Genomic DNA, 55,511 nt, shown 5'->3' on the forward strand with positions numbered 1-55,511 from the left:
TGGGGCAACGGCCTCCAGGGCGCGCTCGGACCGGCGGGCAACACCGCGGTGTCCACCCCGATCAAAATCACGGCGACGTCGACGAAATACCGCAAGGTGGCGGCCGGCGGCTACGTCAACCTGGGCAACGGGTCGGTCAACACCGGAACGAGCTTCGCGATCGACACCAACGGCAATCTGTGGAGCTGGGGCTCCTGGAACGGCGGCATGTCCACGGCCTGGACGGTGCTGGGCGATGGAAACCGCGCCAGCCGGAGCACTCCCCGGCAGATCACCACCGGCATCGACTTCGTCGACGTCGCGGCCGGGTGGGAGAAGAACGCGGCCGTCACCCGCGATGGCTACGTGTACACGTGGGGGAGCAACCACTACGCCAGCCTCGCCCTCTCGGACACCTACTCCACGTCGGCGGTGCCGACGCCGACACGGTCCCCGTACCTCAAGAACATCGTGAAGGTCGCCTTCGGCGGACGCACCGCCTACGCCATCGACGGCGAGGGTTTCGCCTGGGTGTGGGGCAACAAGAGTCCGACGCTGGGCGCCAGCACCCTGGGCGGCGCGAGCGCGACCGACTGCAAATGGTCCTCCAGCAGCGAGCAGACGACCGCCTCAGCCGCCGTCTGCGTCCCGGCCCGTGTGCCACGCGGCAGCAATCCTCCGTACACGGACATCTCCGCCGGCGAGTCGAATGTCTACGTTCTGGATGCGGCCGGGGCGGTCTGGAGCTGGGGCGGCAACCGATTCGGCAACACCGGCGACGGCACCCTCGGCACCATCGCGAACAGGGACACCCTCGTCCCGACGAAAGCGATCTTCCCCGCCGGAATCAAGGTGGAGGCGGTCGTCGCCGCGTACTTCGGCGGCGTGGCCGTCGATACGACCGGCGGAGTCTGGACCTGGGGGCGTGTCGGCATGACCGGCACCAACCTCCTCGGCGACGGCCGGAACACGTGGGGGGACCAGGACGGCCAATTGACCCCGAAGAAGGTGAAGTGATGCGACGCGTGAGATCACTCAGACGTCTCCCTGTGCTGCTGCTCGGTGTGCTGCTGGCCATCGTGCCCGCAGCGACCGCAACGGCGGAAACCCACGTGTACGGCGAGGTCGCGATCTACTCGTACGACGATCAGGATGTCAGCAAGGTCAGTATGTCCGGTGACCTGCTCGCTGTGAGCCGCACAGGCCGTGCGGTCGAGGTGATGCGTGTCGACGACACGGGGGCCAAGCTGGACTCCGATACCGTCCCGGCGCCGGAGGGCATGACGCGTTTCGGCTACTCGATCGCGATCGACGAGGCGAGCGGGCGTCTGTTCGTGGGGACGAACGACTCCGTCGTGCTCGAGTACGTTCTCTCGACCGGAGGGGGAGGCTGGCGCTGGCTCCCGGGCAGGACCTTCGTCGCGGCCGGATCGAGCGGCTTCGGGGAATCCCTCTCCGTGCACGGCGATCGGCTCGCCGTGGGCGCATACGACACCGATTTCGGCGCGGGCGCCGCCTACGTCATCGACCTCGGATCGGGTGCCGTGCAGCGCGCGGGCGTCACCGGCCTCTATCTGACCGCCGGCATGGGAGACGAAGTCCTCCTCACCGACCGGTACCTCATCGCCAACGCGCACATGATCAAGAAGTGGCCGGGCGATGGCAGGAGCATCCAGACGGGCGGGGTCTACATCTGGGATCTCGCTGACCTGTCCGCCCCGCTCACGTTCCTCGACCATCCTCTCTGGGGGGTCGACGTCGCGGAGCACAAGACGCGGATCTACGAGGACGCGGGCGGAACCGCGGGCTTCGGTTACCAGATCGCGGTGACGGACGATTACCTCTGGGTCTCGTCCCCCGCGGACATCAACTACACCTCCGACGATCTCCGCGATCCGGTCGGCGGCATCGTCCAATCCGCACTCGATTCCGGCACCACGACCCAGGGCGCGATGTACCGCTTCTCGCTGGGCGACTTCACGCAGGTCGGCCCGAGGATCATCCCCCCGCCGCACGAATTCAGCATGGGCCACAACATGACCGCCGTCGGCAACGCCGTGCTCGTCTCGGCCGAGACCAACGCGGACGGGCGAACCGGACGCGTGCATGTCTACGATGCCGACGCGATCCCCACGACGGGGACCCCGGGGGATCTGATGCGTCAGCAGCCCGAACCGGTCCAGGACTTGCAGGGCTCGGACTCACGGCCGGGCGACCGGTTCGGTGCCCTCTACTCGAACGGCGTGCTCGCTGCCGACGGCGGCCGGGCGATCATCGCCAGCAAGGGGTCGGCCGGTGGGTCCCGCGGCAAGGCCTACCTCTTCTCCCCGATCGTCCCGAACGTCGTCGAGTGGCCGATGACCTTCGAGGCCCCGGACATCGTCTACGGCCAGGAGGGACGCATCGTCGCGAGCGTTCCGGGTCTGACCGGGCCAGTACGGGTCACGCTCGCACTCGACGGGGACGAACGGGAGGCGGACACGAATGCGGACGGGGTCGCGGAGTTCGTCTTCCGGCCCGCGCAGCATCCCGCCGGGACGTATCCCGCCGAGGTCTCCTTCCTCGCTCGGGGTGGACTGGACTCTGGACATGCGACCGGTGAGTACGTCGTCCGCAAGGCGCCGACCACCGTCGTGAACACGAAGGTGGAGGTGCGCTGATGGTCCGGACGACCTTCGCCCCGCTGATCCGCACGGCCGTCGGCCTGTCGCTCTCGGCACTGATCGCGGCGGGCATGCTCCTCGCCGGCGGTGTCGGCCCGAGCACGACCACCGCCGCCTACCATGACGACGCCTATATGAATCTCTCGATGACGGTCGTTGACAAGCGCACCGCCGTCATCACCGGCCGAATCGAGGCGCAGTACGGCACCATCCCGACTGGCACGGTCACCCTGGTGCGCGGCGCGGACACCCTGGCAACGGCGACGCTCGACGCCGGCGCCTATCGGTTCGAGCTCGCCGTGCCGATGACGTGGTCCGGAGACGTGGAGCTGGAGGTCGTCTACGGAGGCGACGCCAACCACGACGCCAGCCGGAGCGCCGTCACGGTCTCCCTGGGCACCTGAGACGGCCGATTCTGAGGGTTTTCTGAGGATCGCGCGGTAAGATGTCAGATTCTCGTTACCGAACCATCGGAGGTGGCCATGAAGACGTTCGTTCGTCGTGTCGGCAAACTGAGCGCGGACGAGATCGCGCGTCTCGTCGAACTGCAGCTCGCTGCCCAGCGCAATGGCCGGGCGGCCCTGGAGAAGACCGCGCGCGTGAAGGTCTCGCGCCTCGATGCCGAGCACGATCTCGTCGCCGAGATCGACGGGGCGTTCCTCGAGTCGGCCCGCGCGGTCGGCTACGTGGGCGCACGTCAGGCCGCCCAGTCGGCGGTCCGGTGGGCGGGCCTCGGTGAGGCCTACCGGGAGCAGCTGGAACCGGAAGAGGTCGAGGCCCTGCAGGCGGTCTGGACGGCGGCGATCGCCAAGCGCTGACACGCAGCGCACGAGCGCAGCAGTCCGGGCCCGCCGACAGCGGGCCTTTTTCGTACGCCGTGGAGAGATCGCCCACACCGTATGATCCGAGCATGACGCGCGTACGAGCGGAGCGGCCCCCGGCCGAGCTGGTCGTCGCCATCGTGCTGTCGTACGTGGTCGGGATCGAGCAGATCGCGGCCGGGATCGTGCTGGTGTTCGTGCGCTACGCCGACGGACTCGACGGCGCGGAGCGGTTCATCGTGACCCTGGTCGGCGCGTTGACGATGCTGCTCGGGCTGCTGGTCGTCTCGCTGGCATCCGGTCTCGGCCGGGCCCGGCGGGACGCGCGCGTGCTGCTCACCGTGCTCATGTCGGTGTCGATCGCGCTCGGCGTCTACGTGCTGATCACCTCGCCCGGCGACCTGTGGTTCCGGCTCATCGACGTGCTCGTCACGGCCGCAGTGATCGCGGTGCTGTGGACGGGGCGGGTGGCACGCTTCTTCGCACGAAGCGTCGGTGCGCGAACCGGATGATCTCGATCGCGCCGATCGTCGCCAGCGACGTGACCAGCACGAGCAGGGCCGTCACCAGCGACGGATCCGTGAACTGCAGGAAGTCGTAGACGATCGGCACCGAGTAGACCAGCACGAGGCCGATCATCATCGCGCCGATGATGAGGATCTTCCACCCGTCGATCGGCCGGGAGAGCACCGTCAGCACCCAGAGCCCGACGATGGTGAGGATGAGCGTCGACCCGGTGCGCAGCTCTGGCTCGCGGATGCCGGCGGAGGTGGCCGTCCAGGCGTAGAACCAGAGAGCCCCCGCGATCACCAGACCGGCCGGCAAGGCGAAGCTCAGCGACCGCCGCAGGAAGCCCGGCCGGTAGCGCTGGGCGTTGGGCATGAGCGCCAGGAAGAACGCGGGCAGGCCGATGGTGAGACCGTCGATCACCGAGAGCTGCCGGGGCAGGAACGGGAACTGCATGAGCGTCGCCCCGAAGATCACGGCCAGGGCGGTCGCGTACGCCGTCTTGGTCAGGAACAGCATGGAGACGCGCTCGATGTTCGCGATGACCTGCCGCCCCTCGGCGACGACCGAGGGCAGGTGCGAGAAGCGACCGTCGAGCAGCACCAGGCGCGCCACGGCCTTCGTCGCGGGGGAGCCGGTCTCCATCGCGATGCCGATGTCGGCCTCCTTGATCGCGAGGGCGTCGTTCACGCCGTCGCCCGTCATGGCGACGGTGTGCCCGGCGGCCTTGAGCGCGATGACGATCCGCTTCTTCTGCGTCGGGGTGACGCGGCCGAAGACGGTGTGCTCCTCGAGCACGGCGGCGAGGCCGGCGTCGTCCTCCGGCAGCTCGCGCGCGTCGAAGCCGGTGGGCGCGTCGAGCCCGACTTCGCGGGCGATGGCGGCGACGGTCTGCGGGTTGTCGCCGGAGATCACGCGCACGGCGACCTCCTGCTCGGCGAAGTAGCGGAGGGTCTGCGCCGCGTCCTCGCGGATCTTCTCGCGGAAGGTGAGCAGCGTGACGGGTTCGAGGGCGGCGGGCAGCTGCTCCGCCGTGACCTGCGCCGGCGACAGGACCTCGGGCGAGAACGCGAGGACGAGGGTCCGGCGGCCCGTCGCCGCGAGCTCGACGGCCTGGGCGCGCAGGCGCTCGCCGCCGGTGCCGGCCGCCGGGAACACCATCTCGGGCCCGCCGAGCACCCAGGTGCCGCCGGCGTCGGTGTCGGACGCGAAGGCGATCGCGCTCCACTTGCGGGCGGACGAGAACGGGATGCGCGCGACGGGCTCCGCGGCCGGAGGCGTCGAGAAGGGCGCGGCCAGGCAGCGCGCCGTGGCGTTCGCGTCCGGGTCGGCGCCGTACCAGGCCAGCACCTCCTGCCAGCCCGCGGGCGGCTCTGAGCCGGCCGGATGCTCGCCGTCGAAGACGATCTCGCCCTCGGTGAGGGTGCCGGTCTTGTCGAGGCAGATCGTGTCGACGCGCGCCAGCCCTTCGACCGCCGGGAGCTCCTGCACGAGGACCTGCTGGCGGGCGAGCTTCACCGCGCCGACCGCGAACGCGATGCTCGTCATCAGCACGAGCCCGAGCGGGATCATCGCCACGACCGCGGCGATGGTGTTGACCGCGGCCTCCTGCCACTTGCCGTCCGAGATCGCGCGCGCCCAGCCGCCGAGGGCGATCATCTGCGCGTTGAGCACGAGCAGCGCGATCGGCCCGACGATCCAGGCGATCCAGCGCAGCACGCGGTCGATGGAGGAGCGCAGCTCGCTGGCCACCAGGGAGAACTTCTTGGCCTCGCTCGCGAGCCGGTTCGCGAACGAGTCCGCGCCGACGGCGGAGACCTGGGCGCCGCCCTCCCCGCCGACGACGATCGATCCGGAGAGCACCCGGTCGCCCGGCGCCTTGTCGACCGCGTCCGATTCGCCGGTCAGCATGGACTCGTCCAGCTGCAACCGGGACGACGCGGTCACGACCCCGTCGGCCGGCACCTGGTCGCCGGCGCGGAGCAGCAGGAGGTCGTCGATCACGACCTCCGCCACCGGGATCTCGCGCACCTCCCCGTCGCGCCGCACCCGCGCCGCCGGTGCGTGCATGAGCGCGAGCTTGTCGAGGGCGGCCTTCGCGCGGAACTCCTGCACCGAGCCGATGATCGTGTTGGCCAGGGCGCTGATGCCGAAGAGGGCGTCCTTCCAGTGCCCCAGCACGAGGAGGACGAGGAAGCACACGCCGATGATGGCGTTGAACAGGGTGAAGACGTTGGCGCGGACGATGCTCCAGGCGCTGCGGCTCGAGGCCGCGTCGTAGGCGTTGGTCTGCCCGCGCGCGACCCGCTCGTCCACCTGGGCCTGCGTCAGCCCCTCGGCCTCCGCGACCGCCCGATCGCCCATCCGCCCCTCCGCTCCCGCGTCGGAGTCAGCGTACGGCACGGACCGATCGAGCGGTCGCCGGGGAGCGGCTACGCGCCGCGTACCGCGAAGCGCAGCGTGCGCACCTCGAACGGCGCGAGCACGAGGTCGAACGCCCCGTCGTCCGCGGCCGCGAGTGCGCTGATCGGCTCCTCCAGCAGCGTGGTGGTGTTCGCGTTGGCGACCACCGCATCCACCCGCACCCGGGCCGTCGCGCGCCGCCCGGCCGGCTCGTACAGCCGCACGACGAGGTCGCCGCTGCGGTCGTCGGCGAGCTTGACGCTGGAGAGCAGCGCCCCGCCCTCCACCGTCACCAGCGGCGTCACCTCGTGCGCTCCGTGCAGTGTGCGCGCGTCCTGGTTCAGGAGGATGCCGGCCTCCGTCGCCTCGGTGAGCGTCGTGCCGATCACCAGGCCGTAGCGGTGCGTCTGGACGCCCTGGTCGGTCTCCGGGTCGGGGAAGCGCGGGGCGCGCAGCAGCGACAGGCGCAGGGTCGTGGTGACCTCCCCGTCCGTCACCGTGCGCTCGGTGTCGTAGCCGTAGACCGAGTCGTTGACGAGCGCGACGCCGAAGCCCGGCTCCTCGACCAGCACGAAACGGTGCATCGAGGTCTCGAACTTGGCCGCCTCCCACGAGGTGTTCGTGTGCGTCACCCGCTTCTGCGCGCCGAACTGCGTCTCGGCGATGGTGTGCTCGGCGCGGACGTCGAGCGGGAAGGCGACCTTGAGGAATTTCTCCGTCTCGTGCCAGTCGGTCGATTGGGCGATCGCGAGGGTCCGGGAGCCGGGGGCGAGCTCCAGCGTCTGCTCCAGGGTCGACTCCGAGAAGGAGCGCCGCACGGTGACCCGCGCCACGCCGTCCGCGTCGATCCGCGCATCGAGGGCGTCGACGCCGCGGAGGTCCTCGACGCGGTTGCGGTAGAACCGGTCGACATCCCACGCGTCCCACATGTTCGGGAAGTCCTGGTGCAGTTGCAGGAGGTTCGCCTCGCGCCCGGGGGGGATCGCGTCGCGGCCCGTCGCGAGGTCGATCGCGGAGGTGACGAGTCCCTCGCGCGACACCGTGACCGAGACGAGGCCGTTCGCCAGCAGGAAGCCGTCGCCGGTCTCGGTCAGGGTCGCGGCCGTCCCGTGCGCCGTCGCCGCTCCGATCGCGTGCGCCGCCGTCGCGCCGAGACCCGCCGCCGCCGGGTTGGCCACCAGCGCCCGGTCGCCCTCGCCGACGAGCGCCCGCAGCGCGGCCGCGATGAGACCCTCCAGCTCGGCGACGACGCGCGCGTACGTCTCCACGGCCTCCCGGTGCACCCAGGCGATGGAGGTGCCGGGCAGGATGTCGTGGAACTGCAGCAGCAGCACCTGCTGCCACAGCGCGTCGAGGCGTTCGTACGGGTAGTCTGCACCGGCCCGAATCGCGGCGGCCGAGCACCACAGCTCCGCCTCGATCAGCAGGTGCTCGGCCCGCCGGTTGCCCTGCTTGGTGCGGTGCTGCGAGGTGAGCGTCGCCCGGTGCAGCTCGAGGTAGAGCTCGCCCACCCAGACCGGCGGGTGGGCGACCTCGGCCCGTGCCCGCTCGAAGAAGGCGTCGGGATGCTCCCACGCGACGCGCGCGCTGCCCTCCAGATCGGCCAGGCGGGCGGCCGTCCCCACCATCTCCCGGGTCGTCCCGCCGCCGCCGTCGCCCCAGCCGACCGGCGCGATCGATCCCGTCGCGTGGCGGTTCTCGCGGAACTGGCGGGAGGCCTTCGCCACCTCCTCGCCCGAGAGCCGCGAGTTGTACGTGTCCATCGGCGGGAAGTGCGTGAACACCTGCGAGCCGTCGATGCCCTCCCAGAGGAAGGTGTGGTGCGGGAACGTGTTGACCTGGTTCCACGAGATCTTCTGCGTGAAGAACCACTCGAAGCCTGCGCGGCGCATCAGCTGCGGCAGCGCGGGGGAGTAGCCGAAGCTGTCGGGCAGCCAGACGCCCTTGGGCGCGATGCCGAACTCCCGCCGGAAGAACCGCTGGCCCTGGCTGAACTGCCGCACGAGCGCCTCGCCCGTCGGCATCACCGTGTCGGACTCGACCCACATTCCGCCGAGGGGCAGGAAGCGCCCGGCGGCGACGGCCGCGACGATCCGCTTCCACACCTCGGGCCGGTGCTCCTTGACCCACGCGTACTGCTGGGCGCTCGACATCCCGTAGACGAAGTCGTCGGTCTGGTCGATGAGGTCGGCCATCGAGGAGGTCGTGCGCGCCACCTTGCGCACCGTCTCGCGCACCGGCCACAGCCACGCGGAGTCGATGTGCGCGTGCCCGACCGCCGAGATGCGGTGCGCGGACGCGTCGGCCGGAGCGGCGAGGGCGGGTGCGAGGGCCGCACGGGCCGCGGCCGCCGTCGCCGGGATGTGCTGCAGATCGAGCGCGTCGAGCGCGTCGTCGAGGGCCTGCAGGATGCGCATGCGGCGCGGGCCGACGGGCAGCTCGGCCTGCAGCTCCAGCAGCACCGTGATGTCGAGGGCCAGCTCGTGCACCTCGGGCTCGAACACCGCGAGATCGAATCGGCGGGTCGTGTAGATCGGCTGCCGCGACGAGGTCAGGATGTCGCCCTCCTGCGTCGGCAGGAAGGGGTGGTAGTCGAGCAGGACGGGGTTGGCCGCCGCCTCCACGTACAGTTCGACGGCGTCGCCGCCCTCCGCGCTCTCGGCGACGAGCACCCACTGGTTGCGCGGGTTGATCGACTTCACCGGCGTCCCGTCCGGCCGGTAGACGAGGCCCTCGCACTGGAAACCGGGCATGTTCTTGTCGAACCCGAGGTCGGCGATGATCTCGACGCGTCGCCCCGCCCAGTCCGCGGGCACCGTCCCGGTCAGGCGGAACCACGTCGTCCCCCACGCCGGTCCCCACGGCGTTCCGACCGCGTACGGCGTGTACTCCAGGGCGAGCCCCTCCGCCGGCGGGATCGGCTCCCCCGGCAGCTCGTGCCAGGCGACCTCCAGCGGGACCGAGACGCTGTGCGCCGCAGGCAGGATGCGCTCGTCGAGCACGCGGCGGGCGCGGCCGGTGGTGAGGGTGATGTCGTCGTGCATGTGTTCCTTCAGCTTTCTGTGTGGGCGACGGCGAACGGCTCGTCGATGAGTCGGTGGATGCCGCGGGCGCGCAGGGCGGCCGGGTCGGCGGAGCGGGATCGGAGGACCACCTGCGGACCGCGCCCGAGCTGCTCGGCCGCGGCGAGCCACGCGAGCGAGAACGCACCCCCGGGGGCGCACGCGCGACGGGAGTCCGGCAGCGGGCGGCCCTCGGCGTCGACGTCGTCCAGCACGATCGCCGTCTCCGGTGCGGTCGCGGCGGGCGAACCCCGCAACTCCGCGGCCAGCTCGGCGAAGCGCGCGCCCACCGGCTTCAGGACGCCGTCCGACGAGAACAGCCCGAGGTCGTACTCCAGCTCCGGGAAGTCGACGAGCGCGCGCGAGACGTCGTGCGAGCACCACCAGGTGACGCCGAACGCCTGCTGCACGTCCGCCGCGTTGCGGATGGTGCGCTCGACGAACTCCGGTGCGTCGCCCGGGGGGATGACGTTGGTCGGCGCGCCGACCTCCTGCAGCCAGTTCGGCCGCCGCGGGTCGCGGTTCCAGGCGGCCGCCAGCTGCATCAGGTATTCGCCGTGGCGCACCGAGCCCTCGCCCAGCGGGCCGTGGATGCGCGCGGCGCCGTTGAACACCCAGGAGTGCGTCACGGTCATGTCGCCGTGCTCGGCGGCGTGCCCGGGGCCGAACGGCTGGTCGTCGTCGTACCAGGCGGCGTCGTACTGGGCGACGGTGACCGCCGGCGCTCCCGGTCCCGCTTCGCTGCCGCCGAGGCCGTCGCGCGCCGCGGCGACCATCGTGCCGAGCCAGCTCTCCGCCTGGGCGGGGGCGACCGGGTGCGGGGCGGGATGCGGCGCGTGCGCGAACTGGTTCAGCTCGTTGCCGATGGTGAGGCCGAGCAGGTTGGGCCGCCCGGCCAGGGCCGAGGCCAGCTGCCGCACGTACGCGGCCGTGGATCCGACCACGTCCGGGTCGGTGAACAGGTTGCGGCGGTGCCAGCTCTCGAGCCACGACGGCACGAAGTCGAAGCTCGACAGGTGGCCCTGCAGGGCGTCGACGTTGGCGTCGAGCCCGAACGAGGCGGCGATGTCGACCACCTGCACGATGTCGGCCAGGGCGGACGCCCGCACGAGGGAGCGGTTCGGCTGCACGAGCGGCCAGAGCGGGAAGATCCGCACATGGTCGGCGCCCAGGGAGGCGATGGCCTCGAAGTCGCGCGCCACCGCCGACGGGGTGAAGTCGAGCCACGAGTGGAACCAGTCCGCGGAGGGGGTGTAGTTGACGCCGAATCGCATCAGCCCTTCACACCTCCTTCTTCGACGCCCTTGAAGAAGAACCGCTGCAGCACCGCGAAGACGATCGCGATCGGGATGAAGGCGATCATGGTGCCGGCAGCGATCAGCCGTTGATCGTTGGAGAAGGTGCCCTGCAGGTATTGCAGGCCGACCGTCAGGGTGAGGTTATCCGGCGACTGCAGCACGATCAAGGGCCAGAGGAAGTCGTCCCAGGCGCCGATGAACGCGAAGATGGCGACCACCGCGATCGTGCCCTGCACGACCGGCAGCGAGATGTGCCACAGCCGCTGCCAGGCGTTGGCGCCGTCCATCACCGCGGCCTGGTCGATCTCCTCCGGCAGCTGGCGGAACGCGTTGTACATCAGCAGCACGTTGAGCGCGGCGATCATCCCGGGCAGCGCGACACCGGCGAGGGAGTCGGCGAGGCCGAGATCCTTGATCGTCACGAACTGCGAGATGATCGTCGCCTCCCCCGGCAGCACCAGGGTCGCGAGGAACAGCCCGAGGACGACCTTGCGCCCGCGCCACCGCAACCGGGCGATCGCGAAGCCCGCGAGGGTGGCGAACACGATGTTGCCGATCACGTCGATCGCCGCGACGACCAGGGAGTTGCCGATGTACAGCCACACCGGGATCGCGTCGGCCACCTTGGCGTAGTTCTCGAGGGTCGGCTGCGACGGGATGAACGACGGGGACGCCGTGTAGATGTCCTCTCCACTGCCCTTGAGCGACGTCGAGAGCTGCCACAGGAACGGCCCGACCGTGATGAACAGCACCACGAGGAGGAGGACGTATCGGGAGATGCGCTCGCCGCGGGACATGACGCCCCACGCCCGGCGACGTCGGCGACGGGGCGGCTCGGTGCGCGGCGCCGCACCTCCGGGCTCCGGAACGATCGGCGCCGGGGTGTCTGCGATGGTCTGGGTCATCGGTCCGCCTTGTTGTTGATCCGGGCGAGGACGAGCATCGGCACGAGCGTCACGGTGAACAGCAGCAGGCTGAGCGCCGACGCGTAGCCGAGGTTGCCGGTGAAGCCGCGGGCGTACTGCTGGATGAGCATGACGAGCGACTGGTCCTGGCCTCCCGGCCCGCCCGTCCCGTTGGTCAGGATGTAGAGCTCGCTGAACACCCGCAGGGCGGAGACGCAGACGAGGATGCCGATCAGCGTCATCGTCCCCCGCACGCCCGGCACGGTGACCGACCAGAACCGCCGCATGGTGCCCGCGCCGTCGATCGCGGCCGCCTCGTGGAGCTCGTTGCCGACGTTCGCCAGGGCGGCGAGGAAGATGATCATGTAGTAGCCGAGGCCTTTCCAGACCGTGAGGCTGATCGCGCTGAACAGCAGCAGCCACCGGTCGGTGAGGAACGGGATCGGGCCCTGGACGACGCCGAGCGCCTTCGCCATCTCGTTGATCACGCCGCGGTCGTCGAGGATCCAGGTCCAGATGAGCCCGACGACGACCGCGGACGCGATCACCGGCGTGTAGAACGCCGTGCGGAAGAACGCGATGCCCGCCATCCGCTTCTGCACCAGCATCGCCATCAGGAGCGGGAGGATCGTCAGCAGCGGCAGGCAGACCGCCATGTAGATGACGCTGTTGAGCAGCGCCTCCCACACCTGCGGGTCGGCCAGCAGCTGCTCGAAGTTCTTCAGCCCCACGAAGTCGGTCGCCCCGCCGAGCGGGCTCGCGTCGGTGAACGAGAGCCGGACGGTGTTGATCGACGGCCAGACGCTGAAGACCAGCAGCCACAGCAGCGCCGGGGCGACCAGGATCCAGGGGGTGAACCAGCGGTTCGCGCGCACGGACGGTCAGCCGTTCGCCAGCATGCTGTTCATCTTGTTCTGGGCGGTCTGCAGGGCGTCCTTCGCGCTCACGTCGCCCTTCATGGCGAGGGCGATCTGCTGGTCGAGCACGGTGGTCATGGCGGAGTTCGCCTGCACCGGGGTGAGGTTCTCGGCGGTCTTCAGCGCCTCGTTGGCGAGCACGCGGGCCCGGCCGTTCGTCGTGCCGTCGTCCTTCGAGAAGAACGGGTCGGACTGCGACGACACGGTCGACGGGAAGATGTTGACGAGACGGGCGAACGCCTCCTGGTTCTTCGCGTTCGTGAGGAACTCGGCGAACGCCTTCGCCGTGGCGGGGTGCTTCGACTTCGCCGAGACGCTGACGCCCTGCACGTACAGCGGCGGGGTGTCGAGCGCCGCGGAGACGGCGACGTTGCCCTTCAGCGACGGGTTGTTCTTCTCGAAGTCGGCGAGGCTGGTCGCGCCGCCGGTCGTCCAGGCGACCTTGCCCTGGGTGAACAGCGTGGAGTTGCCGAGGTAGTCGCTGTTCAGCACCGACGGGGGCAGGAGGCCGTCCCGGTAGGCGGCGGTGTAGCGCTCGAGGAGCTCGGCCGCCTTCGCCGAGTCGGCGAAGACGAACTTCGTGCCGTCGCTATTGAGCACGTCGACGCCGGCGAGGGTGAAGTCGCCGAGACCGGGCTTGCGGCTCATGAGGTAGTCGTCGGGGCACGCCGCGTGCATCGTCGCCGCCTGCTCGAACAGCTGGTCGGTGGTGGCCGGCGGGGCGGCAGGGTCCAGGCCGCAGGCCGAGAGCATGGTGGTGTTCCAGTAGTTGACGTCGGTGTTGAGGTACCACGGGTAGCCGTAGACCCCGTCGAGGCCCTTGTACTCGTAGGCGTCGAGCGCCCCGGCCACGTAGGTCTTCTCCAGGTCGGATGAGCCCGCGCCGACGTCGGCGAGGAAGCCGCGTTTGGCGAGCGGGTAGGCGATGTCCGGCGGCAGGTTGATCACGTCGGGCAGCGAGCCGGAGGCCGCCTGGCTGAGGACCTTCTCCGCGTAGCCGTCGCCGGGCTGGTCGACCAGCGTGACCTTCGCTCCGGGATGCGCCTTCTCGAAATCGCTCGCGACCCCTTTGAGGTAGCCGGTGAACTTCGGCGTGAGCGCCCAGGTCTGCAGGGTGATGGTGCCGGTGGTCGAGCCGTCGGAGCCGGCGTCGCCGTCGCCGGCGGCGCAGGAGGTGAGGAGGGCGGCGGTCGCGGCCGCGGCGCCGATCACGCCGACGGCGCGGGCGAGGGCCGACCGCCGGAACAGGGAGTGGGTGCGGTTGCTCATCGTTTCGGACTCCTTCGTTCGCAGATGACTAGAGCGCTTTAGCGACGGAATCCTCGATGAGTCCGCCGCGCCCTGGTCTAACATTTATGACGCACTAAAGCGGTATAGTCAAGCCTCACCCGGCAGGATGGGGAGGTGGCACCCGACACAGAGGAGAACGACCTGACTCCGCCCAAGCGCGCGACGATCGCGGACATCGCCGTCCGCGCCGGCGTCTCGCCCGGCGCGGTGTCGTTCGCGCTCAACAACCGCCCCGGCGTCTCGGAGGAGACGCGCGCCCGCATCGTCCAGATCGCGCAGGAGCTGCACTGGCGCCCGCACTCGGCCGCCCGCGCCCTCGGCGGGGCGCGCGCGGGAACGATCGGCTTCGTCCTGAACCGCCCGGCCCGGACGCTGGGGACGGAGACGTTCTTCGGGGATCTGATCTCGGGCATCCAGCTCGGGCTGACCGGCTCGCACACCGGCGTCAACCTGCTCGTCGCGCGCGATCTGGCCGAGGAGCTCGACACCTACCAGGAGTGGTGGAACGGCCACCAGGTGGACGGCGTGATCGTCGTCGACCCGCGCGAGGAGGACGCCCGCGTCGCCCTGCTGGCCGAGCTCGGGATGCCCGCGGTCGTCGTCGGTTCGCGCCCGTCGGCGGAGGGGGCGCCCCCCACGGTCTGGATCGACGACTCCGAGGCCGCCCTGACGGTCTTCGGCTACCTGCATGCGCTCGGCCATACCCGCATCGCGCACGTCGCGGGCGTCGAGGCGTTCGAGCACACCCGCATGCGCACGGCCGCGCTGCAGGCGTTCGCGGCGTCGGCGGGCCTGACGTTCGCGCAGTCCCTGCCGACCGACTACTCGGCCGAGCAGGGCGCCTCCGTGACCCGCGCCCTGCTGTCGCGCGCCGAGCCGCCGACCGCCATCGTCTACGACAACGACGTGCTCGCGGTCGCCGGGCTGGGCGTCGCGGCGGAGATGGGCGTCCCCGTGCCGGAGCGGCTCTCGATCGTCTCGTTCGACGACTCCGTGATGGCCCGCCTCGTGCGGCCGTCCCTCACCGCGCTGCGACGGGACACGGTCGAGCTCGGCGAGCGCGCCTCCCGGCTCCTCCTCGACCAGATCGAGGACGGACGCGTCCTGGAGTCCCGCCAGGGTCCGTCGCTGACGCTCGAGGTGCGCGACTCCACCGCGCCGCCGGCGTGACGGCGCGGTGGAGCGGGGTCACGGCCGGTACTGCGACGGCTGACCGTACAGCGCGGTGGTGAGCGCGCTCACGTAGGAGCTGCGGTCGCCGTTCGGCAGGTTGTACGTCATGAACACGCCGTACCCGTCGGCGATGGTGCGCTTCGCCAGCCCGGTCGCGACGCTCACCGGCGTCGATCGGATGTCGACGGCCGCCGCCGATAGCTGGGCCTTCGTCAGGCCCGGGATGGCCGGCGCGTTGTAGGTGCCGTAGTAGGCGTTCCACGCGTAGGTCAGCGTGGAGGCGACGGCGGGCGTCGCCGAGCGGAGGGCCGTCGACGCCGGCCCGATGTCGTAGAAGGAGAGGACCGCATCGGGGAGGCGGCCGCGGAGCGCGGTGAGCAGCCAGCCGATCGACTGCTGGTTCGGCCGGGCCGTCCCGTCGACGCCGTAGTCGGAGTACTCGTCGTCGAGATCGACGCCGTCGAGGCCGTAGCGTGTGACCGCGTCCGCGACCTGTGCGGCGAACGCGTCCGCCTGCGCCGGCGTCGTGAAGTTGCTGACCCCGGCGCCCTGGTGGTTGCCGAGGACCGAGAGGAGGACCCGGATGCCGCGGGCCTGCAGGGGGCGGATCTGCGTGGCCGCGTTGTCGAGCGTCCACTGCACCCGCTCGTTGAGGTGGAGCTGCGCCTGCGTGCCGTCGCGGTTGACGTTCGCGGCGAAGATGATGGCCACGTCGAAGGCGTTCCCTCCGTCGGCCAGCCGGTACGCGCCGACGTTCGCGAGGTCAGAGTCGTTCACCTCGACGTAGGCGACGCTCGTCGGCGCGTTCGCGCGGCCGCCGCCGGGGGAGGCCGCCGTTGCCGTGGCTGCGCTGGCGGGCCCGGCGAGGAGCGCGACGACTCCCGCCGCAGCGATGGCGGCGAGGCCGAGCCGCCGCGGGCGATGGTGGGGGATCCGGGGTCGGTCGGTCATGTCGGGCGCTCCTCATCGAGTCGTCGGCTGCGACGCCGATCGGCGACCGCGCCACCAGGCTGCGAGACTAAATCGCTTGAGTCAAGCGGTGGGGGCACATGTATTCCGGTATCCGCATGTGCCCTCACGCAGCGAAAAGCGACCACGCCTTTCCCGCGCTGTCAATCCCCCTGACACGAGCGCCTGACCGTGCACGTCGTAGGGCACACTAAGAGCATCATGGGAAAACTCGTCTACGGTGCAGGTCAGGAATACGACCTGGATGACCGCGTGCTGAGCCACGTCAAGCTCGCGGTCGTCGCCAAACTCCGGAGGCACGAGAGCTTCCTCCTGAACTGGGACATCCCGGTCGAACAGGGTTCGGGCCGCGTCTCGCTCTGGATCAGCCGCGAGGTCCCGCTGGCGTTCCAGTTCAGCGGCAGCCGGCCCCCGGCGATCAACCCGCAGTGGCTGGAGGCGCTCATGCACACCTCCCAGCGCACCGGCGGCATGGTCGTCATGGCCGAGGACCAGCTCGAGGCGCACCTGCCCGACTGAGCGCGAGGTGGATCGCGACCGATGCGGCGCTCCAGGCCGCCGCGAAGCGATTCATGAGAAAAGTCTCACGCGCGTAACAAACGTCCGTTATGGTGTGATTCACCGAATCTTCACGCGCACATGCAACGCCCGTGCGTGAAAGCGAGTTCGCTCGCAATGAAACTCCGCCACAAGCGCTCTGCACCTCTGCCATACCTGCGCGCTCGCCGAACGTGCAGTCGGACGAAGCATCCCTGGAGGATCACCGTTGGAACCCCGGACCACCTCACCTCGACGACGGATGGCGCGCCCCGTCGCCGCCGTCCTCACCGCCGCTCTTCTCGGCGCGAGTCAGATCGCGCTCACCACCCCGGCCGTCGCCGCTGACGGCAGCCCCGGGGCGGCGACCATCGGAGACTCGCTCTTCCGCGGCATCGGCAACGGAGGCTACGACGTCAAGCACTACGACGTCGCACTCGCGTTCAATGCCGACAAGACGATCACCGCCACGACGGTGATCACCGCCAAGGCGACTCAGGCGCTCTCCTCGTTCTCCCTCGACTTCGAGGGCCTCACCGTCTCGTCGGTGCTCGTCAACGGGGCCCCCGCCACGTTCACCCGGACCAGCGACCCGAGCATCACGTCGTACAAGCTCGTCGTCACGCCGGCGGCGACGATCACGGGAGACTTCACGGTCGCGGTCGCCTATGCGGGCACTCCGGTCACGCACGTGGACCCCGACGGATCGAAGGAAGGATGGGTCTCGACGTCCGACGGGGCGACCGCGCTCGGGCAGCCCGTCGGCAACATGACCTGGTTGCCCAGCAACAACACCCCCGCCGACAAGGCGACCTACGACATCACGATCGACGCCCCCACGACCATTGACGGGGTCTCGGCAGCCGCCGTCAGCAACGGTGAACTGGTCGCGAAGACGCCGAACGGAGACGGCTCCCGCACCTCCTGGCACTGGCGGCAGACGCGGCCCATGGCCACCGAGCTGGCGATGATCACCATCGGCAAGTACCTCGTGTACGAGTCGGACATCGCCCTCGCCGTGAGCGGCCGCACCATCCACGAGTGGACGTTCGTCGACCCGGCCGTCACGACCGCGAACCAGGCGACCATCCAGACGCGGCGCGCCGCGCTCCCCGAGATCCTCAACTATCTCGAGTCGAAGTACGGCGCCTACCCGGGCGGGAGCACGGGCTTCGTCGTCGACATCACGAGCCTGGGCTACGCACTCGAGACCCAGGACCGCCCCTACTTCGAGCGATCGGTCTCGTCCGGCACCTTCATCCACGAGCTCGCGCACCAGTGGTTCGGCGACTCCGTGACGCCGGCCGACTGGAACAGCATCTGGCTGAACGAGGGCCCCGCCACCTTCATCCCCACCCAGTACAACCAGGACCACGGCAGCACCACCACGACGGCCTCGCAGTTGTTCGGCACCTGGAACGCGACCGCCTCGACCGATGCCCGCTGGACGATCCCGCCCGCGGCCATGACCGACCCGGCGGACCTCTTCGACTGGCAGGTCTACACCCGCGGCGCGATGGCGCTGGAGGCGCTGCGCCAGTCCGTCGGGCAGACCGCGTTCGACGCCATCATGAAGAACTGGGTCCAGCGGTACGCCGGCCAGAGCAAGACGACCGAGGACTTCATCGTCCTCGCCGAGGCGCTCTCCGGTCGCGATCTCGGCGCCTTCTTCCAGGACTGGCTGTTCGACGCCGACAAGCCCGCGTGGCCGTCGACGTGGACCCTCGGCCTCGCCTCCGACCCGGTCGACGGCGAGGTCGCACCCGAGCAGGAGATCACCTACACGCTGACCGCGCAGAACACGGGCCAGATCGTGCTCGCCGGCGCGACGGCGACGGTGGACCTCGCCGACGTTCTCGACGACGCGACGATCGACGCGTCGTCGCTGCCGGCCGGCCTGGCGTTGAGCGGCACGACTCTGACGTGGAGCGTCCCGGACACCGCCACCGGCGGTACGGCGACCGTCTCCTTCACCGCCGTCGTCTCGAAGACCTCGTCGGGTGGCACGCTTGCGGCGACCGCCGCGGTAGGCGCGCTCGGTGCGACCTGCGCGACGTGCGCCTCCACGCTCACCACGCCGGTCATTCCCGGTCCGGACCCGATCACCGAGGCCGACCTGACCGACGCGACGCGCGGCCCGGTCCGCGTGCCGGCGACGGCCGTGCCTGGCGGCGTGGTGCACGTGACCCTGCTCGGCGGCGCCAACGAGGGCGAGACGGTCACCCCGGTGCTCTTCTCGACCCCGCGCCCGCTCGCCACGGCCGTCGTCGACGGAGGCGCCTTCAGCGTCACGATCCCGGCCGATGCGGCGCTCGGCGCGCACAAGCTGGCGGTCGTCGACGCGCAGGGCGCCCTGATCGGCTGGGGCGCTCTGACCCTCGTCGCCGCACCGGGTTCGACGGACCCGGGCGCTGGACCGGCCGCCACGGGCGCCGGCACGCTCGCCAGCACGGGTTCGTCGGTGACGCTGCCGCTCGGCATCGCCTCCGGCGCGCTCCTGGCGGGCGTCGCGGCCCTGCTGCTCGCCCTGTGGCGACGCCGCACGGCGACTCGAGCCGCGACCGAGGGCTCGTCGCAGGAGTAGCCTTCGCTCGCGTACAGAGGGCCGCCCGGTCGACGACCGGGCGGCCCTTCGTCTGTCCGCTCGGATCACCCCGCGGCGGCGGCCGCCTTCGCGAGCGCCGTGAACTCCTCCACGCCGAACGCGGTGCCCTGGATGCCCCAGCCGCCCTCGGCGGCCTCGGTGAGGATGACCCAGGTGCGCACCTCGCTGCCGGCGGCCGCGCGGACGATCTCGGTCGCCTCCCGGGTGATGGTGCGCTGGCCGTCGCGGTCGAGGGAGCCGGGCGGGGTCACGATCTGCACGCGCACGATCGGCGCCGTGGGGGTCGCCGCGGTGCCGAGGGCGGTCTCGGGGAGGCGGTGGATGAAGGCCGCCGTGTTGTCGAGGTGGAACGGCCCGGGCTGGGCAACCCCCTCGGCGCGGAGGACGGCGTGGGTGAGCTCGTCGACGAGCCGCACGTCCGCGTCGGCCGGGAAGAGGGTGGTGGGGGCGTAGACGTCGATCATGGGCATGGTGCCTGCTCCTGTCAAAACTATGATGGTATACATAGACGGTAGATTATGACGGTCGTCATAGTCAAGACCCCCGTCGGGATGGAGCACGCCCGTGCCCGCAGACGTCCGTTCGCGCATGGTCGACGGCGCCATCCGCCTGCTCGCCACCCGGGGCCTCGCCGGCACCTCGTTCTCGGAGGTGCTGGAGGTGACGGGAGCGCCGCGCGGCTCGATCTACCACCACTTCCCCGGCGGCAAGGACGAGCTCATCGCCGCCGCCGTCGACCGCTCGGCCGAGAACGCGGTGACGCTGCTCGACCAGCGCGCGGGGGAGCCGGCCGACCGGGTCGCGGAGCTGTTCCTCGACACCTGGCGCCTGCTCCTGACCCGCTCCGGGTTCGAGGCGGGCTGCGCGCTGGTGGCGGTGACCGTGGATGCGGACACCGACGTTCTGCGCGAGCGCGCCGCCGCCGCCTTCACGGCGTGGCGCGGGCACCTCGCCGAGCTCCTCACCCGGGGCGGGCTGCCGGCCGAGACGGCGCAGCGCACCGCGACGCTGCTGCTCGCGGCGGCGGAGGGCGGCGTCATCCTCAGCCGGGCGACGCACGACCTCGAGCCGTTCGACACGGTCGCGTCGGCGCTGCTCGACCAGGTGCGGGCCGGCCTGACCCCCGGAACACCGACCCCCGGCACGCCGACCCCCTGACGAGCGCGACGCCGCGGGGTACCGTGCGCGGCACATCCATCCACGGATGCCGGATGCACGGAGAGGAGCGCATCATGCCGGGACAGCCCCAGCTGAAGGACGAGAAGCTGTACGAGAAGCTGCGCGACGAGGGCGACTCGAAGGAGAAGGCGGCGCGGATCTCGAACGCGGCCGCCGCTCGCGGGCGCTCGTCGGTCGGCCGGAAGGGCGGCGAATCGGGGTCGTACGACGACTGGACCGTGCCCGAGCTGAAGAAGCGGGCCAAGGAGCTCGGCCTCAGCGGCTACTCGAGGAAGAACAAGGCGGCGCTGATCGAGGAGCTCCGCGACCACTGAGCCGGGGGACGGCGGCCTCCGTCGCGCGTATGCTCGCGGCATGGATCTGCGGGAGGTCGCCGGCGAGCTCTATGCCGCCGCGCCCGCCGAGTTCGTGGAGCGGCGGGGCGCTGCCGCGGCAGGAGCCGACCGCGACCTGGCGAAGGAGATCCGCGCCTTCCGCAAGCCGACCGCCTCCGCTGCGGCGATCAACGCGCTGGTGCGCGAGCATCCCGACACTGTCGAGGACGTGCTCGAGATCGGCGACCGGATGCGCGCCGCGTTCGCCGACCGCGACCGGGCGGCGATCCGCGAGCTCACCCGCGACCGCCAGCGGCTGCTGCAGAAGGCCACGCACGGGCTCGGGCTGAGCGCCGCGGTCGAGCGCGAAGTGGAGGAGACGCTGCAGGCGGCCGTCGTGGACGCGGCGGCCGCGGCCGCGGTGCGCAGCGGGATGCTGCTGCGCGCGCTCGAATCCACCGGTGTCGATCAGGTGGACGTCTCCGACGCGGTCGCGCTGCCGGTGGATGTGGACGCGCCGCCGCCCTCGCGGCCCGCGAAGACGGAGGCGAGGGCGAAGACCGGGACCGACGCGTCCCGCGCCGAGCCCGAACCGTCCGACCGTGAGAGCGCGAGTGAGCGGCGCGAACGTCAGCGCCGCCTCCGCACCGCCGAGAAGGCCGTGGAGCGGGCGCGTGCCGAGACGGAGGGCCTGGACGACGAGCTCGACACCGAGGTCGACCGCCGCAGCGACCTGGAGGCCGAACGCGACACCCTGCAGCGCCGGCTCGAACGCACGACCGAGGAGCTCGCCGAGTCGCGCGCAGCCGAACGCGACCTGCGCAAGCGCATCTCGGCGGCGCACACCGCCCTCCGCGCCGCGGAACGCGACCTGCGCGCGGCCCAGGACGAGAACGCCTGACGCGGGCGCCACGGAGCAGCAGAGGGGCGAAACGACGAAGGGCCGCGGCGGATGCCACGGCCCTTCGAGGGGGAACGGGTCAGGCGCGTGGCGCCTTGGCCGCCTTGACCGCGTTGAAGTAGTCGCTCGAGGGGCGCAGCCAGAGCAGCACCACGGCGATGATCGACAGCACCACCTGGAGGGCGCCCGCGCCCAGGCCCGCGGCGACGTTGAGCAGCGAGATCACGGTGAGGACCGTCAGCACGATCCGGGCCCAGTTGGCACCCCGGCGCGCGAAGAACGCGAACAGGACGAAGACGATCGCCCAGAAGATCAGCGTGACGATAGCCCAGGTGGTGCCCAGGGCGATCGCCCCGTCGACGAACTGGTCGGTGGTCACGCCGCGCAGGTCCGTCGAGCTGTTCTGCAGGCTGTCGATCAGCTGCTGCCGCGTGCCGCCGATCGACACGATCGTGATGATCCCGCTGATCACGCTGACGACCGCCGAGGCGATGAACAGCCAGAAGGCCGCGTTGACCGTCGTCGGCGGCGCGCTCGGTGCGACGGCCGGTGCACCCGGCGTGGCACCGTACGCCGGGAAGGCGGACGGCGCGGGAGGCGCGGGCGGGAGGTCGGCGGCGGGCGCGGCCGGGGCGGCCGGCGGCGCGGGAGGCTCGACCGGAGCGGACGGCTCGACCGGAGCGGACGGCTCGGGCGAGGCGGCCGGGGCCGCGTCCGGAGCCGGCGACGCCGGCGGGACGGGCGGGACGGGCGGTGGAGCGTCCGACCCGGCGGGGGCGCCGGTCGGCTCGTGCGGCGTGTTCTCGTCGTTCGGAATTGTCATGCCGCGACCCTACTGCGGGATGGACCGGTCTGACTAGCCTTCCACGCGGGACGCGGGTCCCTCGTCCTGCCCTGCGTGGCCCAGCGGAGACGGCACCGGGGCGAGCGGTTCGGTGGCCGGGCCCTCCAGCACGGAGCCGTCGGGCGCGAACCGGGAGCCGTGCAGCGGGCAGTCCCAGGAGAGCTCGGCGTCGTTCCAGCGGACGACGCCGCCGAGGTGGGTGCAGACGGCTGCGACGGCGCAGGTGACACCGTCGACGGTGGAGATCCCGGCGGGTGCGACGCCTCGCCGGACGACCGCTCCCGTCCCTTCGGCCGGCGTCGGGGCGTCGGCGATCTCGGGCGCGGTGGCGGCGCCCGTCCATCCCGCGGCGGCGGATGCGCCGACGGACGCGTTCATGGCGACGCCCTCGGCGAGGTCGCCCGGGCGGGTCACCCGGTGGTGGAGCACGCGTGCCCACTCGAGCGTCTCGCCGGTGAGGTCGGCGGCGAGACTGAGCGCCGCGGCGACCGCGTTGGTCATGCCCCACTTGGCGTAGCCGGTCGCGAGGAAGACGCGGCCGCGGCCCCGCGGCAGCCAGCCGACGAAGGGTACGTGGTTGGCCGAGCGGTAGTCCTGCGCGGCCCACCACTGCGTGCGCTGGGCGCCCGGGAACCGCGCCTCCGCCCACGACGTGAGCTCGGCGAGCCGCTCCGCGGGGGAGTCGGCGCGGCCGACCGGGTGCCCGTTGCCGCCGACGAGCAGCAGGTCGCCCTGCGCGTCGGTCGCCTGGCGCAGGGAGCGCGCCGGGGTCTCGGCGGACAGGTACATCGCCCGCGGCAGGTCGCCGGGCACGCGGAACGCGGCGACGTAGGAGCGCTCGGCGGCGGTCTTCGCGAAGTAGAGGCCGCGGTCCAGGATGGGCGTGCCCGTCGCGAGCACGACCTGATCGGCCTGCGTGCGGCCCGACGTGCTGGTGACGACGGCGGGGGAGGAGGCCGAGATGGCCGTCACCCGCTCGCCCTCGACCACGCGGCCGCCGAGACGCCGCAGCTCGGCCGTGAGCGCCGCGAGCACGAGCAGCGGGTGCACCTGCGCCTGGCCGCCGAGGGTGAGCGCGCTCTCGACGGCGAACGGCAGCTCGGGCGCGTTCGCTGCGTGAACGGCGGGGAGGCCGGCCGCCCGGAGTGCGGCGAGTTCGGCCTCCAGCTGCTCCGCGCCGTCGCCGGTCGTGGCGTACGTGACGGCATCCCGCACGTCGTAGGGGACGCCCTGGGCGTCGAGGAAGTCGAGCAGCCAGCCCTGGCCGGCCGTGTTGCCGTCCACGTACGCGCAGAGCACGCGGTCGGAGGTGCGGTGACGGATGCCCGCGAGCGTCGTTCCCTGCAGCAGGCTGACCTTGCCGGTCGTGTTGCCGGTGGTGACGGCGCCGACGGTGCGCGCCTCGAGCACCGCGACGCGGCCTCCCGAGCGTGCCAGCATCACGGCGGTCGCGAGCCCGGTCAGCCCCGCGCCCACCACGACCGTGTCGTAGCGGCCGTCCCACTCGAACGGATCGGTGGGGATGGCGGGGGCGGTCTCGAGCCAGAGCGACATCGTCATCCCCTCGGCATCAGGAGAGGGAGTCGAAGTCGAACCAGAACGCGTCGTCCTCGTCGTCGCCGGAGGCGTGATCGGCGGCGGTCTCGCGCGGGATGGTCGCCGTCTCGATGCGCACACGGGTCTGACACGTCACGAACAGCTCCGTCGGCGGCCGGCTCGATTGCGTGATGGCGACGAAGTCGCCGTCGCTGCGGCTCGCCTGGACGACCCGCTCCTTGAGCTCGTCGACCGGCGCACGGTCCACGAAGGTGAAGCGGAGGTCGTCGATGTAGACGTGGAACACCTGCATGCCTCTCCCGCTCGCTTTCCGTCGTCGTCGGATGGGATGTCCCGGCCGATAGTACGCGGCGTGGGATGTTTCGCCAGTGCAGTCGCGCAACCGGGCCGTTCGTCCATGCCGCGGCCGGCTGTCAACCGGGTTGCGCGCGGGTCGTCCAGAGGGTTGCGTGCAGGGTATGACCGATCGCACACGACCCCTGTCCGCCCTGGCGCTCGTCTGCACGCTCAAGCCGTCGCCGGCCGAGTCGAGCAGCCAGCTCCTCGCCACGCAGCTCCTCGACGAGCTCACCACCCACGGCGTCACCGGCACGGCCGTGCGCCTGGCCGACTACGACATCAAGCCCGGCGTCTCGCTCGACGAGGGCGACGGCGACCAGTGGCCGCAGATCCGGCAGCAGGTCATCGCCTCCGACATCCTCGTGATCGTCACCCCGACGTGGATGGGCCACCTCTCGTCGATCGCGCAGCGGGTCCTGGAGCGTCTCGACGCCGAGCTCTCCGAGACCGACGCCGACGGGCGCCCGCTCGTGGAGGGCAAAGTCGCCGTCGTCGGTGTCGTGGGCAACGAGGACGGCGCGCACGCCATCATCGCCGACCTCTTCCAGGGGCTGAACGACGTGGGCTTCAGCATCCCGTCGCAGGGTGCGACCTACTGGAACGGCGAGGCGATGCAGACCGTGGACTACAAGGACCTCGACGAGACCCCCGAGAGCACGGCGAGCACGAACGCGAGCGTGGCGAAGAACGCGGCGCACCTCGCCCGGCTGCTCGCGTCGACGCCGTACTGAGCCGGCGGAGCGCGGGGCGCCCGGGCACCGGCGGTTAGCATGACGGTGTGATCGACCCCGGTGCCTCGGCCGACCCCGCCCTCGTCGCGCGCCTCCGCGCCGCGGGTTGCGTCTTCGCGGAGGACGAGGCGGCGCTGCTGATCGAGGCCGCCGCCGGTTCGGAGGCGGAGCTGGAACGGCTCGTCGTCCGCCGCGTGGCCGGCGAGCCCCTGGAGCCGCTGCTCGGCTGGGCGGAGTTCGCCGGGATGCGGCTGCACGTCGAGCCGGGGGTCTTCGTGCCCCGGCACCGCACCGAGCGGCTCGCGGAGCGGGCGGCGCAGGAGGCTGCGGCCCGGCCCCGCGCCACGGTGCTCGACCTGTGCTGCGGCGCCGGTGCGATCGGAGCGGTGGTGCTCGCCCGGGCGCCCGGCGCGCGCCTCTTCGCGGCAGACGTCGAGCCGGCGGCCGTGCGCTGCGCGCGCGCCAACCTCGTACCGAGGGGCCGCGTCTTCGAGGGCGACCTCTTCTCGGCACTGCCCGGCGAGCTGCGCGGCGCGTTCGACGTGATCGCGGTCAACGCGCCCTACGTGCCGACGCGCGAGATCGCGCACATGCCCCCGGAGGCGCGCGACCACGAGCCCGCCGTCGCACTCGACGGCGGGGCCGACGGGCTGGACGTCCACCGCCGGATCGCCGCCGAGGCGGCGGACTGGCTGGCGCCCGGCGGCGTGCTGCTGATCGAGGCGAGCGACGAGCAGGCTCCCGTCAGCGCGGCGCTCTTCGAGGCGGCCGGGCTCGTCGCCGCCGTGGAGCGGGACGACGAGCGCGGCTCCACCCTCGTCAGCGCGCGGGCAGCGGCGTCTTCCTGACCAGCGTCGGCTGCCGGCGGAACTGCCCGCAGAGCACCAGCACGACCGCGATGACCGTGCACACGATCCAGCCAGTCCAACCGAGCGGGAGCAGCGCGAACGGCGACGCAGGCGAGCCCGCGGCCAGCAGCAGCGCACCGACGCCCGCCGAGGCGTTGAAGGCGCCGTGCGCGAACACCGCGGGCCAGACCGAGCCGGAGCGCAGGCGCAGCCAGCCGATGAGCACGCCGTAGGCCGTGCATCCCGCCGTCATGAGCAGCACGCCGAGCAGGTTCGGCTCGGCGAAGTTGTAGCCGAGCAGGATGAGCGGGCTGTGCCAGAGGCCCCAGACCGCGCCGCTGATCAGGAGCGCGGGCCAGGTGCCGAGCGGCCGCAGGCTCGGGAGCAGCCACCCGCGCCAGCCGAGCTCCTCGCCGACCGTCACGAACCCGTTGAACAGTGCGGCGAACGGGATGGTGAGCAACTGCACGGCCACCAGCACGCCGACCGGGACGGGCAGCTGCTGCTCCACGCCCGACGCCGCGAGCTGGGTGCGCAGCTGTTCGGCGAACCCCGAGAACCCGGTCAGATCGAGCTGAACCGCGCCGACCGCCGTCGCCAGGAACACCGCGGCGACGGAGATCGCGATGGAGCCGACGATGCCCGCGAGCGTCAGGCCGATGAGCCGCCACGCCGGGCGCAGCGGCCACATCCCCAGGTACTCCGGCACGGAGCGCGGCCGTGGCCGCTGCACGAGGAACACCGCGACCAGCGCCCCGATCGTGGGCGTGAACATCATCGCGATCAGGAGGAGCGGAGCGATCGGGTTGCTCAGGCCTCCGTCGAGCCAGAGCGGCAGGGCGACGAGCCAGGCCAGCCCGAAGGCGACCACGATGTACGCGCCGACGGCGAGCCACGGCACCCGGGCCGGCCGGTCGGGGCGCACGGTCTGGTCGATGGTGGCCTCGGGCGCCGCCGCGGTCATGCTGTGCCTCCCGCTGCGCCGTCCGCCTGTGCGGGGTCGAGCACGAACAGACCGCCGACCCGCCGGTCGGGATGCAGCGTCACCCGTCCGACCATGTGCCCCGCCTCGAAGCGCAGCGGCACGTCGACGACCGTGAGGTCGCCCAGGCGCCGGGCGGTGGGCTCGCCCGCGCCCTCGAACGCGCCCACCGCGCTCGCGATCTGCGCCCACACGTCGCCGAGGCCCGTGGCGTCGAGCGCCTCCGCCATCCGTTCGTCGAACCGCGCGGTGACCGCGTCGAAGCGGGCCGCCTCCAGCTCGCCGAAGATCTCGGTCGCCAGCTCGCCGGCACCGGTCAGAGGTGTCGTGTCCATGGGTTCTCCTGTCCGCGGATCCACGGGATGCCCGAAGCGCTGGAAGGCCGCCTGCCGGCTCGTGCCGAGCGTGCGTCCCACGTCCTGCCAGGTCGCGCCCGCCGCGCGTGCGGCGTCGACCAGCGCGGCCAGGGCCGCATCGGCGTGCTCGCGCACGGCGACCCCGCGCGCCACCAAGTCGAGCGCCCGTGTGCGGTCGGCCGCTCCGGTCGCGCGCTCGGTCAGCGCCCGCACCGTCTCGGCCAGTGCGTCGACCGCATCCCGTTCTGCTGTCATCGTTGTCAAGGCTACCTTGACAAAGCTCTCGGCGCACCCTTTTCCGCAGCGGGCCGTCGGTCTACCGTGACCCGCATGAGCACTCTGACCGGGGATCCCGCGCGATCGGCGGTGCGGCCCGTCGCGGCCGACCGCGTGCGCCAGACCGTCGTGATCGCCTCGGCCGTCGCGGCCCTCGTCGGCGCGGTCGTCGGCTCGGGACTGGTGGGCGGCACGCCCATCCCGCGCGTCGCGGGCGGCGCGCTGAGCGCCGACGCGACCCTCCTGGCCCCCGCCGGCCCGGCGTTCGCCATCTGGTCGGTGATCTACGGCGGACTCGTGCTCTACGCGATCTGGCAGGCGCTCCCCTCGCAGGCCGGGCGCGACCGGCAGCGGCGCGTCGGATACTGGATGGTCGCCTCGCTCCTGCTGAACGCCGCGTGGATCCTCTCGGTGCAGGCCGGGCTCCTCGCGCTGAGCGTCGGCGTGATCGCGGCGCTGCTGGTCGTTCTCATCGTGACGTTCGTGCTGCTGCGCGCCCACCCGGGCGGGACGACGGCCGACGCGATCCTGTTCGACGGCACCGTGGGCCTCTACCTGGGCTGGGTCATGGTCGCGACGGTCGCGAACATCGCGGCCGGGCTGACCGAAGCGGGCTTCGACGGGTTCGGATGGAGCCCGCACGCCTGGGGGCTGATCGTGATCGCCGTGGTCGCGGTGCTGTGCTGCGCGCTCGCCCTCTGGGACGGCGGCCGGCTGGCACCCGCCGTCGCCGCGGCGTGGGGTCTGGCGTGGATCGGCGTCTCCCGGCTGGGCGGAGCGCTCCCGTCCGCCCCGGTCGCCGTGGCCGCATTCGCCGCCGCGGCGCTCGTCCTGCTGGTGGCGGTCGCGGCGCGGGTGGCCGGTCGGTCGCACGCGCCCGGTCCGTCCCGACGCTGAGAATCCTCACAGGCGGAATCCGCCGCGAAATCGCCGATTCGCTGCGTTTTCGGTCGCCGATTGCCGATTCTGCAATGCGATCAGTCGAATCCCGATTCGCCGTCCGTGCGTGGCCGTGCATACGATGACTCGTCTCGTCGACTGAGCGAAGGAGCTCGCGTGCCCGCATTAACCCCGCCCACCTCCCTGCGCCGGTCCCTCGGGCTCTGGGCGATCGTCGGGCTCGGGCTGGGGTACATGACGCCGATGACGGTGTTCGACACGTTCGGCATCGTGACGGGCGAGACGAACGGCGTCGTCCCCTCCGCCTATCTGGTCGCGCTCGTCGCGATGGTGTTCACCGCCCTCAGCTACGGCCGCATGACGCGGGTCTACCCGTCCGCGGGGTCGGCGTACACGTACGCCTCCGAGACCATCCACCCCAACGTCGGCTTCCTGGTCGGCTGGTCGTCGCTGCTGGACTACCTCCTGCTGCCGCTGGTGAACGCCCTCATCGTGCGCCTGTACTTGGAGTCGTTCTTCCCGCAGGTGCCGGGATGGATCTGGGTGGTCGGCTACGTCGCCGCCATCACGGCCATGAACCTGTTCAGCATGTCGTCGACGTCGAAGCTCAACGGCATCCTCGTCGCGTTCCAGATCGTGCTGATCGGTGTGTTCGTCGCGCTCACCTGGGCCGCCCTGAACTCCGGGTCCGGCAACGGGACCGCCTTCAGTCTGACGCCGCTCTTCCACTCGGGCGTGCACCTGACCGCCGTGATCGGCGGGGCGACGGTCGTGTGCTTCTCCTTCATCGGGTTCGACGCGATCACGATGTACACCGAGGAGGCCAAGGACGCGCGGACCGTGCCGCGCGCGATCGTGCTCGCGCTGCTGATCGGCGGCACGATCTTCTTCGTCGCCGCCTGGTTCGCGCAGTCGCGGTTCCCCACCATGGCCGGCTTCCACTTCACCGACGACACCCTGCCCGAGATCGCGCTCAAGACCGGCGGCATGCTCTTCCAGATCCTGTTCATCTCGGCGGCGGTGGCGGCCGCGGTCGCGTCGAGCCTCGCCTCGCACGCCAGCGTCTCGCGGATGATCTTCGTCATGGCGCGCAACGGCAGCGGCCGGCTCTCCCGCTTCCTCTCCTACGTGCACCCGCGCTTCCGCACCCCGTCGACGGCCGTGCTCCTCGTCGGCGCGGTCTCGCTGCTCGCCGCCGCGTTCACGCTCGAGTTCGTGTCGTCGATGATCAACTTCGGCGCGCTCGTCGCCTTCACCGTGGTGAACGCGACGGTCATCATCCACTTCGCCCTCCGCCGCAAGGAGCGGCGCGGTGCGTCGCAGATCGCGCGCAACATCGTGCTGCCCGCGATCGGGATGCTGCTCACCGGGGTGCTCTGGGCCAACCTCCACCTCGACGCGCTCGAGTACGGGATCGTCTGGCTGGCGATCGGCATCATCACCCTGCTGGTCCTGACCCGTGCGTTCCGCAAGCCGCTGCGCGTGAAGCTGGACGAGGACGGCGACGCCGCCATCATCACGCGCGAGGGTGCTCCGGCGGAGACCGCGCGGTAGGCGCCGCCGTCGCGGCGAAAGGCGGCGTAACGCGCCATCCCCCCGCACAGGCTCGGCGGCTAACGTGGCCAGCATGACCGTCGACACCATCGTCATCGGGGCCGGCGTCGTCGGCGCGGCCGCCGCACGTTCGCTCGCCGAGGCCGGTTCCCGCGTGCTGCTGCTGGAGGCGTTCGAGCGCGGGCACGACCGCGGCTCCTCGCACGGCGCGAGCCGCATCTTCCGCTACGGCTACGACACCGCGGACTACGTGCAGCTGACGGTCAGCGCCGCTGCCGGCTGGGAGCGCCTCGAGAAGCAGTGCGGCCGCACGGTGTTCGACCGGACCGGCGCGCTCGACCACGGCGACCCGAAGGCGCTCGACGCGATCGCCGCGGCGATGACCGCGGAGGACCTGCCGTCGGAGCGCCTGCGCGGGGCCGAGGCCGCCGAGCGCTGGCCGGGCCTGAAGTTCGAGGACGACGTGCTGTTCAGCCCGGGCGGCGGGAGGCTGCACGCCGACGCCGCGATCGAGGCCCTGCTCGACTCGGCCGAGGCCGCCGGCGCGGAGCTGCGCTTCGGCGTGCGCGTGCTCGGCATCGACGCGGACGGCGACGGCGTCGTGGTGACCACCGCCGACGGGGAGCACCGTGCGGCCCGCCTGGTCGTCGCGGCCGGATCGTGGACTCCCAAGCTCACGGGCGACTGGCTCTCGCACCACGGCGCCGAGCTGCCGGACGTGCGCGTCACGGAGGAGCAGCCCGCCCACTTCCCGCTGCTGCCCGGCCCGGCGGACGACGAGAGCCTGTGGCCGAGCTTCGTGCACCATCCGCTCGACCCCGAGATCCCGAGCGTCTACGGGCTGCTCACCCCGGGGGAGGGAGTGAAGGTGGGCGCCCACGGGTACGGGCCGGTCGTCGACCCCGACGACCGCGATCGCACGATCGATCCCGAGCGGCTGGCGCGGCTGCAGCGCTACGTCGCCGAGTGGGTGCCCGGCGTCGATTCGACCCGCCCCAGCGCCATCAGCTGCCTGTACGACACGACCCCCGACTCCGACTTCGTGCTCGACCGGGTCGGCCCCGTGACCGTCGCGACCGGCTTCTCGGGCCACGGCTTCAAGTTCGGCCCGGCGCTCGGCAACGTGCTCGCACGGCTCGCGCTGCACGGCGAGCGCGCGCCGGAGCGGTTCCGGCTGGCGGTGGCGGAGCCGGGATAGCGGGCTACCCCACCGGGTGCTGCTCGCGGTCGACCGTCCGCAGGTACTCCGCGTTGCCGCGCAGCGCCGCCTCGTAGCGCAGCAGGTCGGGCGTCCGGATGCGGTCGGCGGCCAGCTCCATCAGCTCCGCGACCGCCGCGTCGCTGCGTCCGGCGGCGTGCAGGGAGAGGGCGTGCCACGTCTGCACCGACTCCGAATCGGGGAACTCGGCGCGCGCCCGATCGAGCACCGCGAGCGACTCGTCGTACCGGCCGAGATTGCGCAGGGTGCTGCCGTATTGCAGCAGGCATTTTCGCAGCGTCTCGCCGGTGAGGCCCCGCTCCAGCGCGCGCTCGTAATACCCGGCCGCCGTGTCCTCCTCGCCCGCGGTGTCGTACGATCCGCCGACCTCGTAGAGTACCTGCGCGTCGTCGGGATGCTCGGCCAGCACCTCCAGGAAGGCCGCGATCGTCGGGGCCATGTCGGCCCGGTCGCGGGCGGCGAAGATGGTGGCCAGGCGGTCGTCGAGCGCAGACATGCGCTCCACCCTACGCGGGCCGGGGCGCCGCGAGCACGGCCAGCAGCGGCTCCGGGAGGCGGTCGGGTGCGAGGGCGGCGGTCAGCAGCCGGCCGTACTGCTCCTTGCGTCCGGAGGTCGTGCCGAAGAAGCGGTGGAGCTGCGCCTCCGGGGGCCGCGCACGCTGCGCCGGCTGGTTCTGGAAGGTGCGGAACAGTTTCAGATCGCCGGCCCGCGCCAGGACCTCCTCCACCGCCGGGAGGCCGAGCGCGTCGATCAGCTCGCCCTCCAGGTCGGGGCGGCAGACGGCGATCGCCGCCTCGGGGAGGCCGGCGCGCTCGTAGAACGGGCGCTCGGCCGCGTCGCAGAGGCCGCGCACCTCGGGGCCGCCGCCCGGGCGGTCCGCAGCGCTGCGCCTCCCGAGCGCCTCGACGAACCGGCGGACGCTCATCGCGCCGCCCATCGGGACGACCGCCAGGCGCTCCGCCGCGAGATCGCGACCGAGTACGGCGGCCGCCGCGTGCACCGCCGCGCGGTCGCTGGCGCCCTCGACCAGCACGACGACCCGCGCGTTCGCGTCGTCGTCGCGGATGAGATCGGTCACGCCGCCATTCTGCTCCGCCGCGCCCCCTGTCGCCCCACGCCCGGCGCGCGTACCGTTCGCGGCATGAAACTACTCATCTTCGTGGCAGGGGCCGCCCTCGGGTTCGTCATCGGTTCGCGCGCCGGACGGGGCGCCTACGACGACATGCGCAAGCGCGTGCGGGACTTCACCGGGTCCGCCCCGGTGCAGCAGGTCAAGGACGACGTGAAGGACTTCGCGTCCCGCGCCGCCTCCGACATCGGCGAGACCGTCGGCGACGCGGTCGGCAAGGCGACCGACAAGGCGGCCTCCAAAATCGACGACATCACCGGCAAGAAGAGCGGCGGGGCCGCGACGGCCAACTGAGCGTCAGGCGCTCTGAGCGGCGGGCGCCCTGAGCGTCAGGCGCCTTCACCGTCAGGCGCCCTGGGGCGGGTTGGCCAGCAGGTCGGCCCGCTCCCGCAGGTAGCCGACGGCGTCGCGGGCGTCCGCGTCCGCGACGGCCGCGCTCCAGCGCACCAGCACGCGCCCTTCGCGCAGGAACAGCGGGCCACGGCCGGTCTCGCCGGCCTCCCGCAGTGCGTCGACCTCCAACGCCACGGGCTCGGCGTCGAAGTTGACCGTCTCGCCGTCGCGGAAGTGCCCGCGCTCGGCCGCCGCACGGTAGGCCCGGCGCGTCTCCGCCGAAACCGACACGTACTGCATGCGGCCCGGTTCGGTGGCGCGGACGATGGTGCCGGTCGCGTGGAGTCCGCCGTCGGCATCCAACAGCAGCACCCCGAGCCGCCACACCCGCCCCGCGGGGCGCAGCACCGGCTCGCGCATGATCAGGAGCTTGCGCTGCCGGTCCTCGTAGGTGGCGAGCGCCTCCTCGCGGGCCCCGAACTCCCGCAGCATCGCGACGACCTCGGCGATCACCGCCCCGAGAGCCGCCACCGCCTCCTCGTCGCCCGCATCCGTCACCCTCCGAGGGTAACGGCCTACGGCAGCGTCCGGATGCTGAACGAGTTGTCGTCGGTCACCATCAGCAGCTCGACGCCCTCCTCGTGCCGCAGCACCACGAGGGCGGAGCTGTCGTCGGCCGCGACGCGCTCGACCTGGCGCACGAAGATCTGCGCCATCTCGTCGCTCACCCGGAAATCCCGGCCCAGCGCGTGGACGATGTACCGGGGGCGGGCGGGCGACGGGCGGGCACCCAGGTCGGTCTCGGTGCGGAAGTCCTCAACGGCGAGCTGCATCTCGGGTGTCATCGTCATGGCTTCCTCCTGTTGATCCGCGGGCGTTCTTCTCCCGTTGTCCGAACGGTAGACCGGGTCGTCTTGCATGAGGAGGGGGTTGACGGGAGGAGGATGGGAGGCATGCGAACCTTCAGCTTCCCCGGCGTCGCCGTCGACGCGTCCAACATCGTCCTCGGCCTCATGCGCATCGAACCCCTGTCCGACGAGGAGATCCGCACCCTCGTGCGCACCGCCCGCGACGCCGGTGTCACCGTGTTCGACCACGCCGACATCTACGGCGAGCAGCGGCACGGCAGCGAGCGGCGGTTCGGCGACGCGGGCGCGATCCCGGCCGCCGAGCGCGACCAGGTCGTCATCCAGTCCAAGGTCGGCATCCGCGACGGCTACTTCGACTTCTCGCGCGAGCACATCCTCGCCACCGTCGACGAGTCCCTCGCCGCGCTGCGCACCGACTACCTCGACCTCCTGCTGCTCCACCGCCCCGACACCCTCGTGGAGCCCGAGGAGGTCGCCGCCGCGTTCGACGAGCTCCAGTCGGCCGGCAAGGTGCGTGCCTTCGGCGTCTCCAACCACACGCCCGGCCAGATCGACCTCCTGCGCCGGTACGTCTCGCAGCCGATCGTCGCCAACCAGGTGCAGCTGAGCATCACGCACGCACCGCTCATCGCCCAGGGCGTCGCCGCCAACATGGCCGGCCTCCCGCAGTCGATCGACCGCGACAACGGCATCCTCGACCACGCCCGGCTGCACGACATCACCCTGCAGGCCTGGTCGCCGTTCCAGAAAGGCTTCTTCGACGGCGTCTTCCTCGGCGACCGCGAGCACTTCGCCGAACTCAACGACGTCATCGACGAGCTCGCCGCGGCCTACGGCGTCACCCCGACCGCGATCGCGACCGCCTGGATCACCCGGCACCCCGCCGGCATCCAGGTCGTCCTCGGCACCACGAACGCCCAGCGCGTGCGCGACGCCGCCGCCGGCTCGGACCTGCCGCTGACCCGCGAGGAGTGGTACCGGCTGTTCCGCGCGGCCGGCCACATCCTCCCGTGACCGGCGAGGGAGGGATGCGGGTCGAGGAGGCCCGCTTCCAACACTCGACTGGCTTCAGAACCAGCGCTGACGGGGTCCGCCTCACACATTCCGGGTGACCCGGCGAGCCGCCGCTAGTCCGCGGACGTATGCCGGGATACCGTCGACCGAGTGGATGCCGAACGTGTGACGCTGGGGCGTCGCCTCCTGACCCGGGCGCAGCTGCTGCGGGTCGTGGGTGTGCGCACCGGCTTGGCGCGTCCGGCCGACTTCCCGCAGGGTTTCGTCGCCGGCCGGCGCAGCGCCCGGGTGCTGCTGGTGGGGTCGGGACCGGTCGTCGGCTGGGGCGTCGCGAGCTACGATCTCGCGCTGCCCGGCGCTCTCGCCCGTGCGCTCGCCGCGTCGACCGGTCGCGGCTCCGTCGTCGATGTGGTCGCCCATCCCTCGGCCGGGGTGCGCCGGCTCCGGTCGCTGGTCGCCGCGGCCGGACCGGAGCGCTACGACGTGGTCGTGCTGAGCGCGACGCTCGCGGACTCGCTGCGCCTCCCGAACCCCGAGCGCTGGGGCAGGCGCGTCCGCTCCCTGCTCCGGGAGGTGCAGGCGGCGCGCGGAGGCGAGGGGACGGTCGTGTGGCTCGGCGCCCAGCCGATCCGCGCGTTCGCGCCGGACGACGAGGGCCCCACCCGCATCGCGCAGGAGCACGCCGGGCTGCTCAACGATGTGGCCGAACGGGTGTGCCGGGAGGAGGGGGCGCTCTTCGTCGCCCTGCCCGCGCCGCCGCACGCCGAGTCGACCCGGCACCGCGGGCCCGCCGACTACCTCTTCTGGGCCCGGCGCATCGCGGACGTGCTGGCGCCGGCGCTGCGCGAGCAGAACGTGGAGCCTCCCTCGCCGCGGTCGACGCAGGAGCGGGTGGAGGCCATCGAGCGGCTGCGGCTGGGCGAACGCGGCCGGGACGCCCGCCTCGACGGCCTGGTGGGCACGGCGCAACGAACGCTCGGCACCGAGATCGCCATGTTCACGGTCCTGGGCGCCGAGAAGGAGTGGGCGCTCGCCGCGGTGGGCACGGCGACGCGCGAGTTCCCGCTCGAGCAGTCCGCCTGCCAGTACACGATCGCCTCGGCGGACGGCATGGTCGTGCCCGACGCCGAGCTCGACGAGCGGTTCGCGACCAGCAGCGTCGTGACCGGTCCCGCGCACCTGCGCTACTACGCCGGCTACCCCGTCGAGGCGCCGGACGGCACGCGCATCGGCGCGCTCTGCGTGTTCGGGCGCGCGCCGCGGGACGTCGAGACCGGCGAGCTCGACCTCGACGTGCTCCGCGAGCTCGCGCTGCTCGCCCAGCGCGAGCTCTGGCGCTGGGAGCCTGACCGCGTCTAGCCGCGCTGACGGCCGAGTGCGCGAATCGTCTGCGTACTCGGCGGTTCGAGCCGTGCTTTCCGCGTAATCGGCGGTGGGTCAGTCGGGGAGGGCCGCGAGGAGCCGGTCGAGCGAGCCCCCGAGGCCCCAGCGGGCGGCGAGCGCGTCGAGCGTCTCGCGCTGTTCCGCGGTCGGCCGGCGCAGCCGCGCATCCACGTCGGGGAGGTCGAGGTCGCGCACGACCTCGACGACGCGCGGCGCGACGTCCAGGTAGTCCGTCGCCGCCGCGAAGCGGGCGCGGACCGCCGGCTTCATCGGGCTGGAGTCGTCGGCCGCGGCCGCGCGGATGCCGTCGAGCGAGCCGTACTCGGCCAGCAGCGCCGCGGCGGTCTTCTCGCCGACGCCCGCGACGCCCGGGAGGCCGTCCGACGTGTCGCCGCGCATGGCCGCGAAGTCGGCGTACTGATCGGGCCGCACCCCGTATTTGCCCGACACGACCTCGTCGGTCAGCACCTCGAGGTTGCTCATCCCGCGCGCCGTGTAGATCACGCGGACATCGTGCGCGTCGTCCACCAGCTGGAACAGGTCGCGGTCGCCGGTCACGACATCCACCGGCCCGTCGCCGCGGGAGGCGAGGGTGCCGATCACGTCGTCCGCCTCGTGCTGCGCGGCGCCGACGATGGCGAGGCCGAGCGCGTCCAGCACCTCCCGGATCACGGGCACCTGCTGCACGAGGGCCTCGGGTGTCTCCTCCACGTCCACCCCGCCCGGCACCTCACGCGCGACGCGGTGGGCCTTGTAGCTCGGGATGAGGTCGACACGCCACCGCGGGCGCCAGTCGTCGTCCCAGCACGCGACCAGCGACTCCGGCCCGAACTCGCCGACGAGCCGCGCGATGATGTCGAGGAACCCGCGCACCGCGTTCACCGGCTCGCCCTCGGGCGACCGCACCGTGTCGGGCACCCCGTAGAACGCGCGGAAGTACAGAGACGCGGAGTCGAGCAGCATGGTCCGTCCGGCGGCGGACGGGGGTGTGGGCTGGGGCATGGTCGGCACCTCCGGATGCCCACGTTACGCAGCCGCCACCTCCGGGGCCAGAGGCGCTAGCCTGACCGCATGGCCGCAACGACCGTCGTGGAGCGCACCGAGCGCATCGCCGCGACCCCCGAACAACTGCAGCGCCGCCTCGCGGACCTCCCGGGCTGGATCGACTGGTCGCCGTGGGAGGGGCTCGACCCCGACCTCCACCGCGAGTACACCGGCGAGCCGGGAACGGTCGGGTCGACCTACGCCTGGTCGGGCAACCGCAAGGCCGGAGCCGGGCGCATGGAGGTCACGGCCGTCGACCCGGACGGCGTCGGCATCGCGCTCGACTTCACCAAGCCCTTCCGGTCGACCAACGCCATCCGTTTCGTGCTGACGCCGGAGGGGGACGGCACCCGCGTGATCTGGCGGATGGAGAGCCCGCGGACGCTCATGACGCGGCTGTTCAACGTCGAGAAGCTGGTCGGGGCGGACTTCGAGAAGGGGCTGCGGCAGCTCAAGCAGGTGGTGGAGGGATAGCCGCCGGCGGCTCGGCGGTTCGGCGGTTCGGCGGTTCGGCGGTGCGGCGGTTCAGCCCGCCAGGTACGTCCCGTGCCCCCGCACGATCAGCTCGCCGTCGAACTCCAGCACCTCGCTGACCACGCCGCCGGCCTGGTTGCGGTAGCGGATCACGATCGTGTCGACCCCGAGGTAGTGGTCGAGCACCTCGAACCGGAGGTCGGGCAGGGCCGCCAGCCCGGCCGTCCAGTATTCGCGCAGCGCAGCCTTGCCGTGGGCGACGCCGCCGCTGCCCGGGAGGAGCCGCGCGGCGAGCGGAGAGGTGAAGACGACGTCGTCCGCGTAGTGGGCGAGCAGGGCATCGAGGTCGTGGGCGTTCCAGTCGGCCAGCCACTGGTCGACGAAGGCGCGGGCGGTGTCGTCGCTGATCATCCGTCCAGCATGGCACCGGGACGGCCGCGGGTGGGGTCGCCCGCATCCATCGCCCGCATCCATCGCTCGCATCCATCGCTCGCATCCATCGCCTAGCGTGGAGGCATGACCCTCCCTCCGCTCCAGGTCGCCGCCATCGCGCTCGTGCGCGACCGCACCGTGCTCATGGTGACGGCCCGCGGGCGCGAGGTGCACTACATGCCCGGCGGCAAGATCGACCCGGGCGAGACGGCCGCTCAGGCCGCTGCGCGGGAGGCGCACGAGGAGGTCTCGCTGACGCTCGATCCGGACGCGCTGGAGGAGCTCTTCGAGGTGCGCACGCTCGCGCACGGCCAGGCGGAAGGGCGGATGGTGCACATGCGCGTCTTCCGCGCGCACACCGACGCGGCGCCCGCGCCGTCGGCCGAGGTCGGCGCCCTGCACTGGGTCACGACCGCCGACGCCGACCGCTGCCCGCCCGCGGGCCGCGAAGTCCTCCGCCTCCTCGCCGCCCGCCACCTCATCGACTGACCCGCCCGCAGCCCGCAGCCCGCAGCCCGCGAGCACAGCAAAAGTGCTCGGAATGCGGCCCGAAACGAGCCATTTTGCTGTGCTCGCGGGCTACGGACGGCTGCGGTCGGGGGTGGAGGTCGCGGCGACGATGGATTCGCAGGCGTCGCTGGGGCGACGCGCGGGGTCGATGGCGCCGACGATGGACGACGAGATCTCGGCGAGCTGCTCGACCTGCTCGGGAGTCAGTGCCGCGAGCACACGCGAGCGCACGGTGTCGAGGTGCCCGGGGGCGGCGGTCGCGACGAACTCGGCTCCCGCGTCGGTGAGCACGGCGTTGGTGGCGCGGCCGTCCTCCTCGCAGGGCATCCGCTGCACGAGCCCGCGGGCCTCCAGCCGGGTGATCACGTGGCTGAGGCGGGAGACGGATGCGTTGGTGGCGGTCGCGAGCGCGCCGAGCCGCAGGCGCCGGTTCGGGGACTCCGCCAGCCGCGAGAGCACGAAGAACTCGTAGTGCGTCGCCGCGGAGTCGCGCGACAGCTGGCCGTCGATCACGGGAGGCAGGAGCTGCGTCAGCGCGACGAGCCCCAGCCAGGCATCGCGCTCGCGCCCGGCCAGGTCGTCGCTCGTCGTCATGCGTCCATTCTAGCAATCGCTTGACGCTTCAACCATCCGGACGTACATTAGTTGAAGCATCAACTAAATACGGCGAAGAGCCGGGAAGGAATCTCATGAGCACGGTCAGCATCATCGGCAACGGCAGCATGGCGAAGGCGATCGGCGGCGTCGCAGCGGCCGGTGGCAGCACGGTCGAGTACCTCGGCCGCGACGGCGGCGCGGTCGCCGGCGACGTGGTGGTCCTCGCCGTGCCGTATCCCGAGGTGGATGCGGTCATCGCGACCTACGGCGACGCCCTCGCGGGCACGATCGTCGTCGACATCACGAACCCGCTCGACTTCGCGACCTTCGACGGCCTGACGGTCCCCGCCGACAGCTCGGCCGCCGCCGTGATCGCGGGCAAGCTCCCGTCCTCGACGGTCCTCAAGGCCTTCAACACCACGTTCGCCGCGACCCTCGCCTCGGGGAAGGTCGGCGCCGAGACCACCACCGTGCTCATCGCCGGGGACGACGACGCGGCGAAGGCCACCCTGACCGGCATCGTGACCGCGGGCGGCCTCAACGCCGTCGACGCCGGCTCGCTCAAGCGGGCCCGCGAGCTCGAGTCGATCGGCTTCCTGCAGATCACGCTCGCGGCGGCCGAGCGCATCTCCTGGACGGCGGGCTTCTCGCTCGTCGCCTGAGCACGGCGTGCGGCGCGGGCGGTGGAGGTCGGCCTCCCCGCCCGTTCTGCGTCTAGACGCTCCCGCCGGCCGGCCGATACTGTCGCCGCACAGGCGGTGAGGGAGTCGGGATGGTGCGCACGGCGGCGGCCGGGGACGCGGCGGGGTTCTTCGCGGGCCTCGACCAGTGGTCCGTGCTGTTCGCCCTGCTGTCCGTGGCCGCCGGGATCCTGCTCGGCATCCTGGCGCACCGTGCGACGCTGCGCCTCTGCGCCCGCATCCCGGCCGTCACCGCCGACACCGGGCGCCGCATCGCGCGCGTCGTGCGGCTCACGGTCATCCTGCTCGGGATCGGCGTCGGCATCGCCTTCCTCGGCGCACCCATCCAGCCCGTCCTCGCGCTCGCCGTCATCGTGGCGGTCGTCGCGGGCCTGGCCCTGCGCGGGATCAGCGAGAACTTCGCCGCCGGGCTGGTGCTGCAGACGCGCCGGCCGTTCAAGGCGGGCGACATCGTGGACGTGGCGGGATACCGCGGTGCCGTCCGCGAGGTCACCAGCCGCACCGTGGTGGTGCGGACCATGGACGGCCGCGTCGCGCACATCCCGAACGCCGACGTGGTCGGCAACCCGTTCGTCAACGAGTCCGAGCTCGGCGGCCGCCGCTCCGAGGTGGAGGTGCGCGTCAAGGTGGACGCGGCGGGGCGGGAGGACGTCCGCACCCGCATCGCCGACGCCTGCGCCGCCGTGGACGGCGTGCACCACCGCGAGCCGGTGCGCGTGCTGAGCATCGCGCATGAGCCCCACCGCTACACGGTGCGCGCGCAGTTCTGGCACCACGCTGGCGACGGGCCGGCCGTGACCGCGGCGGTCGTCGACGCCGTCTGGGCCGCGCTCGGCGACCGGGAGGCGGCCGTCACGTCCGACGCGCCGCCGTCGCCGCTCACCCCGCCGCCGGAGCTGTGACGTGGGCGACCTCATCCTGGGCCTCGTCCCGCTGCTGTTCGGCATCCTGCTCAGCCCGCTCGCCCTGATGGCGCTCATCGCGGTGCTCGTCTCGCCCCGCGCCCGGGTCGGCGGCATCGCATTCGCGCTCGGCTGGCTGGCCGGGATCGCGCTCGTGCTGGCCGTGGCGTTCCTCGTGTTCGGGGCCTTGCAGGTGCGGGCGTTGCGGGAGCCGCCGCTGTGGGTGCCGATCCTGCGCCTCCTGCTCGGCCTGCTGCTCGTCGGTGCGGCGGTCGTGGTCTATCGCAGAGGGCGGGCGCGGATCGTCCAGATGGCGCAGGCGCGCTCGCCTCGGGACGTCGCCGCCGCCGCGCCGCAGCTGCCCGGCTGGCTGCAGCAGGTGGAGACGTTCCGGCCCGTGCGCACGTTCTTCCTGGGGCTCGGGCTGTTCGTGGTGAACCCGGTGGATGCGTCGTGCGCGATCATCGCGGCCCTCGACGCGCGACTCGCGGGCGTCGCGACCGCGCAGGCGGTGGTCGTGCTGGTGGTCTTCGGGCTGGTCGGCTCGCTGTCGATCGTCCTGCCCGTGCTGCTCGTCGTCGTGCGCGGCACCGCCGCCGAGCCGCTGCTGGCCCGCACCCGCACCTGGGTCGCCGGCAACACGCACGTGCTCAACGCCGCTCTGCTGCTCGTGATCGGCGCCCTGCAACTGCAGAAGGCGCTCTCCGCGTTCGTCTGAGCGGTGCGGCCGGCGGGGACGGCTGCCGCCCGACGCGCGCCGCTAGGGTGAGGGGATGATCGAGAGCGGACGCGCCCCGGGGGTGCGCGAGGTCGCTGCCGCGGCGGGGGTCTCGCGGCAGACCGTGTCGCGCGTGCTGAACGACCACCCCAGCATCCGGCCGGAGACGCGCGACCGCGTGATCGCCGCCATGGCCGAGCTCAATTTCCGGCCCAACCGCGCCGCGCGGATGCTCACCACGGCCCGGTCGACGACCATCGGCGTGCTCGCGGCCTCCACCTCCTCCCTCTTCGGCCCCGCCTCCAGCATCGACGCGGTGGAGAACGCCGCGCGTGACGCCGGCTACTTCGTCACCGTCGCGCACACCTCCGCCCTGGACCGCGCCTCCGTCGAGGCCGCGCTCGACCATCTGCTCGCGCAGGCCGTCGAGGGCATCGTCGTGATCGCCCCGCAGCAGCGGGTGCAGGATGCGATGGCCGCCGTGTCCCTCTCCGTGCCTTCGGTCACGCTGCACGGCGCCGGGGCTGCAGGCGACGACGGCGTCTTCGTCGACCAGGTCGAGGGAGCCCGGCTGGCCACGCGCCACCTGATCGAGCGCGGGCACCGGCGCATCGCCCACCTGTGCGGTCCGGGCGACTGGGCCGAGGCGCGGGCCCGGCGCGACGGGTTCCTGGCCGAGGTCGCGGACCACGCCGACGTCACGGGACTCGTCACCCGCGAGGGCGACTGGACCGCCGCCTCCGGAGCCGAGATCGGCGCGGAGCTGCTCTCGGAACGCCGCGCCGACGAGCGCGTGACCGCCGTCTTCTCCTCCAACGACCAGATGGCGCTCGGCGTGCTGCACGCCGCCCGCCTCGCCGGACGCCGCGTGCCGGAGGACCTCGCCGTCGTCGGCTTCGACGACATCCCCGAGGCCGCGTTCTTCGCGCCGCCCCTCACGACCGTCCGGCAGGACTTCCCCGAGCTCGGCCGCCGCTGCGTCGCCCGCCTGGTGTCGCTGATCGAAGGCGGCGGGGCGGACGGCGGCGGCGTCGCCTTTGGCGCGCCCGTCGCGCCGGTGCTGGTGGAGCGCGCGTCGGCGTAGCGGCTGCGCCCGCGCGCGCGGCGTGTTGCGACGACTGGACGGGCTCGGCAAACGAGTGGTCGTGTTGCGACAAGTGGATGGGGCACGTGCCCGTCAGGCCTTCGCCGATTAACGAGTGGTCGAGACACGCCGTCATTGCGCGTGCTCGCGCGGCGTGTTGCGACGGCTGGATGGGGCGGGTGCCAGCCAAGTGGTCGCCGGTGAACGAGTGGTCGAGACATGCCGACAACGCGCGTGCGCGCGCGGCGTGTTGCGACGACTGGATGGGGCGGGTGCAAGTCAGGCGGTCATTGGTGAACGAGTGGTCGAGACGCGCCGTCAATGTGCGTGCTCGCGCGGCGTGTTGCGACGACTGGATGGGGCTGCGCGCCCGCGCGCGGCGTGTTGCGACAGGTGGATGGGCGCCTCGCGGCTTGACGTGTGAGCGCCGCCCGCCGCATACTGGAATCGCAATTGTGACCGGTCACAACGTGGTGAGGAACAGATGACGACTTCAGAGCGCGCCGGGGGCGACACCCCAGCACAGCCCACCCCCACCCGCGCCACCATCCGCGCCGGCCGCACCTCCCTCGGCATCGAGTTCGGCTCGACGCGCATCAAGGCGTGCCTGGTGGATGCGGCCGACCCGTCGCGCGTGCTGGCCGTCGGGTCGCACGAGTGGGAGAACGAGCTCGTCGACCGGGTGTGGACCTACTCCCTCGACGCGGTCTGGTCGGGTGTGCAGGCCGCGTATGCCGACCTGGTCGCCGACGCGGAGCGCGTGCACGACGCGCGACCCGAGACGTTCGGCGCGATCGGGGTCTCGGCGATGATGCACGGCTATCTCGCGTTCGACGCGGCGGGTGAGCTGCTCGTGCCGTTCCGCACCTGGCGCAACACGAGCACCGGGCCGGCGGCCGCCGAGCTCACCGAGCTGCTGGGCGTGAACATCCCGCTGCGCTGGTCGATCGCGCACCTCCACCAGGCGGTCCTCGACGCCGAGCCGCACCTCCCGCGCCTCGCCTCGATCACGACGCTCGCGGGCTACGTGCACCGCCGCCTCACCGGCCGATCCGTGCTCGGGGTGGGCGACGCGTCCGGGATGTTCCCGATCGATCCCGCCACCCGCGACTACGACGCTGACCTCGTCGCCCGCTACGACGCACTGCTCGCCGAGAAGGCGCCCGCGCTGGCTCCCGGGCTCGCGCTCGGCCGCCTCCTGCCCGAGGTGCTCGTGGCGGGCCGGGCGGCCGGCGAGCTGACGGCCGAGGGGGCTGCCCTGCTGGACCCGTCCGGCGCTCTGCGCCCGGGCGTCCCGCTCTGCCCGCCGGAGGGCGACGCCGGCACCGGGATGGTCGCGACCAGCTCGGTCGCGCCCCGCACGGGCAACGTCAGCGCGGGCACCAGCATCTTCGCGATGGTCGTGCTCGAGCGGCCGCTCACGAGCGTGCACCACGAGCTCGACGTCGTCACGACGCCGGCCGGCGACCCGGTCGCGATGGTCCACTGCAACAACGGGGCGAGCGAACTCGCGGCGTGGGCGGGTCTGTTCGGCCGGTTCGCCGAGGCCGCGGGTGTGCCGGTCGATGCCGACGCCGCGTACGACGCCCTGTTCCAGGAGGCACTGACCGGCGAGAGCGACGCCGGCGGCCTCCTGGCCTACAACCACCTGGCCGGCGAGCCGATCGCGGGGCTCGAGGAGGGCCGGCCGCTGGTCGTGCGGACGCCGGGCAGCCGGTTCACGCTCGGCAACTTCATGCGCGCGCAGCTCTACGGCGTGTTCGGCACCCTGGCGCTCGGGATGCGCGTGCTCGCCGACGAGGGCGTCGCGCTCGACCGGATGTTCGCCCACGGGGGGATGTTCCGCACCGCCGGGGTCGCGCAGCGGTTTCTCGCGGGTGCGCTCGACGCGCCGGTGTCGGTCGCCGAGACGGCGTCCGAGGGCGGCGCGTGGGGCATCGCGGTGCTGGCCGGCTACCTCGCGGAGGCGGAGAGCGGCGTGAGCCTGGACGAGTACCTTCGCCGCCGCGTCTTCCGCGGCTTCGTCTTCGAGACCACCGCTCCGCATCCCGGCGATGTCGCCGGCTTCGGCGCCTACCTCGACCAGTACCGTGCCGGCCTCGCCATCGAGCGCGCGGCCGTCGACGCGATCCCCCTCGCCGCAGCCACCCCGGAAGGAGCCGCCCGGTGAGCGACGCATCCGACGCGGCATCGACCGACGCACCCGCCGCCGCATCGACCGCCGCATCCATCTTGGAAGGAGCCACCCGGTGACCGACGCATCCGCCGCGGCATCGACCGCTGCATCCGCCGCCGCATCGACCGCCGCACCCCCCGCCGCATCGACCGCCGCACCCGCCCACGCCCACCCCGAGCCCCCCGCCGTCCGGCGCGTGCGCGAGCAGGTCGCCGCGCTGCACGCCGAGCTGGTGCGCTACGGCCTCGTGGTGTGGACGGGCGGCAACGTCTCGGGCCGCGTGCCCGGGGAGGACCTCTTCGTCATCAAGCCGAGCGGCGTCGACTACGACGATCTGGCTCCCGAGAACATGATCCTGTGCACGCTGGACGGGGAGGTCGTCCCGGGCTCGCTCGGATGTGACCGGTCCCCTTCGTCCGACACCGCTGCGCACGCCTACGTGTACCGCGAGCTGCCCGAGGTCGGCGGCGTCGTGCACACGCACTCCACCTACGCGACCGCGTGGGCGGCGCGCGCCGAGCCCATCCCGTGCGTCATCACCGCGATGGCGGACGAGTTCGGCGGCGAGATCCCGGTCGGGCCGTTCGCGATCATCGGTGACGACTCCATCGGCCGCGGCATCGTCGCGACGCTCGCCGGCCACCGCAGCCGCGCCGTCCTGATGCAGAACCACGGCGTCTTCACCATCGGCCGGGATGCCCGCGACGCGGTGAAGGCCGCCGTGATGGCCGAGGACGTCGCCCGCACCGTCCATCTCGCGCGGGAGGGCGGACCGCTCGTGCCCATCCCGCAAGAAGCGATCGACCGCCTCTTCGACCGCTACCAGAACGTCTACGGACAGACCCCGGAAGGTGCCATCTCCTGATGCCGAAGCTCACCCCGTCCCCGAATTCCGCCACCCTCGACGGCTACGAGGTGTGGTTCCTCACCGGCAGCCAGCACCTCTACGGGCCCGAGACGCTCGCGCAGGTCGCCGAGCAGTCCCGGCAGATCGCCGACGAGCTCGGCGCGTCCGCCGACGTGCCGGTGCGCGTGGTGTGGAAGCCGGTGCTCACCGACTCTGACGCCATCCGCCGCGTGATGCTGGAGGCGAACGCCGACGACACCGTGATCGGCCTGGTGGCGTGGATGCACACCTTCAGCCCCGCGAAGATGTGGATCACCGGGCTCGACGCCCTGCAGAAGCCGCTCCTCCACTTCCACACCCAGGCGAACGTCGAGCTGCCGTGGGGCGAGATCGACTTCGACTTCATGAACCTCAACCAGGCCGCGCACGGCGACCGCGAGTTCGGGTACATCCAGACCCGCCTCGGCGTGCCGCGGACCACCGTCGTCGGCCACGTGAGCAACCCGACGGTCACCTCCCGCATCGGCACCTGGACCCGCGCCGCCGCGGGCTGGGCCGCCACCCGCTCGCTGAAGCTCGCGCGGTTCGGCGACAACATGCGCTTCGTCGCGGTGACCGAGGGCGACAAGACCGAGGCCGAGCTGGCGTTCGGCGTGCAGGTCAACACCTGGGGTGTCAACGAGCTCGCCGACGCCGTTGCCGCGGCCTCCTCCGCCGAGGTGGATGCGCTCGTCGCCGAATACGAGGAGCTCTACGATGTCGCGGCCGAGCTCCGCCGCGGCGGCGACCGTCACCAGTCGCTGCGCGACGGCGCCGCGATCGAGCTGGGCCTGCGCTCCTTCCTCGAGGGCGGCGGCTTCGGCGCCTTCACCACCAGCTTCGAGGACCTCGGCGCGCTGAAGCAGCTCCCGGGCCTCGCCGTGCAGCGGCTCATGGCCGAGGGCTACGGGTTCGGCGCCGAGGGCGACTGGAAGACCGCGATCCTCGTGCGCGCCGCGAACGTGATGGGCGCGGGCCTGCCGGGCGGCGCCTCCCTCATGGAGGACTACACATACGACCTGACGCCGGGCGACGAGCGCATCCTGGGCGCCCACATGCTCGAGGTCTCGCCGACGCTCACGACCGCGAAGCCCACCCTCGAGGTGCACCCGCTCGGCATCGGCGGCAAGGACGACCCCGTGCGCCTCGTCTTCACGGCGACGCCCGGCCCCGCCGTCGTGGTGGCGCTCTCCGACATGCGCGACCGCTTCCGGCTCGTCGCGAACGTGGTGGAGGTCGTGGAGCCGTCGGCTCCGCTGCCCAAGCTCCCGGTCGGCCGCGCCGTGTGGAAGCCGGCGCCCGACTTCACCACCTCGGCGACGGCGTGGCTGGAGGCCGGCGCCGCGCACCACACCGTGATGAGCACGGCCGTCGGGGTGGAGGCCTTCGCCGACTTCGCCCGCATCGCCCGCACCGAGCTGCTCGTGATCGACGACGACACCACCCTGCGCGGCTTCGAGCGCGAGCTCGACTGGAACGCCGCCTACTACCGCCTCGCCCGCGGCATCTGACCCGGGTCTCCCTCGTCCTGGCCGCCGGCATGTCATCGGCCCGGCGGCCAGGATCCTCCTCGGCCAAGCGCTCGCCGAGACGGCACGAATTCATAGAGAATGCGCCGAGGCGGCGGAGAGTTCGCCGCCTCGGCGACCGCTACGGGAGGCGGGACTCGCGCAGCGCGAGCAGCTGGCGCGCCGCGGTGTAGCGCATGCGGCCGAGGGTGCTCCGCGGGTCGTACCCGAGACGGTCGAGCGCCCGCGGGAGGCGCGCCTGCACGGTCGAGTGGTGCATCCCGAGCGCCACGGCGGCGGCGCGCACGCTGCCGTGCTCGACCAGCGCGTCCATCGTCGTGAGCAGGTCGCGACGGTCGTCGCGTGCGTGGTCGTCCCGCAGCGCGAGGAGGGCGGCGACATCGGGATGCGGCGGTGCGCCCGGAGCAGCAGCATCGGCGGCGAGGGCGGCGTCGAGCACCACGCCGAGATCCTGCGCGCGGAAGAGAGGACGCGGCGAGCCGCTCAGCCGCAGCGCCACGACCGCGCTGCGCCACGACCGGGGGAGCGTCTCCCAACCGCCGGCGACCCCCACGCCCGTCGGGTGTGCGGGCGAGGCCGGCGGATCCACGGTGAGCGATGCGCGCAGCACTCCGTACCGTGTCGCCACGATCACCGCGGGACCGCATCCCGGATCCGGATCGGTCGGGAGGGTCGCGACCACAGCGACAGACGCGCCGGTCAGTCGCAGGGCGCCGGCGGCGCGGGCGCGCGCCTCGGGGTCGGCATGCTCGTCCAGCAGCAGTTCCGCGGAGGCCGTGGCCGGCTGCCGCCGTGCGTGGGCGGTCGTGGCGGCGAGGGTCATCCGCTCGACGATGATCGCGTCGTTGGCGTGCGGCTCGCCCTCGCCCTCGCGCTCGAGCCAGCCCGAGGCGTCGCCGACCTCGTGCGCGGCGACGACGGGCGCGGTGGGGCCGCCCTGCGCCCGCCCCTCGGGATCGAAGCGCAGCACGCGGCCGTCGAGCGCGACGCCCGCCGTGGCCCCCGAGAGCACGGCGCCCGCGCGAACGATGGCGGGGACTCCGGCCTGGCCGGTGGTCAGCGTGTCGAAGAACTCGATCACCTTGAGGCTCTCGCCCGCCTGCGGGTCGACGGCCGCGAGACGCCCGACGAGCTGATGCATCCCATGCTCCCTCGCTCGGCGACGCCCTGCTCAGAGGGTTTCGCCCCACCCTAGTCGCGCCGGAGGTCGGGTGGGGCGAAGCGGATGAGGCACCCTCAGCCCTCGATCAGGCGCGCGACCCAGTTGGTGCGGGCCTCGAGCATGAGCTGGCTGATCCGCGCGTGCGGCGCCATCATGTCGAACCCGTGGAAGCCTCCCGGCCAGACGTGCAGCTCGGCCTCGCCTCCCGCCGCCCAGATGGCGGAGGCGTACGCGACGTCCTCGTCGCGGAACACCTCGGCCGACCCGCAGTCGATGAAGGCGGGCGGGAGGCCGCCGAGGTCCGTCGCGCGCGCCGGGGCCGCGTAGATGGAGACGTCGTCGCCGCCACGCCGATCGCCGAGCAGCGCGGACCAGCCGGTGATGTTGCTGCCGCGGTCCCAGACGCCGACGCCGTCGATCTGCTGGGTGGAGACGGTCGCGTCGCGGTCGTCCAGCATCCCGTAGATGAGCACCTGGCCGATGAGCGCGGGCCCCTTGCGGTCGCGGGCGAGCAGGGCGGTCCCGGCGGCGAGGCCACCGCCCGCCGAGGCGCCGGCGATGAGGATGCGCTCCGCGTCGATCCCGAGCTCGGCCGCGTGCTCGGCGGTCCAGACGAGGCCGGCGTAGCAGTCCTCGACCGGGTAGGGGTCGGGGAACTCGGGGGCGAGGCGGTACTCGACCGAGACGCAGACGGCGTCGAAGCGCTCGACCCATTCGAGCGGTTGCAGGAGGCCGGTGTAGCGGTCGCCCATGATCATCCCGCCGCCGTGCGTGTGATAGATCCCCGGGCCGTACCCGGTGTGGTCGGCGCGGGCGAAGACGGTCACCTCGATGCTGTCGCCGCCGTGGCCGGGGACGGTGTGCGTGCGATGCACGATGGAGCGGTCGCCGACGAGCTCGTCGACGGCGCTGGCGACGACGGTCGACTGCCGCAGCAGCGGGATCATCTCGGGCGTCAGCGTCGGGGGCAGCTGTTCGGCGAGGGCGGTGAGCACGGCGGCCAGTTCGGGGTCGAACGGCGGGCGGGCGATGGTCGTGTCTGTCATGGTCTCCTCCGGGGTGAACGACGGTGTTCGGATGCCGGCAGCCTCAGCCTCGCAGCAGCCGAACGCCTCCCGCCGCAGCCATTCCGGTCGGTTCCGCCCCTCTCGCCCCGCCGAACGCGCGCTCCCCGGTCTGGCGGCGGGTGCGGGTGCAGGGGTTGGATGGGCGTATGACGGATCAGCGCAGCACGGATCAGGACAACACGGGGATGCCCACGCTCGCGGTGACCGGCGTGACGGGGACGGTCGGGCGGCTGACCGCGGCGGCGCTCGCCGACGCCGATGCGCCGTTCCGGATGCTCGCGCGCACGCCCGCGAAGGCGCCGCACCTGCCCGGCACGGTGACCCTTCCGTGCACGTACGGGGATGCGGACCAGGCCCGCGCGGCCCTGGAGGGCGTCGAGACGCTCTTCATGGTCTCGGCGGCGGAGAACGCCGAGCGGCTGCGCGAGCACTACGCGTTCGTCGACGCCGCGGCGGAGGCCGGGGTGCGGCACATCGTCTACACGTCGTTCTTCGGTGCGGCGCCCGATGCGACGTTCACCCTCGCGCGCGATCACTACGCGACCGAGCAGCGCATCCTGAGCACGGGGATGACGCACACCTTCTTGCGCGACAACCTCTACCTCGACTTCGTCGAGTTCATGATGGGGGAGGACGGCGTCATCCGCGGCCCGGCGGACGGCGGGCGGGCGGCGATGGTCGCGCGCGCGGACGTCGCCCGCGTCGCGGCGGCGGTGCTGCTGCATCCCGAGCGGCACCGCGACGTCACCTACGACCTGACCGGCCCCGAGGAGCTGACGATGGCGGAGGTCGCCGAGACGCTCTCGCGCCGGCTCGGCCGGGCGGTGTCGTTCCACGACGAGACCGTGGAGGAGGCGTACGAGTCCCGGAAGAAGTGGGATGCGCCGCAGTGGCAGTACGACGCCTGGGTCTCGACCTACACGGCGATCGCGGCGGGCGAGCTGGCGGGCGTGAGCGACGCCGTCGAGCGCGTCACCGGCCGCGCGCCGCTCTCGCTCGACGAGCTGCTGCGCGACCGCTGACACGCGAAGACCCGCCGAGGTTCACGTCGTTGCGCTCATCCGGGCTGGAATGAGCGCCACGTCGTGAACGTCGACGGGCCGACGGGTGCGGGAGGCGCGGCTAGGGTTGGGTGGACCAGCCTCCGCGGGGCGGGGTCGGCCAGTGCGGCCTGGTCGAGACGACCTTCGTCACGGCGCCGCTGGTGGGGTCGAGCAGCACCTCCCGCTGCTGCGGGTGCCACCAGTCGAACAGGCCGCCGATGGAGCCGGCGCGCGTGTCGAACGACGCGTCGCCGATCCGCCCGGTCAGCCAGTTGTTCTCGATGAAGCGCAGGACGCTGGTCTGCTCGATCGGGGTGTGGTCGACCTTGTTCTGGGCGGCCCACGGCGAGATCAGCAGGAACGGCAGGCGCTGGCTCGGCCCGCAGCGGTCGGCGTAGCCGCCGGCGGCGTGCGAGACGCTGGTGCACACGGCCGAGTCGACCGCCGCATCCTTCGACCCGTTGGTCACCTTCGGCGCCACGTGGTCGTACCAGCCGTCGGAGTCGTCGTAGGTGACGACGACCGCGGTGCTCGACCAGCTGTCGGACTTCTGGATGGCGTTGATCTCGTTGACGAGGAACTTCTGCTCGTCCAGCGGGTCGGAGTAGGCGGCGTGGCCGTCCTGCGCCTCCGGCGCCTTGAGGAACGAGACGGCGGGGAGGTTGTCCGCCTTCAGCGCCGCGTCGAACGAGGTCAGGTCGTACTGGTGGTTCGCCTGGTCGGTGTGCCCGATCGCCTTCACGCTGGAGGGCGCGAGGTGGTGCGGGTTCGAGGTCGACTTGTAGTACTGGAAGGGCGAGTGGTGCGGCGAGTAGTCCTTCGGGGTCGCGCCGGCCACGTTCGCGGTGGTCTTGTCGCAGGCCGCGTAGGAGCCGGACTGGCCGTTCCAGGCGGTGGTCGGCGTGAAGCCGCCCTGGAACCAGCCCCAGGTCACGCCGCGCGCGTTGAGCAGGTCGCCGACGTTCTTGCCCGACATCCCGACCACGGCGGAGGTGGAGGTGTGGTCGTTGTCGGAGCAGTCGTCGTACGCCGGGTCGGGGTCGCCGATCACGGTCCCGACGCCCGCGGCGTTCGGCGACTGGACGGCCGTCGAGGCCGGCAGCACGGCGCCGGTCTTCGGGTCGTAGGCGGTGCCGCCGTGGGTCTGGCCCGAGACGAGGTTCAGCGCGCCGGGGGTGGAGGGGCCGAACTCGGTGTCCCAGTTGTTGTCGCTCATGGCGTAGTTCTGGGCGTAGTTCCACATGCCGGTGACGGTGTTGCCGTCGTAGTAGTCCATGACCAGGCCGGGCGCGCCGTATGCGCCGGTGCAGGTGTCGGTGCTGGTCTTCTGGACGAACATGTCCATCGTGCCGGCGTCGACGGCTCCCTGCTCGGCGGCGTAGCTGTGGTTCTGGTCGCAAGTCACCGCCTGCGCGGGAGTGAGCCGCTTCGGCGGGTAGAGGTTGGGGTTGCTGGTGAGCGTGCCGCTGCTGGCGAGGGTGTTCGCCGCCGGGGTGCGCGGGGCGGCGGTGAACGGTGTGCCGTCGGTGTTGGCCGCGTTCGGATAGGTGCCGAAGTAGTGGTCGAAGGAGATGTTCTCGTCGAAGATCACGACGAGGTGCTTGATCGGGGTGACGGTCTGCGCGGAGTGGTCCCCGTGATCGCCGTAGCCGTTCGCGGAGGCGGAGGCGGGCGAGCCCGCCAGGACGCCCGCGCCGACGAGCGCGACGACGCCCAGGAGGGCGGCTCCCGCTCCGGCGAGGGTGGAGCGGCGCAGACGGAGGTGTCTGGACACGTTTCCTTCTTTCCTGCTGGTGGTGGGACCGGCGCGGGCGCGCCGGTCGGCCTCGCGACGGTCAGGCGAGCATCGTGCGCCCGAGCCAGTCGGAGGAGTCGTGGACGCCGGGCAGCGCGAAGTAGTACCCGCCGCCGAAGGGCTGGATGTAGTCGACCAGCGGCTCGCCGGCGAGGCGCTTCTGCACGGCGACGAACTGCCGGTCGAGGTCCTGGTTGAAGGCGACGAAGACCAGGCCCATGTCGAGGTTGCCGTTGGCGTCGGTCCCGCCGTCGTAGTTGTACGCGCGCCGCAGCAGCCGCTGGTCGGCGGTGTCGGCGGTGCGCGGGTTGGCGAGCCGGATGTGCGCGTCGAGCTGGATGACGTCGCCGGTCGCGTCGAGCTCGTAGTGCGGGTCGTCGAACTCGTGGCTGGCGGTGAGCGGCGCCCCGGTGTCGCGGCGGCGGCCGATCATGTTCTCCTGCTCGTGCAGGTTCACGCGGTCCCAGAACTCGACGAGCATCCGGATGACGCGCACCACGTGGTAGCTGCCGCCGGTCGTCCACGCGGGTTCGCCGCCCGTGCCGCCGCGCGCCCACACCAGCTTCGACATCAGCGCGGCGTCGGTGACGTCGGGGTTGCTGGTGCCGTCCTTGAAGCCCATCAGGTTGCGGGGCGTCCCGCTCGGTCGCGGCGGGGAGACGAAGCCGTCCTGCCGCCAGCGCACCTGCATCCCGCCGCGGGTCGCGCGGGCGATCTCGCGGACCGCGTGCGTGACGGTGTCGCGCTCGTCGGCGCAGACCTGCAGCAGCAGGTCGCCGTCGCACACCTCCCGGCGCAGCGCGTCGTCCGGGAACGCATCCATCGCCCGCAGCCGAGCGGGTTTCGCGGCGGCGAGCCCGTAGCGGTCGTCGAAGAGGGAGGCGCCGGCCGACAGGGTGACCGTGAGCGACCCGGGCTCGACGGTCGGGCCGAGCACGCCGGAGTCGCGCGGCGGCGCGGTGAGCCCGGGGTCGGGCGGGGTGCCGCCGGCGGTGAGGAACCGGGCCCGCTCGGTGATGGTCTTCAGGAGGTCGGCGAGCTCGGTGCGGTCGGCCGCCGTCGCGTCGAGGGCGACGAAGGCCGCCGCGCGCTGCGGGGTGGTGAGCACGCCCTGCTGGTGGGCGCCGTGGAAGGGGTAGGCGCGCTGGGTCGCGTCGGCCGCCGAGGGGGAGTCGGCTGGTGCGGTGGAGGCGGCGGACGCGGCCGCGCCGATCCCGGCGCCCGCCCCCGCGGCGACGACCGCGGCCGCGGGGAGCGCCGCGCCCGCCGCCGTGAGGAACCCGCGCCGGCCGATCCGCGCCCCCGGCTCGCGCCGCTCCTCTGTCGTGCGCTCCGTCTCGGTCACGAGTCCCTCCTCGGGTCGCAGATGGCGGCGACGGGGGCGAGCAGCTCCGCGTCCTGGTCGAGCGCGGCGTCCAGGCGCTCGCGGTGGGCGCGGTCGAGCCCGGCGAGCGGCGTCCAGGTGCCGTCGGCCGCGCGGAACGACTCGACGAGCGTGCGCGTCCGCTGGAGCGCTTGCGTCGTGCGGTCGAGGTCGGCGTAGCGCGGGGCGAGGATGTCGTGCAGCGGTGCCAGCGCCTGCGCCGCACCCTCGAGGTTCGCGTCGATCGTGGCGAGCTCGGTGCCGGACCCGGCGTCCGCCGCGCCGGTCAGCACATCCTGGACGGCGACCTCCACGATCTCGTGGGCGCGCAGCGCGATCGCTCCCGGGTCGATCTCGGCGTCGGCGAACGTTCCGGCGAGGCTGCCGACCTCCGCCGCGAGCTGCGCCGTCGAAGCGGCCACCGTCGCGGGTGCCGCCCCGCCCCACAGCTGCGACTCGACGAGGTGGAAGCCGGTCAGGCCGTCCCGGGGCAGTCCGTCGATCTGGTCTCCGACGTCGCCGAACGCGTCGTACGCGGCGCCGAGGGTCTCATAGGTGGTGTGGGCCGCCAGCCAGTCGTGCTTCGCGGCCGCTAGGTCGCCCTCCTCGGCGTCGGCCGACAGCGCGGCGACCTGCTGCTGCAGCACGGGCAGGCGGGTGCCCACCCATCTGCCGTAGGCGAGCGCGACCGGGATGAGGTCGCCTCGCGTCACCGGGACCATCCCCGGGGTGAGCTGCGCGGAGGCGGGCGCGCGGCCGACCGTGACCGTGGGTCCGCGCACGGGGTCGGCGTCGGCGGGCAGGCAGACGAACCGGTACCTCCCGCTGCCGAGGGCGACGTGCGCCTTGGCGTGCACGCCGGCGCCCAGGTTCTCGAGGTCGAGGTAGACCTTGCCGCCGACGGCCTCCTGGAGGTAGACCTCCATCCCGGCGACCGTCGGGTTGGTGACGGTGAGATCCTCGTCGCCGCCCGGCACGGTGCCGCCGTCGCCCCAGCCGGCGCCGCAGTCGTCGAGCCCGGCGGAGACGGAGTACGCGCCGGACGCCGATGCCACGGCCGCGGGTCGCGCGGCGATCGCGAGCGTCACGGCCACCGCGACGAGCACGCCGACGATCACCAGGATCGCTGTCAGGCGTGAGCGTTTCGACATCGCGGGGGAGTCCTTCGCGGGGGAGCTGCGGGGGAGGCGCCGGTCGGGCGGCGCTCCGGCAGCAGCGATCCTAGGAGCCGCCTGTGCGCCGGGGGAGGGGAGGTCACTGCTTGTTCACCGGACCGTCACGGCGGCGTCCCCGAACGGGGGGTCCTGCCCCGGAGTGGGCTGGGAGAAACGGCGTGGACCGGTGAGAATCCCCACAGATTGGGGGTGCGCCGGACACCTCTCCTTCACCTTCCCGTCGCCGCGCCTTCATGGGCGGCCCGCACCGTATGCGTGACGGTCGCCCACCAGAGGCACGAGACCCCGCGTGCCGGCCCCGTCCCCTCTCCCGAAGGCACAGCCATGTCCGCGACGCCGCGCATCGTTTTCTCCACGTTCCGTTCCAGCGCCGATCCGATGTTCCTCGCCTGGACGCGGTTCCTCCAGACCGTCGAAGGCGCGGCCCGCCGCACCGGTTCCATCGCGGTCTCGCGCCCCGGCACCCCCGCCGCGACCAGCGTGGTGCGCCGCAGCCCGATGGCGCATCCCGTCACGGCGGACGGTGCGTGCGGGGTGTGGCGCATCCTCGCCCCCAACAACCGCGAGCTGGGCCGCAGCGCCCGCGCCTACACCTCCTACGCGGCGGCCCGTGCCCATGTGATCGCGCTGCGCGCCGGCGTCGACGAACTGCGTCTGACGACCGTGAGCGGCGAGCGCACCGGGATGCACGGCTGGTACCTCTCGCACGGCCGCCAGCCGGTCATCACCTGCGGCCGCTGGTACGGCGCCGCCGCCTCCGGCACCACCGCCGCCTTCGCCGCGATCGACGCCCTGCGCGACGCGGAGATCGAGGACACCGTGCGCCGCCTCGAGCCGCCACGCCGCACCGGCGCGGTCGCGGACGACGTCGTGTGGTGATGCGCAGACTGCTGCTCGTCGCCGGGGCGGTCGCGATCGCGGCCGTCGTGGGCGTCTGCGCGCTCAGCTCGGCGCCCGCGCCCCGGGGATGGAGCGTGCCGCCCTCCGACACCGTT

General features: G+C 72.4%; 56 protein-coding genes (1 of these 56 running past the window's edge). 31 read left to right on the plus strand and 25 right to left on the minus strand.

Going from position 1 to position 55,511, the window contains the following annotated elements:
- From BGO91_RS03110 to BGO91_RS03130, 5 genes are all read left to right on the plus strand, one after another.
- Nucleotides 1-996, plus strand: a 996-nt coding sequence (locus BGO91_RS03110) for a hypothetical protein (RefSeq protein ID WP_290471409.1), incomplete at its 5' end; no start/stop codon positions are given.
- Between the two features lie 8 nt (nt 997-1,004).
- A complete protein-coding gene (locus BGO91_RS03115; RefSeq protein ID WP_290471410.1) occupies nt 1,005-2,639 on the plus strand; it encodes a hypothetical protein in 1,635 nt (544 codons plus the stop codon).
- Entirely contained in the window at nt 2,639-3,046 is a 408-nt protein-coding gene (locus tag BGO91_RS03120) for an Ig-like domain-containing protein (RefSeq protein WP_290471411.1), read from the plus strand. The genes BGO91_RS03115 and BGO91_RS03120 overlap by 1 nt, the downstream gene beginning before the upstream one ends.
- Before the next feature lie 72 nt (nt 3,047-3,118).
- Nucleotides 3,119-3,460, plus strand: a complete 342-nt coding sequence (locus BGO91_RS03125) for a hypothetical protein (protein ID WP_290471412.1) — start codon at nt 3,119-3,121, stop codon at nt 3,458-3,460.
- A gap of 92 nt (nt 3,461-3,552) precedes the next feature.
- On the plus strand, nt 3,553-3,975 hold the full coding sequence (locus BGO91_RS03130) for a hypothetical protein (RefSeq protein WP_290471413.1): 423 nt from the start codon (nt 3,553-3,555) through the stop codon (nt 3,973-3,975).
- Here the strand turns inward: BGO91_RS03130 and BGO91_RS03135 are convergent.
- From BGO91_RS03135 to BGO91_RS03160, 6 genes are all read right to left on the minus strand, one after another.
- Nucleotides 3,893-6,334: an HAD-IC family P-type ATPase gene (locus BGO91_RS03135; RefSeq protein WP_290471514.1), complete on the minus strand. Its 2,442-nt coding sequence runs from the start codon at nt 6,332-6,334 to the stop codon at nt 3,893-3,895. The genes BGO91_RS03130 and BGO91_RS03135 overlap by 83 nt on opposite strands.
- A 68-nt stretch (nt 6,335-6,402) precedes the next feature.
- A complete protein-coding gene (locus BGO91_RS03140; protein ID WP_290471414.1) occupies nt 6,403-9,417 on the minus strand; it encodes a glycoside hydrolase family 38 C-terminal domain-containing protein in 3,015 nt (1,004 codons plus the stop codon).
- 8 nt (nt 9,418-9,425) lie between these two features.
- On the minus strand, nt 9,426-10,709 hold the full coding sequence (locus BGO91_RS03145) for a glycosyl hydrolase (protein WP_290471415.1): 1,284 nt from the start codon (nt 10,707-10,709) through the stop codon (nt 9,426-9,428).
- Nucleotides 10,709-11,638: a carbohydrate ABC transporter permease gene (locus BGO91_RS03150; RefSeq protein WP_290471416.1), complete on the minus strand. Its 930-nt coding sequence runs from the start codon at nt 11,636-11,638 to the stop codon at nt 10,709-10,711. The genes BGO91_RS03145 and BGO91_RS03150 overlap by 1 nt, the downstream gene beginning before the upstream one ends.
- Entirely contained in the window at nt 11,635-12,513 is an 879-nt protein-coding gene (locus BGO91_RS03155) for a carbohydrate ABC transporter permease (RefSeq protein WP_290471417.1), read from the minus strand. Before BGO91_RS03155 ends, BGO91_RS03150 begins: the two co-directional genes overlap by 4 nt.
- Before the next feature lie 6 nt (nt 12,514-12,519).
- Nucleotides 12,520-13,824, minus strand: coding sequence for a sugar ABC transporter substrate-binding protein (locus BGO91_RS03160; protein WP_290471418.1), 1,305 nt, complete (start codon nt 13,822-13,824; stop codon nt 12,520-12,522).
- Between the two features lie 135 nt (nt 13,825-13,959).
- On the opposite strand from BGO91_RS03160, the gene BGO91_RS03165 reads away from it, so the two are divergent.
- Entirely contained in the window at nt 13,960-15,015 is a 1,056-nt protein-coding gene (locus tag BGO91_RS03165; protein WP_290471419.1) for a LacI family DNA-binding transcriptional regulator, read from the plus strand.
- Nucleotides 15,016-15,033: 18 nt separating this feature from the next.
- Here BGO91_RS03165 and BGO91_RS03170 read toward each other — a convergent pair whose 3' ends face one another.
- The gene (locus BGO91_RS03170; RefSeq protein ID WP_290471420.1) at nt 15,034-15,969 is read right to left on the minus strand and encodes an endo-beta-N-acetylglucosaminidase H; all 936 of its coding nucleotides are present in this window, start codon (nt 15,967-15,969) and stop codon (nt 15,034-15,036) included.
- 219 nt (nt 15,970-16,188) lie between these two features.
- On the opposite strand from BGO91_RS03170, the gene BGO91_RS03175 reads away from it, so the two are divergent.
- Nucleotides 16,189-16,506 (plus strand): hypothetical protein, encoded by a 318-nt coding sequence (locus BGO91_RS03175; protein WP_290471421.1) that lies wholly within the window; start codon nt 16,189-16,191, stop codon nt 16,504-16,506.
- A gap of 247 nt (nt 16,507-16,753) precedes the next feature.
- Nucleotides 16,754-19,108, plus strand: a complete 2,355-nt coding sequence (locus BGO91_RS03180) for a M1 family aminopeptidase (RefSeq protein ID WP_290471422.1) — start codon at nt 16,754-16,756, stop codon at nt 19,106-19,108.
- 65 nt (nt 19,109-19,173) lie between these two features.
- Here BGO91_RS03180 and BGO91_RS03185 read toward each other — a convergent pair whose 3' ends face one another.
- Complete coding sequence (locus BGO91_RS03185) at nt 19,174-19,599, minus strand: hypothetical protein (protein ID WP_290471423.1); 426 nt, start codon at nt 19,597-19,599, stop codon at nt 19,174-19,176.
- 94 nt (nt 19,600-19,693) lie between these two features.
- Between BGO91_RS03185 and BGO91_RS03190 the strand changes: the two genes are divergently transcribed.
- The 3 genes from BGO91_RS03190 to BGO91_RS03200 all read left to right on the plus strand — a co-directional run bounded on the left by BGO91_RS03190 (nt 19,694) and on the right by BGO91_RS03200 (nt 21,523).
- The gene (locus BGO91_RS03190) at nt 19,694-20,287 is read left to right on the plus strand and encodes a TetR/AcrR family transcriptional regulator (protein WP_290471424.1); all 594 of its coding nucleotides are present in this window, start codon (nt 19,694-19,696) and stop codon (nt 20,285-20,287) included.
- Nucleotides 20,288-20,361: 74 nt separating this feature from the next.
- Entirely contained in the window at nt 20,362-20,622 is a 261-nt protein-coding gene (locus BGO91_RS03195; protein ID WP_290471425.1) for a Rho termination factor N-terminal domain-containing protein, read from the plus strand.
- Nucleotides 20,623-20,662: 40 nt separating this feature from the next.
- Nucleotides 20,663-21,523, plus strand: coding sequence for a hypothetical protein (locus tag BGO91_RS03200; protein ID WP_290471426.1), 861 nt, complete (start codon nt 20,663-20,665; stop codon nt 21,521-21,523).
- Between the two features lie 79 nt (nt 21,524-21,602).
- On the opposite strand, the gene BGO91_RS03205 is transcribed toward BGO91_RS03200, so the two are convergent.
- From BGO91_RS03205 to BGO91_RS03215, 3 genes are read right to left on the minus strand one after another with little or no spacing between them, the layout of a single operon-like run.
- The gene (locus BGO91_RS03205; RefSeq protein WP_290471427.1) at nt 21,603-22,346 is read right to left on the minus strand and encodes a hypothetical protein; all 744 of its coding nucleotides are present in this window, start codon (nt 22,344-22,346) and stop codon (nt 21,603-21,605) included.
- Between the two features lie 33 nt (nt 22,347-22,379).
- Nucleotides 22,380-23,921, minus strand: a complete 1,542-nt coding sequence (locus BGO91_RS03210; RefSeq protein WP_290471428.1) for an FAD-dependent oxidoreductase — start codon at nt 23,919-23,921, stop codon at nt 22,380-22,382.
- A 16-nt stretch (nt 23,922-23,937) separates the two neighbouring features.
- The gene (locus BGO91_RS03215; protein ID WP_290471429.1) at nt 23,938-24,216 is read right to left on the minus strand and encodes a hypothetical protein; all 279 of its coding nucleotides are present in this window, start codon (nt 24,214-24,216) and stop codon (nt 23,938-23,940) included.
- Nucleotides 24,217-24,382: 166 nt separating this feature from the next.
- Between BGO91_RS03215 and BGO91_RS03220 the strand changes: the two genes are divergently transcribed.
- Nucleotides 24,383-24,994, plus strand: a complete 612-nt coding sequence (locus tag BGO91_RS03220) for an NAD(P)H-dependent oxidoreductase (RefSeq protein ID WP_290471430.1) — start codon at nt 24,383-24,385, stop codon at nt 24,992-24,994.
- Nucleotides 24,995-25,041: 47 nt separating this feature from the next.
- Nucleotides 25,042-25,842 (plus strand): putative protein N(5)-glutamine methyltransferase, encoded by an 801-nt coding sequence (locus BGO91_RS03225; RefSeq protein ID WP_290471431.1) that lies wholly within the window; start codon nt 25,042-25,044, stop codon nt 25,840-25,842.
- On the opposite strand, the gene BGO91_RS03230 is transcribed toward BGO91_RS03225, so the two are convergent.
- Entirely contained in the window at nt 25,814-26,806 is a 993-nt protein-coding gene (locus BGO91_RS03230) for a CPBP family intramembrane glutamic endopeptidase (protein ID WP_290471432.1), read from the minus strand. The two genes, BGO91_RS03225 and BGO91_RS03230, sit on opposite strands and share 29 nt — an antisense overlap.
- Entirely contained in the window at nt 26,803-27,435 is a 633-nt protein-coding gene (locus tag BGO91_RS03235) for a DUF3887 domain-containing protein (protein WP_290471433.1), read from the minus strand. Before BGO91_RS03235 ends, BGO91_RS03230 begins: the two co-directional genes overlap by 4 nt.
- 75 nt (nt 27,436-27,510) lie before the next feature.
- Here BGO91_RS03235 and BGO91_RS03240 point away from each other — a divergent pair, with 75 nt between their 5' ends.
- The 3 genes from BGO91_RS03240 (at nt 27,511) to BGO91_RS03250 (ending at nt 31,108) form a co-directional block, all read left to right on the plus strand.
- Nucleotides 27,511-28,353, plus strand: a complete 843-nt coding sequence (locus BGO91_RS03240) for a TspO/MBR family protein (protein ID WP_290471434.1) — start codon at nt 27,511-27,513, stop codon at nt 28,351-28,353.
- Between the two features lie 159 nt (nt 28,354-28,512).
- Nucleotides 28,513-29,910, plus strand: a complete 1,398-nt coding sequence (locus BGO91_RS03245) for an APC family permease (RefSeq protein ID WP_290471435.1) — start codon at nt 28,513-28,515, stop codon at nt 29,908-29,910.
- Nucleotides 29,911-29,983: 73 nt separating this feature from the next.
- Nucleotides 29,984-31,108, plus strand: a complete 1,125-nt coding sequence (locus BGO91_RS03250; protein ID WP_290471436.1) for an FAD-dependent oxidoreductase — start codon at nt 29,984-29,986, stop codon at nt 31,106-31,108.
- Nucleotides 31,109-31,112: 4 nt separating this feature from the next.
- Here the strand turns inward: BGO91_RS03250 and BGO91_RS03255 are convergent, their stop codons facing one another.
- Nucleotides 31,113-31,625, minus strand: a complete 513-nt coding sequence (locus BGO91_RS03255; RefSeq protein ID WP_290471437.1) for a tetratricopeptide repeat protein — start codon at nt 31,623-31,625, stop codon at nt 31,113-31,115.
- 10 nt (nt 31,626-31,635) lie between these two features.
- Nucleotides 31,636-32,208, minus strand: a complete 573-nt coding sequence (locus BGO91_RS03260; protein ID WP_290471438.1) for a TOPRIM nucleotidyl transferase/hydrolase domain-containing protein — start codon at nt 32,206-32,208, stop codon at nt 31,636-31,638.
- A gap of 63 nt (nt 32,209-32,271) precedes the next feature.
- Between BGO91_RS03260 and BGO91_RS03265 the strand changes: the two genes are divergently transcribed.
- The gene (locus BGO91_RS03265) at nt 32,272-32,553 is read left to right on the plus strand and encodes a hypothetical protein (protein ID WP_290471439.1); all 282 of its coding nucleotides are present in this window, start codon (nt 32,272-32,274) and stop codon (nt 32,551-32,553) included.
- A 51-nt stretch (nt 32,554-32,604) separates the two neighbouring features.
- Here the strand turns inward: BGO91_RS03265 and BGO91_RS03270 are convergent, their stop codons facing one another.
- Both BGO91_RS03270 and BGO91_RS03275 read right to left on the minus strand, forming a co-directional pair.
- Nucleotides 32,605-33,150 carry a hypothetical protein gene (locus BGO91_RS03270; RefSeq protein ID WP_290471440.1) on the minus strand — a complete coding sequence of 182 codons (546 nt, stop codon included), beginning with the start codon at nt 33,148-33,150 and terminating at the stop codon, nt 32,605-32,607.
- A 17-nt stretch (nt 33,151-33,167) separates the two neighbouring features.
- Nucleotides 33,168-33,443, minus strand: a complete 276-nt coding sequence (locus BGO91_RS03275) for a TetR family transcriptional regulator (RefSeq protein WP_290471441.1) — start codon at nt 33,441-33,443, stop codon at nt 33,168-33,170.
- Between the two features lie 102 nt (nt 33,444-33,545).
- On the opposite strand from BGO91_RS03275, the gene BGO91_RS03280 reads away from it, so the two are divergent.
- Together BGO91_RS03280 and BGO91_RS03285 are read left to right on the plus strand one after the other, a co-directional pair.
- A complete protein-coding gene (locus BGO91_RS03280) occupies nt 33,546-34,475 on the plus strand; it encodes an aldo/keto reductase family oxidoreductase (protein WP_290471442.1) in 930 nt (309 codons plus the stop codon).
- A 150-nt stretch (nt 34,476-34,625) separates the two neighbouring features.
- Nucleotides 34,626-35,834: a GDSL-type esterase/lipase family protein gene (locus BGO91_RS03285; RefSeq protein ID WP_290471443.1), complete on the plus strand. Its 1,209-nt coding sequence runs from the start codon at nt 34,626-34,628 to the stop codon at nt 35,832-35,834.
- A 78-nt stretch (nt 35,835-35,912) separates the two neighbouring features.
- Here the strand turns inward: BGO91_RS03285 and BGO91_RS03290 are convergent, their stop codons facing one another.
- On the minus strand, nt 35,913-36,821 hold the full coding sequence (locus BGO91_RS03290) for a 5'-3' exonuclease (protein WP_290471515.1): 909 nt from the start codon (nt 36,819-36,821) through the stop codon (nt 35,913-35,915).
- 108 nt (nt 36,822-36,929) lie between these two features.
- Here BGO91_RS03290 and BGO91_RS03295 point away from each other — a divergent pair, with 108 nt between their 5' ends.
- Nucleotides 36,930-37,376 (plus strand): SRPBCC family protein, encoded by a 447-nt coding sequence (locus BGO91_RS03295; RefSeq protein WP_290471444.1) that lies wholly within the window; start codon nt 36,930-36,932, stop codon nt 37,374-37,376.
- 51 nt (nt 37,377-37,427) lie between these two features.
- On the opposite strand, the gene BGO91_RS03300 is transcribed toward BGO91_RS03295, so the two are convergent.
- Nucleotides 37,428-37,787: a nuclear transport factor 2 family protein gene (locus tag BGO91_RS03300; protein ID WP_290471445.1), complete on the minus strand. Its 360-nt coding sequence runs from the start codon at nt 37,785-37,787 to the stop codon at nt 37,428-37,430.
- 105 nt (nt 37,788-37,892) lie between these two features.
- Between BGO91_RS03300 and BGO91_RS03305 the strand changes: the two genes are divergently transcribed.
- A complete protein-coding gene (locus BGO91_RS03305; RefSeq protein WP_290471446.1) occupies nt 37,893-38,297 on the plus strand; it encodes an NUDIX domain-containing protein in 405 nt (134 codons plus the stop codon).
- Between the two features lie 90 nt (nt 38,298-38,387).
- On the opposite strand, the gene BGO91_RS03310 is transcribed toward BGO91_RS03305, so the two are convergent.
- Complete coding sequence (locus BGO91_RS03310; RefSeq protein WP_290471447.1) at nt 38,388-38,912, minus strand: MarR family transcriptional regulator; 525 nt, start codon at nt 38,910-38,912, stop codon at nt 38,388-38,390.
- A 95-nt stretch (nt 38,913-39,007) separates the two neighbouring features.
- Here BGO91_RS03310 and BGO91_RS03315 point away from each other — a divergent pair, with 95 nt between their 5' ends.
- The 7 genes from BGO91_RS03315 (at nt 39,008) to araA (ending at nt 46,893) form a co-directional block, all read left to right on the plus strand.
- Nucleotides 39,008-39,577 (plus strand): NAD(P)-binding domain-containing protein, encoded by a 570-nt coding sequence (locus BGO91_RS03315; RefSeq protein WP_290471448.1) that lies wholly within the window; start codon nt 39,008-39,010, stop codon nt 39,575-39,577.
- 110 nt (nt 39,578-39,687) lie between these two features.
- The gene (locus BGO91_RS03320; protein WP_290471449.1) at nt 39,688-40,518 is read left to right on the plus strand and encodes a mechanosensitive ion channel domain-containing protein; all 831 of its coding nucleotides are present in this window, start codon (nt 39,688-39,690) and stop codon (nt 40,516-40,518) included.
- Nucleotide 40,519: 1 nt separating this feature from the next.
- Nucleotides 40,520-41,236 carry a GAP family protein gene (locus BGO91_RS03325; RefSeq protein WP_290471450.1) on the plus strand — a complete coding sequence of 239 codons (717 nt, stop codon included), beginning with the start codon at nt 40,520-40,522 and terminating at the stop codon, nt 41,234-41,236.
- Between the two features lie 55 nt (nt 41,237-41,291).
- Complete coding sequence (locus BGO91_RS03330; protein WP_290471451.1) at nt 41,292-42,320, plus strand: LacI family DNA-binding transcriptional regulator; 1,029 nt, start codon at nt 41,292-41,294, stop codon at nt 42,318-42,320.
- A gap of 484 nt (nt 42,321-42,804) precedes the next feature.
- Nucleotides 42,805-44,490: an FGGY-family carbohydrate kinase gene (locus BGO91_RS03335; RefSeq protein WP_290471452.1), complete on the plus strand. Its 1,686-nt coding sequence runs from the start codon at nt 42,805-42,807 to the stop codon at nt 44,488-44,490.
- Between the two features lie 202 nt (nt 44,491-44,692).
- Nucleotides 44,693-45,361, plus strand: a complete 669-nt coding sequence (locus BGO91_RS03340; RefSeq protein WP_290471516.1) for an L-ribulose-5-phosphate 4-epimerase — start codon at nt 44,693-44,695, stop codon at nt 45,359-45,361.
- A complete protein-coding gene (gene araA, locus BGO91_RS03345; protein WP_290471453.1) occupies nt 45,361-46,893 on the plus strand; it encodes an L-arabinose isomerase in 1,533 nt (510 codons plus the stop codon). Before BGO91_RS03340 ends, araA begins: the two co-directional genes overlap by 1 nt.
- A gap of 139 nt (nt 46,894-47,032) precedes the next feature.
- Here the strand turns inward: araA and BGO91_RS03350 are convergent, their stop codons facing one another.
- Nucleotides 47,033-48,052 (minus strand): helix-turn-helix domain-containing protein, encoded by a 1,020-nt coding sequence (locus BGO91_RS03350; RefSeq protein WP_290471454.1) that lies wholly within the window; start codon nt 48,050-48,052, stop codon nt 47,033-47,035.
- Between the two features lie 95 nt (nt 48,053-48,147).
- Nucleotides 48,148-49,119: an alpha/beta hydrolase gene (locus BGO91_RS03355; RefSeq protein WP_290471455.1), complete on the minus strand. Its 972-nt coding sequence runs from the start codon at nt 49,117-49,119 to the stop codon at nt 48,148-48,150.
- Between the two features lie 167 nt (nt 49,120-49,286).
- Between BGO91_RS03355 and BGO91_RS03360 the strand changes: the two genes are divergently transcribed.
- Nucleotides 49,287-50,162 carry an NAD(P)H-binding protein gene (locus BGO91_RS03360; protein ID WP_290471456.1) on the plus strand — a complete coding sequence of 292 codons (876 nt, stop codon included), beginning with the start codon at nt 49,287-49,289 and terminating at the stop codon, nt 50,160-50,162.
- 100 nt (nt 50,163-50,262) lie between these two features.
- On the opposite strand, the gene BGO91_RS03365 is transcribed toward BGO91_RS03360, so the two are convergent.
- The 3 genes from BGO91_RS03365 to BGO91_RS03375 form a co-directional block, all read right to left on the minus strand.
- Nucleotides 50,263-51,957, minus strand: a complete 1,695-nt coding sequence (locus BGO91_RS03365; RefSeq protein ID WP_290471457.1) for an alkaline phosphatase family protein — start codon at nt 51,955-51,957, stop codon at nt 50,263-50,265.
- Between the two features lie 61 nt (nt 51,958-52,018).
- On the minus strand, nt 52,019-53,323 hold the full coding sequence (efeB, locus tag BGO91_RS03370; protein WP_290471458.1) for an iron uptake transporter deferrochelatase/peroxidase subunit: 1,305 nt from the start codon (nt 53,321-53,323) through the stop codon (nt 52,019-52,021).
- Entirely contained in the window at nt 53,320-54,492 is a 1,173-nt protein-coding gene (locus tag BGO91_RS03375) for an EfeM/EfeO family lipoprotein (protein WP_290471459.1), read from the minus strand. The genes efeB and BGO91_RS03375 overlap by 4 nt, the downstream gene beginning before the upstream one ends.
- Before the next feature lie 348 nt (nt 54,493-54,840).
- Here BGO91_RS03375 and BGO91_RS03380 point away from each other — a divergent pair, with 348 nt between their 5' ends.
- A complete protein-coding gene (locus tag BGO91_RS03380; protein ID WP_290471460.1) occupies nt 54,841-55,395 on the plus strand; it encodes a hypothetical protein in 555 nt (184 codons plus the stop codon).
- Nucleotides 55,395-55,511, plus strand: the start of a protein-coding gene (locus BGO91_RS03385) for a lytic murein transglycosylase (protein WP_290471517.1). Its footprint extends 708 nt past the window's final position; the window shows 117 of its 825 coding nt (coding positions 1-117); its start codon is at nt 55,395-55,397; its stop codon lies off the right edge, out of view. The genes BGO91_RS03380 and BGO91_RS03385 overlap by 1 nt, the downstream gene beginning before the upstream one ends.

It is taken from the genome of Leifsonia sp. 71-9, assembly GCF_001898805.1.
In the GTDB taxonomy this organism is placed as follows: Bacteria; Actinomycetota; Actinomycetes; order Actinomycetales; family Microbacteriaceae; genus Leifsonia.

Bases quoted from the DNA above. Each gene is read 5' to 3' on its own strand.
- BGO91_RS03205 (WP_290471427.1), bottom strand. From the start codon at position 22,346: ATGACAATTCCGAACGACGAGAACACGCCGCACGAGCCGACCGGCGCC.
- BGO91_RS03140 (WP_290471414.1), bottom strand. From the start codon at position 9,417: ATGCACGACGACATCACCCTCACCACCGGCCGCGCCCGCCGCGTGCTC.
- BGO91_RS03350 (WP_290471454.1), bottom strand. From the start codon at position 48,052: ATGCATCAGCTCGTCGGGCGTCTCGCGGCCGTCGACCCGCAGGCGGGC.
- BGO91_RS03130 (WP_290471413.1), top strand. From the start codon at position 3,553: ATGACGCGCGTACGAGCGGAGCGGCCCCCGGCCGAGCTGGTCGTCGCC.
- BGO91_RS03300 (WP_290471445.1), bottom strand. From the start codon at position 37,787: ATGATCAGCGACGACACCGCCCGCGCCTTCGTCGACCAGTGGCTGGCC.
- BGO91_RS03160 (WP_290471418.1), bottom strand. From the start codon at position 13,824: ATGAGCAACCGCACCCACTCCCTGTTCCGGCGGTCGGCCCTCGCCCGC.
- BGO91_RS03360 (WP_290471456.1), top strand. From the start codon at position 49,287: ATGACGGATCAGCGCAGCACGGATCAGGACAACACGGGGATGCCCACG.
- araA (WP_290471453.1), top strand. From the start codon at position 45,361: ATGCCGAAGCTCACCCCGTCCCCGAATTCCGCCACCCTCGACGGCTAC.
- BGO91_RS03240 (WP_290471434.1), top strand. From the start codon at position 27,511: ATGAGCACTCTGACCGGGGATCCCGCGCGATCGGCGGTGCGGCCCGTC.
- BGO91_RS03230 (WP_290471432.1), bottom strand. From the start codon at position 26,806: ATGACCGCGGCGGCGCCCGAGGCCACCATCGACCAGACCGTGCGCCCC.
- BGO91_RS03210 (WP_290471428.1), bottom strand. From the start codon at position 23,921: ATGTCGCTCTGGCTCGAGACCGCCCCCGCCATCCCCACCGATCCGTTC.
- BGO91_RS03290 (WP_290471515.1), bottom strand. From the start codon at position 36,821: ATGCTGCTCGACTCCGCGTCTCTGTACTTCCGCGCGTTCTACGGGGTG.
- BGO91_RS03195 (WP_290471425.1), top strand. From the start codon at position 20,362: ATGCCGGGACAGCCCCAGCTGAAGGACGAGAAGCTGTACGAGAAGCTG.
- BGO91_RS03315 (WP_290471448.1), top strand. From the start codon at position 39,008: ATGAGCACGGTCAGCATCATCGGCAACGGCAGCATGGCGAAGGCGATC.
- BGO91_RS03255 (WP_290471437.1), bottom strand. From the start codon at position 31,625: ATGTCTGCGCTCGACGACCGCCTGGCCACCATCTTCGCCGCCCGCGAC.
- BGO91_RS03305 (WP_290471446.1), top strand. From the start codon at position 37,893: ATGACCCTCCCTCCGCTCCAGGTCGCCGCCATCGCGCTCGTGCGCGAC.
- BGO91_RS03215 (WP_290471429.1), bottom strand. From the start codon at position 24,216: ATGCAGGTGTTCCACGTCTACATCGACGACCTCCGCTTCACCTTCGTG.
- BGO91_RS03120 (WP_290471411.1), top strand. From the start codon at position 2,639: ATGGTCCGGACGACCTTCGCCCCGCTGATCCGCACGGCCGTCGGCCTG.
- BGO91_RS03235 (WP_290471433.1), bottom strand. From the start codon at position 27,435: ATGACAGCAGAACGGGATGCGGTCGACGCACTGGCCGAGACGGTGCGG.
- BGO91_RS03150 (WP_290471416.1), bottom strand. From the start codon at position 11,638: ATGACCCAGACCATCGCAGACACCCCGGCGCCGATCGTTCCGGAGCCC.
- BGO91_RS03250 (WP_290471436.1), top strand. From the start codon at position 29,984: ATGACCGTCGACACCATCGTCATCGGGGCCGGCGTCGTCGGCGCGGCC.
- BGO91_RS03135 (WP_290471514.1), bottom strand. From the start codon at position 6,334: ATGGGCGATCGGGCGGTCGCGGAGGCCGAGGGGCTGACGCAGGCCCAG.
- BGO91_RS03145 (WP_290471415.1), bottom strand. From the start codon at position 10,709: ATGCGATTCGGCGTCAACTACACCCCCTCCGCGGACTGGTTCCACTCG.
- BGO91_RS03185 (WP_290471423.1), bottom strand. From the start codon at position 19,599: ATGCCCATGATCGACGTCTACGCCCCCACCACCCTCTTCCCGGCCGAC.
- BGO91_RS03320 (WP_290471449.1), top strand. From the start codon at position 39,688: ATGGTGCGCACGGCGGCGGCCGGGGACGCGGCGGGGTTCTTCGCGGGC.
- BGO91_RS03330 (WP_290471451.1), top strand. From the start codon at position 41,292: ATGATCGAGAGCGGACGCGCCCCGGGGGTGCGCGAGGTCGCTGCCGCG.
- BGO91_RS03170 (WP_290471420.1), bottom strand. From the start codon at position 15,969: ATGACCGACCGACCCCGGATCCCCCACCATCGCCCGCGGCGGCTCGGC.
- BGO91_RS03200 (WP_290471426.1), top strand. From the start codon at position 20,663: ATGGATCTGCGGGAGGTCGCCGGCGAGCTCTATGCCGCCGCGCCCGCC.
- BGO91_RS03310 (WP_290471447.1), bottom strand. From the start codon at position 38,912: ATGACGACGAGCGACGACCTGGCCGGGCGCGAGCGCGATGCCTGGCTG.
- BGO91_RS03355 (WP_290471455.1), bottom strand. From the start codon at position 49,119: ATGACAGACACGACCATCGCCCGCCCGCCGTTCGACCCCGAACTGGCC.
- BGO91_RS03380 (WP_290471460.1), top strand. From the start codon at position 54,841: ATGTCCGCGACGCCGCGCATCGTTTTCTCCACGTTCCGTTCCAGCGCC.
- BGO91_RS03275 (WP_290471441.1), bottom strand. From the start codon at position 33,443: ATGACGATGACACCCGAGATGCAGCTCGCCGTTGAGGACTTCCGCACC.
- BGO91_RS03375 (WP_290471459.1), bottom strand. From the start codon at position 54,492: ATGTCGAAACGCTCACGCCTGACAGCGATCCTGGTGATCGTCGGCGTG.
- BGO91_RS03295 (WP_290471444.1), top strand. From the start codon at position 36,930: ATGGCCGCAACGACCGTCGTGGAGCGCACCGAGCGCATCGCCGCGACC.
- BGO91_RS03280 (WP_290471442.1), top strand. From the start codon at position 33,546: ATGCGAACCTTCAGCTTCCCCGGCGTCGCCGTCGACGCGTCCAACATC.
- BGO91_RS03265 (WP_290471439.1), top strand. From the start codon at position 32,272: ATGAAACTACTCATCTTCGTGGCAGGGGCCGCCCTCGGGTTCGTCATC.
- BGO91_RS03220 (WP_290471430.1), top strand. From the start codon at position 24,383: ATGACCGATCGCACACGACCCCTGTCCGCCCTGGCGCTCGTCTGCACG.
- BGO91_RS03335 (WP_290471452.1), top strand. From the start codon at position 42,805: ATGACGACTTCAGAGCGCGCCGGGGGCGACACCCCAGCACAGCCCACC.
- BGO91_RS03175 (WP_290471421.1), top strand. From the start codon at position 16,189: ATGGGAAAACTCGTCTACGGTGCAGGTCAGGAATACGACCTGGATGAC.